This window comes from Gorillibacterium terrae (genome assembly GCF_051594785.1).
Lineage (GTDB): Bacteria > Bacillota > Bacilli > Paenibacillales > NBRC-103111 > Gorillibacterium.
Genome location: NZ_JBPPGI010000003.1, coordinates 1 through 56,150, shown reverse-complemented (window position 1 = coordinate 56,150; position 56,150 = coordinate 1). Strand labels below are relative to the sequence as shown.

Below are 56,150 nucleotides of genomic sequence, written 5' to 3'. Positions count from 1 at the left end.
TACGTAATAGACGTCGCCGTTGTCCCGAATCATGCGCCAGCTCGGCAGCATGTACTGGGTTTCGGTGTTGAATTTCTGTCCGTGGTAGCCGAGCCGGATGTCGACGATGGCGAAATTCGACTCCTGGGTGTTCTCGGCCAGACTTCGGAGGGCGGTATAGGCGGAGATGACCTCCTGCTCCTGAACGTCCACTCCTGATTGTACTTCAACGTACACTTGTTTGTAACCCGTTATTTTGCCGTTCTTCTCGGTCAGCTCAAGCGGCACGTCAAACATCGGCAGCCTCTCGTAGCGCTGAAAATAAACCAGTTTTTCTCCCTTGACGCTCGTCGACGGATCGCTCTGGTAATCCCCCGGGCTCTCGATGCCGGCCGCTTCCATCGCTTTTTTGCTCGGGGCGTGGCTGATGATCCCGGAAGCGTTGAACGGCGTGACCGCCACCTCCGTGGCATGGTTGATCTTCTCTCGGGAATACACCGAGCGGAGCTTCGGCGTGTCCTTCGGCACCTTTTTTACCTCGATGCGGATGTTGCGGCTGTTCAAAAGCTTCACCGTCTCCTCCTGGATGACGGCGGAGTTCTGGCTCGCGGTCTTGTCCCAGCGGCTGTTGTAGAGCTGGTAGCCGAGCAGAACGTTGAGCAGCAGGAACGATATAATCAGCACCGACTTGGCGCGTCCCCAATCCATCACGCCACCTCCTCGTACGGGATCGTCTTCCGCCGGGCCCTGCGGCCCACTTGCAACCGATCGGCCGAAGCCGTGGGATGCCGGGTCGCCCCGGCCAAGCGTCCATCAGAGAAAATCATAGCTGCCGTCCCTCAGCTCAATCGCCCAGCGGGGAATCAGCTCCACGGTCTTGTCGGAGATTTTGGCCGAGTAGGCCGGAAATACATCGACGATATTCCCCCGGTGGCCGCTGCTCTCGATCAGCTTGGCCAGCGCCGGACCGCCGGGCAGCTCCATCTCCCGCCGCGTCTCGGCCTCGGGCTTCAGCTTGATCATCGACCGTTCGAAGCTGGTCACCGCGCCCTGCACCAGCGCCAGCTTGACCGCGCCCAGGTCCTCCTCCGCCCCGCCCAGGATCGGCAGGGAATCGCGGTACTGCCGGAACACCAGCTGATCCGGCTCATCCGTGCTGCGGGTGAGGGTGTCCATCCGGAAGGTTCCGTTCCATCCCCCGTGCTGGTTGACGAACTGTACGGCGGTATCCAGATCATTCGCCGGATTGGCGCGGCTGGCCGCCGGTCCCGTCACCGGGTCGGTGAAGATCAGCCAGTGCTTCTCGCTCTGCAGCTGCAGGCCCCGCTTGGCGTCGGTGTAAATCTGCGAGCCGTCCTTCTCCTGCAGGTTCTTGACGATGTTGGGATCGACGAACAGGCTGCGCTTCAGCTCGTCGGCGGTAAACTGGTCGTAGCCGACGGTATACCGCACCACCGGCACCGCCTTCTGCGGCAGGTAGTAGCCGGCGTACTGCGGTTCGTACGGCGTCAGGTACTGGCCGAAGGCGACGTTCTTGCGCACCTCGCTGATGTCCATGTCGGTTCGGGCCGCGTAGACGGTCAGCGGATCGCCGGTGAAGAAGTAAGCCTCCGGTTCGCCCGAGCCGGTGTTGGCATAGATCAGAATCCGTTCGATGCTGGCTTCGGCGAGCGTATCGGCGTCCACCTTCACATCGAGAATCCGCTGCAGCGCCGGCATCGGCACCGCCTCGCGGAAGCGGATCTCGATGCCTTCGTTCTTGTTGCGTATGTCGCTCCAATCGAGCACGCTGAGGTTCTCCGGCGTCAGCTTGCGCAGGGCCTCGAAGCGGCGCTTTTGCAGAAAATCGCGGTAGACCATCTTATAGAACTGCTGCTGCGGCGAGAAGGGCGTGAGCAGCGTGTGCTTGTTGTCGCCCAGATGCAGCACGATCTGATAGGGATAGAGCAGGTCCTTCAGCTCCGCTTGAGTCCCGCCGAGCTCGGAGGGCACGTAGTTGGTCGGGGTAAGCAGGTCGAGCTTCGGCCGGCCGTAAGCGAGAACGTAGCTCTGCACGAGGCTGGCGGCGACGAGAAGGACCAGCGCGACCGTCTTCAGGCGTTCCTTCATGCCGGTTCACTTCCTTCCCCGTACGGCAGGACGAAGGTGACCTTCGTGCCTTGGTTGTATTCCGATTCCAGCTCGATTGTGCCGCCGTGCGCGCGCACGATTTCCCGGGCAATAGCGAGTCCGAGTCCGGTGCCGCCCATGTTGCGGGACCGGGCTTTGTCCACGCGGTAAAAGCGCTCGAAGATGCGGTCGAGGTCCTTCCTCGGGATGCCGATGCCGTTGTCCTCGACGCCGATCTCGGCGAACGCGCCTTCGCGGTCCCGGCAGGACAGGACGATGCGGCCGTGATCGGGCGTATACTTCACTGCGTTGGACAGCAGGTTGTCCAGCACCTGGTCGATCTTGTCGCGGTCGACGAGCACCGGCGGCACTTCGCCGATGTCGAGCACGAGCGCGATTCCCTTCTGCTTCAACTGGAAGGAGAAGCGGTCCGCTACCTCCTCCAGCATGTCGGAGATCGCCGCCGGCGTCATCTTGAGCTGCTCCTGCTTCGAGTCGAAGCGGGACAGGTTGAGCAGGTCGGTCACGAGCCGGATCATCCGCTCGGTCTCGTTGCGGGTGACGCCGAGGAACCGCTTGGCGAGCTCCGGCTCGTCGAGCGCCCCGTCCTCCAGCGCTTCGAGGTAGCTTTTCATCGTCGTCAGCGGCGTCCGCAGCTCATGCGAGACGTTGGCCACGAACTCGCGCCGCGAGCGCTCCATCTCCATCTGCTCGGTGACATCCTGCAGGACGAGCACGGCGCCGGTGATGCCGATGTCGCGGCGGTGGATCGGCGTCAGCGCCACATGCACCTGGCGCGGCTCCTGTCCTTCCTCCGCGGCCAGCTCCAGCACCGTCCGGTGCTCCTCGTCGCGGCTGCCCTCGGCGTACCAGGCCTCCGGGAGCGGCACCAGGTCGCGCAGACCGCGCCCCTCCGCGCGGCGCGGGTCGGTGTCGAGCATCTGGGCGGCGCGGTGGTTGAGCAGGATGATCCGGTTCTGCTCGTCGGCGGCGATCACGCCGTCGCTCATGTTGCTCAGGATGGAGGCGAGCCGCTCCTTCTCTTCCTCGCCCGCCGAGATCGCCTCGTTGAGCCGCTCCGTCATGTAATTGAACGCCTTGCCGAGCTGGCCGATCTCGTCCTCGCCCTGGATGCGGACCCGCTGGCGGAAGCGCCCCTCCGCCACCGAGGTAACCTGTCGGGTGATCTCCTTGATCGGGCTCGTGATCGTATGCGACAGGAAAACGCCCAGGACGCCCGTCAGCGCCAGGGCGATGATCGTCCCGGACAGGAAGATGCCGTTGATCCGGCGGATGGAGGCATACGTCTCCTTCATCGATTTCTTGATGTAGACGGCTCCCAAGACCTTGCCGTCCTTGACCACCGGCACGGCCAGCACCTTGATCCGGTTGCCGAGGTCGTCCATCAGCGTCTGCTCGTTGTCCTTGGTGTTCTGCAGCGCCCGGCTGATTAGGATGTTGTTGTTCTTGTGCCCGAGCACCGCCGAGGCGTTCTGATCGGTCGTGCTGACGATGTTGCCGTCGGCATCGACGATCTGCACCGTATCGGCACTGGAGAACTTGGCGATGTCCCGCAGGTCGTCGTACGCCTTGAGGATCTCCTCCTGGGTCTGCGCCGCCTCGCGCGCGCCTTCCGGCAGCTTCTCCGCCGCGAACGTCGCGAGCAGCGAGGCTTCGTATTCCATCGAGTTGGAGAAGCTCTTGAGCGACGAGCTCTCCATCACCTGCATGAAATAGACGCCGATCAGCTGCATCGCGAACAGGATCAGGAGCACGTAGATGATGCTCATCTTCATCTGGATCGTGCGGAACAAGCGGACGCCCTTCATCCTAGAAGCCTCCGCTTAGCGCCGGATTGCGCAGCATGTAGCCGAGGCCCCGCCGCGTCGTGATGTACGCCGGCTGGCTCGGGTCGTCCTCGATCTTCTCGCGGAGGCGGCGGATCGTCACGTCCACGGTGCGCACGTCGCCGAAATAATCGTAGCCCCACACCGCCTGGAGCAGATGCTCGCGGGTCATCACCCGGCCGGCGTTCTTCGCCAGGTAGTGCAAGAGCTCGAATTCGCGGTGGGTCAAGTCGAGCGGCACCCCGTCCTTGTAGACGACGTACGTGTCGCTGTCGATCACCAGCTTATGGATGCGCAGACCCTCCTTGCCGGTAGCGGCCTCCGCCTTCGCCGGCTGCTGGTTGTTCGTCTGCCGCCGCAGATGCGCCTTCACCCGCGCCAGCAGCTCGCGGTTGCTGAACGGCTTGGTCACGTAATCGTCGGCGCCCATCTCCAGGCCCAGCACCTTGTCGATCTCGGAGTCCTTGGCCGTCAGCATGATGATCGGCGTATTCGAATGAGCCCGGATCTCCCGGCAGGCGTCCATACCGTCCTTCAGCGGCAGCATGAGGTCGAGCAGAATCAGATCGGGGCTCTCATGGAGCGCAAGCTCCACGGCCCGGACACCGTCGTAGGCGCAGATGACCTCATAGCCTTCTTTTTCCAGGTTAAACTTCAGAATATCCGCAATCGGCTGCTCGTCGTCCACCACGAGTATTTTCTCCTGCACACGCGTTCCCCCCGGGTTCCGTTCTGGCTTCTCTATCAAAGAAGGACGAGGGCTTGTCCCTGCGTCCTCGCGATTGTTGGTCCTTCTCGTCCCATTGTACCATATTCGAACGCGCGCCGCCCCTTGCCCGGGAACCATTTGGAATCGTTCTGGAAGTTAAAAAAAGACGGCTGCCTAAGCAGCCGCCGGGTGTGCGGAAGCCCGGTTCGGCAGAGGACGCCCGTCACCGCTCCCGCACTCGCCTATTCGGTTCCCCGACCCGCTCATGGCCGGACAGCGCCCTCCTGTGCCATCGGCAGCTCGATCGTAACCCGTCCGCCGCCGGATACCGGGTCGTTGGTCAGCGACAGCTCGCCGCCGTGCCGGCGGACGATCGTCTGGGCGATGGACAAGCCCATCCCGTGATGGATGCCGGACTCACGGCTCGGATCGCCCCGGTAGAACCAGTCGGTGGCGTTCTTCCGGTCCGCCGCGGTGAACCCCGGCCCGCTGTCCGTCACCGTGATCCGGATGCCCTGCGGCGTACCCTGAGCCCGGAGGGTGATCCGGCCCCCCTCCGGGGTATGCTCCACGGCGTTCGCGACCACGTTCAGGATCGCCCGGTCGAGCAGCTTCGGGTCGACCTGAACGAAGGCGGGGCAGCGGTCCGTCTCGACCCGGACGTCGATCCGCTTCTCCGCGCCGAGCGCCCGCAGCTGCTCCTCCCAGCCGTCGATCAGGTGCGCGGCTTCGGTTCGTTCCGGCCGAAGCGCCGCTTCCTCCCGTCCTTTGGACAAATCGATCAGGTCGGCCAGGTATCGCTCCATCCGCTCCGCGCCGTTCAGGACGTAGCGAAGGTACTCCTGCTGCTCCGGGTCCTCGACGGCGTCGCTCAATAGCTCGGCATTGCCCCGAACGATGGTCAGCGGCGTCTTGATGTCGTGGGCGAGCGCGGAAATCTGCTCCCGCCGGTTCGCCTCCAGCTCCCATTGCTGCGTCAGCGACTGCTTCAGCTCGTCCTTCAGCTGCCGCAGCGACTCCGCCACGCGGTCGATCTCATAGATGCCGCCCGGCCGCACGTCGAAGTCCAAATCCCGGCGCAGGATGTTCTCCGCCGCCGTCTGAAGACCCGCCAGCCTGCGCGAGACCTTGCGACCGAACACCGCCGACAGCGCCAGCATCAGCGCGAGGAAGCCCGCCAGGAACAGCAGGATGCCCATGAGCTCGGGATTAGGCAGCCCTTTCCTCAGCGCGGGCGAATGGAACTGCATCGTCAGCGGGTAACTGAGAATGCGGATCTCGTCATCCCGCCGAATGGAAGTAAAATACCGCCGCGAGCCCTGGTTGCGGCCGGACTCAAACCAGGCCCAAGCCTTGGCGGTCTCTCCCGGTCCCATGCTCCCGTACCGGTAGGTCCCGTCCGGCGCGAAGACCGCGAACCGGGCCAAATCCGGCACCAGCTCGTCCGTCAGCTTGTCGGCTGCCGTCAGGGCCTCCCGGCTGTCGTTGATTCGGTTCTCGACGGCGTTGGCAGGCAGGATGCCTCCCGCGGCGGTTGCCGTGTAATAGAGTGCGAGCAGAAGCACGACCCCGAGGAGCGTGCCTGCAAAGAGCAGGCCGAGATAGCCGAGAAACAGAGTGCGCAGCCGAACGGTTTTCGGCGCTTTTAGGAAGTCCATTTGTACCCGATCCCCCAGACTGTCTCAATCGGCGATACCCCGAACCCGGCCAGCTTCGCCCGAATGTTCTTGACGTGCTCGGCAATCGCCGAGCTGTCGCCTTCGCCGTCGAACCCGAATACCGCCTCGTAGATCCGCTCCTTGGAGAACACCTGGCCCTGGTAGCGCGCCAGGTGCTCGCAGATGCGGTATTCGCTCTTCGTGAGCGCCACCTTCTGCTCCCCGGCCCAGAGCTCGCAGGCCGACAGGTTGAACCGCAGCGCGCCCAGCACGAGCAGGTTCCGCTTCTCCCGGCTCTCGCGCCGCAAGTGGGCATTCACCCGGGCGCGAAGCTCGCCGGTTCGAAACGGCTTGAGCAGGTAATCGTCCGCCCCAATTCCAAGCCCGAACAGGATGTCCGCCTCCAGCGTCTTGGCCGTGAGGAACAGGATCGGGCAGTCCGTCGCCTGCCGAAGCTCCCGGCACAGGTCGAAGCCGTCCCGGCCGGGCATCATCACATCGAGCAGAATCAGCTCGTACGACGCCAGGCGGGAGAGGTTCAGCTCGTTCGGGTTCGTCAGAGTCGTTACCCGATGTCCGTCCTTGGCCAGCACGCGGCCGATCAGGGCCAGGATATCCGCTTCGTCATCCACAGCGAGAATCTCGGCCATGTGCGTTTCCTCCCTCCCGGATTTAGTCAATTCTTTAAAGGTAACATAAAAGCCTCGCGGCCGCCTCATTCCTTGGGCGATTCGCCCTCCCAGCGCTGAAACCAGGCGCAGGCCAGGCCGAACGAAACCACCAGCGACGCCGCTGCCACTCCGAACCCGGCGTTCGCTTCGGCCAGTACGCCTGCCGGCAGCGCCGTCCCGGAACGGAGCAGCGCCCAGACGCTGACCATCCTTCCCCCCCACCCAAAGGGAACGGCGAGCCAGATTCCCTCGCCCAGGCCGGTCAGCAGAAGCGCCGACAGCAGGCTCCCCACAATGCCCAGCCCGATGCTGGCTCCCTTGCCGAAGCGCAGGCCGAGAACCAGATGCACGACATACAGCGCGGCGTTGCCGAGAGCCAGGATCAGGCCCGCTTGAGCGAAGACAGCCAGGCCCAGCGGGCTGCCGGGCAGCAGCAACGCGTGCCCGGCGCCGTACAATACGGTGGCCAGCACCGAAGCCGCCGTTCCCAGCGCGAGCAGCACCACGCCCTTGCTGAGCAAGCCGAGCGCTTTGGGATCGGCCGCGAGGAGCAGCCGCTGGCAGCGTCCGGCTGCGGCCTCCTGCTCCGCCGCCATGGCGCAGACAATTCCGATCACCAGCGGAAAGCCGATCGCCAGCACCTGAACGTAGCCGGAGACCATCGCGGCGTCTGTCCGCAGAGACGCGGCGGCGTAGGCCAGGAACAACCCGGCGAAGAGCACGGGCAGGAGCAGGTGAAGCCAGAGCAGGGGCGTTCGCCGAACCTTTTGCCAATCCGACCGGATCAGGCGCAGCAGAGTCCTCATGCTACCTCGCCTCCTTCTTGCGGAACCACAGCGAGGTGAGCGCGAGGAGAAGGACGGCCAGGACCAGCGAGATGACGAGGCCGGGCAGGATAACGCCTTTATCCCATAGCGGGTCCCCCGCCTCCAGCGGCAGGCCGTTCGGCGCGATGCCCAGCACCGCCGCCATCAGCCGCAGCGGAATGGCATAGGGGACGGCCCACCAGTAGGCGTGGGGCGCGGCGAGCAGACCCGAGGCGAGGCCGACGAGCAGGTTGGCCAGCACCGAGACGAACAGGCCGAGCCGGGCGGCGAGAAACAGGCAGAGCGGAATTTGCCAAGCCATCGTGACGACCAGCAGCAGCGAACCGAGCAGACCGTCGGCGAGGGAGACCGCTTGGTTCCATACCTGTCCGCCGAGCGTCGCTCCGGCGAAGAGAAGCAGGCATGCCGCCGCCAGCCAGACCAATCCGAGCCCTGCCTTGCCGAGCCAAATCCGCGAGGGCGAAACCGGCAGCGACAGCACGGGCCGGAATTTCATCCGGGCGTCCTTTTGGATCAGCAAGGCGCAGAAGAGGCTGAGCGCTCCGGGGAGCATCAGCACATACCACCAATTGTAGGCGCCGGATTGAAAATACCGGCCGTGCATCAGCGCGAAGCTGAAGAACAGGGTCAATAGAGGAGCGAGCCAGACCAGCTTCATCGCAAAGGTCCGTTTCATCTTCAACCGTTCCGCTTGGATGGGACGCAGCATCTCACATCCCCTCCTTTCGGTGGGCGGCCGCCACGTCCATGAACAGCGACTCCAGATCCTGCTTGCCGTCCGGTCTTCCTTGGTACCCGAGCACTCCCCCGGCGATGATCCCGATCTCGTCGGCGACCTGCTCTACCTCGGTGAGAATATGGCTCGACAGGATCACCGTAATCCCCTGAGCGGGAAACGCGCGGATCATCTCCCGGAGCTGGCCGATCCCGATCGGATCGAGGCCGTTCGTGGGCTCGTCGAGGATGAGCAGCTTCGGCCGGTTCAACAGCGCCAGCGCGATGCCGAGCCGCTGCTTCATGCCCATCGAGAATTGGCCGGCCCGCTTGCGGCCGGTCGCGGTCAGATCGACCGCCTGGAGCACCTCGTCAATGCGCGACTCGGCAAGCCCCAGCAGGGTGGTCTGCACCCGCAGGTTTTCCCGGGCGGTCAGGTTCTCATACAGCGGGGGGGCTTCGATCAGCGCGCCGATCTCGGCCAGATGGCTTCGCCGCCACTCCTCGCCGCGGAATAGTATGGTTCCCGACGTCGGCCGCAGCATGCCCGTCAGCATTTTCAACAGCGTCGATTTGCCCGCCCCGTTCGGGCCAAGCAGCCCGTATACCGTGTTCCGGGGTACCGCCAGATCGACCCGGCTAACCGCCTCTTGGCGCTTATAGCTTTTACATAGCCCCTGGGTTTCCAGCAGGAGTTCGTTTCCGTTCATCCTTCATCATCCTTTCCTTGCCTCTTAGTCTAGCGGGCAATTATCAGGAATTGATCAGGATCGGCCGACCGGCAATAAAAAAGAGCCGTCCCCCCGGTTTAAGCCGTGGGGACAGCCCTTATGCGCGAGCGGTAGGCCCGCCGCTATCGACTACCAGTTCAAATACTTGAGCGGGTTCTGAACGCCGCCGCCCGTGATGACTTCAAAATGCAGGTGAACGCCGGTCGAATCGCCGGTGCTGCCCATGTAGCCGATTTTCTCGCCCTTCTCGACGATCTGGCCTTGGGAGACGTTCACCTTGCTCATATGGCCGTACATGGTCTTATAGCCGTTCTTATGATTAATCAGGACATAATTGCCGTAATCGTAACGGAAGCCGGTGCTCTCGACCACGCCATTGTCGGCGGCGAGAATGTTGCGGTTCGAGGAAACGAGATCGAGACCCTTGTGCAGCTTGCCCCAGCGGTAGCCGAAGCCGCTTGAGAGCGACGCGCCGATGACCGGCCAGGCAAAATTGCCCGTTCCTTCGCCGAGAATCACCTTGGTGCCGCGTTTGATGACCTCGCTCACCGGCTTGACGAGCACTTCTTCCTTGATCAGCTCTTCCTTGACCACTTCACCGTTCTCTTTGGTCAGGGAGAAGGTGACCTTCTTCTTGCCGACCTTGCCGGCGCTGATCTTCTTCACGATGCCTTCCTTCAGGTTCGGATCGCGAATCACTTGCGTGCCGTAGGCGATCTCTTCGGTCTCCACGGCATTCTCCACCGTCCGCACGGTCAGTGCGGGCTGTAGGACGGTCAGGTTCAGCTCCTGCCCTTCCTTGATGAAGTCGCCCTTCAGCGCAGGGTTCTTCTTCTGGATGTCCTGGGTGGTGATATCGAACTTCTGGGCGATGAAGCTGAGCGTATCGCCGCTTGCCACCTTATAGGTACGGGGCCGGACATCGCCGGTCTTCAAGGTTTTGAGCAACGTCGCCGCATTGCTGAAGCTGCCCGGCTGAACGTCCACCGGCTTCAGCTCCACCTTCTCGACGAACTCCACCTTCTTCAGGGCGCTGCCTGCCGTCGCCTTTGCCAGCGGAGCGGCCAGGGTCGTCACCTTGCTGGCGGTCTTCGCCTTCTCGGAGGCGGGTATGTAATCGCCCTTGATCGATTCCAGAAGCTGATCGGCTTCCTTCTCATCCTTCAATACGCCGACGCTCTTCCCGTCGACGACCAGCTCCACGCCCACGGCATGGGAGGACAGCAGGGGAGTCAGCTTGGTAAGGGTGCCGCTGTCGTCCGACTCCGGCTTGAAAGCCTTTTCAGCCTTCACGGTGATCCCTTCCGTATTGAGCACCATCTGCAATCCGGGATATTTTTCCGCCAGCTTGCGGTATTCGGAGAGCTTGAAGTCGTCGACGACCTGCGGATCGCTGACGATTCCCACTTCCTGATTGTTCATGTAAACATGGAACACTTCATATGTGTTCGCCTGGACGTACCGGTGGCCGCCCCAGGTGATGGCTCCTACCAAGAGGAGCGTGCCGGCGACAAGGCCCGCCGACAGCATCCGCTTCCGCCGGGAAATCGGCTGCAGCGGCAGCATCATCAGCTTCGGCTTCTCGGCTACCTGCAGCGGAAGGTGCTCGGCGACGGGTTGGTTCTCCGCCATCGTCGGCTGCAGCGCTGCTTCGGCTGCCTTCGGCTCTTCCGTCTTCGGCATCGCCGGCGAGCCGCTTTCGCTCTTCAAGCGAATCGACGCGGCCGGCTTGGCGCTGCTTGCCACGGCATCGGTCGCACGTCCGGACCGGTCCTTCCCTCCGGCCGGCTTTACGCCAGGGGCCAGGATGGGACCGGCAGCCTTGCCTTTCGCCTTGGCGGGAGCCTTGCCGGTATTCCCCTTCTGTCCGGAGACGGCAGGTTTCTTCGCCGCCTTGGCTTTTCCTTTTGCAGGAGAAAAGGCCGCTTGCGGCTGTTTCACCGATTGGCCGGCGGGTAATAGGGTATAGGGAGATTCTGTATCTCCCAATTTAGTTGAAGTCGATAAGGCCGCCTGGGAAGGTTCCCCCTGCTCAGATGTCTGCTCTGGGTTGCCATGAACCGCGGCAGTCAAGCCTTGACATTGGCTCTTAAGCGCTCTCTCTTCGCGAGAGAACAGCCGACGAAGCCAATCTATGCTCTTGAAAGCTGTCATGACTCTCTCCTCTTGAAACAGTGTCCGCCTGAATGCGCCGGTCCCCAAAGGGTCCCCGATCCCCGAAGCATCCGTGAATTGAATCCAAATCCGATCATTCTTCGACAGGTTGCGACGAATTTCAGCGGCTGAATGCGTCCCGGGTAGGACGCGGAAGGGATGTCCCCTGCTAAAAGGCACACCCCAACAAAGCTTAATCTAATTTATCACATCGATTACGATTCTTTCAACCGTTTCGCTCACAAATTGTTTGATTATTCGTATTTGTTCAAGATATTCAATAATTGGCCATACTCGGCTTGGTTCAAGTAACGCAAGGATTCTTCCTTCATCCGGGCCAGCTCCGCTGCGGTAAGTCCGTCCTCCAGCAAGGCGGTCAGCTGCTGCAGGACGCTCTCCGGCATCTTCGTGAGGAGGGCGATCATCTGCGCCTTGTCCGTCTCCGACATTCTCTCCTTCAGGTCCACCAGTTGCTGGCTGGTCATGGCAAGCGAGGCCCCCGCCGAGGAAGTCCCGACGCTGCCGAGGCTCTGCACGCGGTCCTTCTGCCCTTCTGCGCCCGGAGAAGCTCCGGGTCCGCCGCCTTCTTCCGCTCCGCCGAGCGCGCTGCCGGGCGAGCCGGAAGAGCCGGGCGATGGGGACGCGCCGGTTATGTCGGCGTTCGCCGGCGTGGCGGAGGGCGTCGCTCCGGCCGCTCCCGTTCCGGGGCTCGGGGTGGAGGCTTCCGCGAGCGGGGTCGGCAAGGTGCCGTCCGCTGCATTCTTGCTGCCGCCAAAGCCGAACAGGTCGGCAAGCCCCGTATCCGGCACGTCGATCTGATAGGCGGTGAGCAGCTTGTCGACATACGTTCGGATCGTCAGCCAGGTGAAGCATAAGGTCAATCCGCTGATCAGCATCGTTCCGATCATCAGCTTGGCCGTCCATTGAAGCCATTTGGTCATGGTTCGATTCTCCCTTCAAAAGCCATGATGAGGTTCATGACCGGTATCGGTCCCTCACCAGTATTGACGGGATGTCTTGGAATCTAAACCACTTCGAAGACGCTGGGGCCGCGCAGCAGGGTTAACTCAACCGGCCGATCCTGCTTCGGTAGGCGACGAACATCATCAGATTGGGGACGCCGATCACAGCGCCAAGCCCGGTGAGGACAAGCGCCGCCGTACTTGAAAAGGACGACTCTCCGCCCCAGCCGACGGCCAGCCCGGCCAGCAGGACCGGCAGGCTGATCATCGCGCTCCAGCCGGTTATCCGGCTCATACGCTCGTACTTTTCCCGGCGGGTGCTGCGGTCGGAGAAGATGGGCGGCGTGCCGGGAGTCGCGGCGAACACATGCATTTCCTCACCCGCGCTGCACACATGCCGCCAACCCCCGGCCTCAAACACCTCCCGGTATTCCGGCCAATCCGCCGGGTCCACCCGCTGCATATCAAGGCTGTAGACGAGCTCTTGCGGCTTTCCCCGCCTCAACCGGTACCCCAGAAAAGCAAAGGACTCCAAAAGCCATCCCTCGGCGGCAAGTCGCGCCAGCTTGCGCATCTCTTTTTCCTCCGAGAAAGCCAATCCGTTGCTTGTGATATAACGGATGTTCCTCTTAGTCATGGGTACGCTCCTCCTTAGCCTGCTGAATGGCCCTGCGGCCGTGTTCCGCCATTCGGGACCGGCGTTCGATTTCTTTTCCGATGATCGATTTCCCTTGGTCGGTGAGCGAATAGACCTTGCGGCGCTCTTCCTCTTCTCCGTTCAAGACGAGATAGCCGTCCTTTTGCATCTTCTTGATCAACGTATACAGGGTCGCCGGGCCCATCGTCACTTCCTCGCCGGTCAGCTCGGAAATGTACTTCATGATTCCGTACCCGTGCCGCGGCGTCAGCAGGGAGATCAGGATGTAATAAGCCGGATCGGTCAACTGCTCCAGCTCGTAACTGCTGCTTCGGGACACCTTCTTCGCCTCCTTTCCTGAAAGCATTGTATCTTTCTTAGTTATATTCATTAATGATATATCTTTAATGGATATAGTAATTCATTCTTCAGCCCCTGTCAATCCCCTTTCCGCTGCTCCTTCGTCCCTTGTCTGTAGCTTGAACAAAAAAGCCGCGCGCTCCGGATGATCGGAACGCGCGGCGAAATGACGCATGAATGGCTATGGCGGAAGCAACCGCCGAGCCTTGTCGTTAAACGTAAATCGGCCGAACCTGGTTCGTCTGCTCGCGGTTGCGGCCGACGGAGAAGATTGAGATCGGGATGCCGGTCAGCTCCGAGACGCGGCTGACGTAGCGGCGGGTGTTCTCCGGCAGCTGGTCGAGCGAGCGAACGGCGGAGATGTCCTCGCTCCAGCCGGGCAATTCCTCGTAGATCGCTTCGCACTCGTTCAGCACATCGAGGCTCGCCGGATAGTGCTCGATGATCTCGCCCTTGTAGCGGTAACTGGTGCAGATCTTCACCGTATCGAGTCCGGTGAGCACGTCGAGCGAGTTCAGCGATAGGCCGGTGATGCCGCTCACGCGGCGGGCATGCCGCACGACGACGCTGTCGAACCAGCCGACGCGGCGGGGCCGGCCGGTGACCGTGCCGTATTCGTGGCCGGTCTCGCGGATGCGGTCGCCGATCTCGTTGTTCAGCTCGGTCGGGAACGGACCGTCGCCGACGCGGGTCGTATAAGCCTTGGCGACGCCGATGATCTGATGGATCTTCGTCGGTCCCACGCCCGAGCCGATGCAGACCGCTCCGGCGGACGGATTCGAGGAGGTGACGAAGGGATACGTGCCGTGGTCGATGTCCAGCATGACGCCCTGAGCGCCTTCAAACAGCACGCGCTTGCCCTGGTCGATCATGTCGTTCAGGACGACGGACGTATCGGTTACATAAGGCCGGAGCTGTTCGGCATACCCCAGGTAGTTGGCGAGGATTTCTTCTACATCTACCCCTTGGCCCTCGTATACCTGCTCGATCAGCGAGTTCTTTTCCTTGACGTTATGCCGCAGCTTGCGCTCGAATTCCTTCGGATCGAGCAGGTCGGCGATGCGGATGCCGCTGCGGGCGGCCTTGTCCATATAAGCCGGCCCGATCCCCTTGCCGGTCGTACCGATCTTGTTGGCGCCCTTGCGCTCTTCCTCCAGCTTGTCGAGCACGAGGTGGTACGGCAGGATGACATGGGCGCGGTCGCTGATCTTCAGATTGGCGGTGGAAAAGCCATTTTCCCGAATATAAGCGATTTCGTCCAGCAGCGCAGCCGGGTTGATGACCGTACCGTTGCCAATGACGCAAACCTTTTCGTTATAGAAAATTCCGGACGGGATTAACGTCAGTTTGTATTTTTTATTGTCGATGAGGATGGTGTGCCCGGCATTGTTTCCGCCTTGATAGCGGGCAACCACTTCCGCCGATTCCGCCAGGAAATCGGTGATTTTGCCTTTTCCCTCGTCTCCCCATTGGGTACCGACGACGACTACGGTTGGCATGAACATTCCCCCGTTTGACGCGCCTCTTGGGCGCGGCGAATTTGCCGCTTGCGGATCGCCTTCAGCCGGCGATTCCCGCTCCCGCCCTCCGGCGGCCGCTGCCCCCCGACCATGACAAAGCCATGCTTTTCGGGTGACGCGTCAAAGCAGCATTATCAGTGTACCAGCCGCTACCGGCAAAGTCAATTTGAAAAGACGAACAATCAAGCGATTGGTAATAATTATTGTTCGTATTGATGCTGACCCACAGAATTTAATCCCGTGAAATAAGGATTGACGACATTACCCTTTTGGTGTAATTTTACACTATGTAAGGGGTGCTGATATGAATCAAGAAGAGTTTATTCAACGAATCGATGAGAAGGTTAAGCTCGTCCGTACCGAATATGGCTATTCCCAAGACCGAATGGCGGAGCTCCTCGGGATGTCCAAGAAGACGCTGGTGCAGATTGAAAAGGGACGTTCGTCGCTCGGATGGATGGGAGCTGTTGCCCTTTGCAGCCTTTTCGGGCGGAGCGAGATTCTCAGCATGAGCTTCGGCGGTCCTCCGGTAGACATCGTCATGGCACTTGCCTTTGGAGAGACGGAACGCCACTATCCTAAAACCATGGGCGGCAAGGTGTGGTGGACGGACGTGTCGAAGGAAGGCCATTTCAAAATTCAAAAGAATATGATTTCCCAACATTTCCGCCTTCTTGATGGCGGCAACCGCCGCATCTGCTCCTCTTTCGACTACGAATCGGTTAAAGTCCGCTTGAACGAACTCCTGTCCCCAGATTCGGATAGGGGGTAAGCGGCATGAAGCTGTCCACCCTGCTCCAGTTCTCCCTATTTGGTTTGTCCACCATCTTGTTCAAGCGGACGAAGCCGATTCTCGCCACCCTCATCGTGACCGATGCCTGCAATTTGCAATGCAAACACTGCTCCGTGAATAACCTCACCGGGGTCATTCATTCGTATGAGAGCCTCCGGGATGAGATGCAGAGCTTGTATGACGAAGGGATTCGCATCCTGTTTTTTTGCGGCGGGGAGACCTTCTTGTGGACGGACAGGGGCCGAACGCTGCGGGATGTCGTCCGCGCTGCCAAACAAATCGGGTACCCCATCGTCAATGTCGTAACCAATGGCACTTATCCATTGGAATTGCCGGAAGCCGACCTGATCCTACTCAGCCTGGATGGCTCACGTGATCTCCACAACACGATTCGAGGCGACACCTTTGACCTCATTCTCCATAACATCGACGCTTCTCCAAGCAGCCAGATTTGCCTCTACATGGCCATCAACCAGATCAATCAGGGAGAGATTGAAGCCGTCGCCGACATGGCGAACCAGCATCCGAACATCCGCGCTATCTCCTTCAACTTTCATACCCCTTATCCCGAAACGCAAGCCCTGCAGCTCGATGCCGCCCAGAAAACCGGCTGCCTTAGCCGAATTGCGGCTCTCATGGATCAAGGGTATCCGATCTTCAACCTGCGCTCCGCTTTCCCCTATATCGCCGAGAACCGGTTTGCCACTCCCTGCCGTCAGTGCCTGGTTTCCGAGAACGGTACCCGCTATATCTGCGGACGCTGCTCGGAGGTACCGGGGCTGTGCGACAACTGCGGCTACTTTTTTGCTGCCGAATACTCTCTCGTGTTTGGCGGCAATCCCCGGGTGATCGCGGATATGTTGTTCACCTATCTAAAGTACATCTAATCTGGTGCGCCTTAAGGAGCGATCGGCCTATGCTTACCTCCCTCATTAGAATCGGCCTTACCCGTTCGTTTGCTCCCTTCGTCTTTGAAGGCAAGCAAACCCCACGCCTCGATTTTGCCGAGCTTGAACCGCTGGGACTTTACGTTCATATTCCCTTTTGCCGGTCTCTATGCCCCTTCTGCCCTTACTATAAGGAACTGTATGACGAAGAACAGAGTTCTCGCTATGTCGAAGCGCTGCTGAAGGAGATTGACCTGGTCGGCCAGTCGCTGCCCTCACGCAAACCGGTAACCACCCTCTATTTCGGCGGGGGAACTCCGGCCCTACTTGCTGCATCCTTGGGAACGATCATTAAGCGGCTGAACCGCTACTTCCTGATCCAGCAGGGAGTTGGCTTGGAGCTCCACCCCGACGACATCACGCCGGCTACCCTCTACACGTTGAAGCAGGCCGGGATTACCCTCGTCAGCATCGGCATTCAATCCTTTGACGAAGGCTGTCTCCGCACTATTGGAAGATCGGGCAAAGACCTGATGGAAAAGCTGAGCCTGGTGCGAAGCTTCGGATTCTCTGTCATCGACGTAGACCTCCTCTTCGGCTTGCCGGGGCAAACCGAGGGCAGCCTGCTGTGCGATCTGCAGACGGCTTTTGCGGAAGGGGCCACACAGGTGTCGGCCTATCCGTTCATCGACTTCTCGTATGCGACGAATCCCCGGCCTCCCGAATCCCACCGACTGAAACGCGATCGTCTCGCCGCCCTCACGGCCGCAGCGGATCGGCTGGGACTGGAGCGAACCTCGGTCTGGACCTTCGCCCGTCCTGGAACCACCCCCTATTCTTCGGTGACCCGGGACTTCTTCCTCGGCTTTGGTCCAAGCGCGGCTACGCTGCTGCAAACTTCCTTCAAGGTCAATACCTTCTCCGTGAAGGAATACGCGGAGGCCTTGTCTGCCGACATGCTGCCGACCGCGCTGACTCTCGCCTTCACCGAGCGCCAGCGAGCCGTCTATTCTCTCTTCTGGGCCGCGTACAGCCTGAGGCTGGATGACCGGAGGTTTGCCACAGTCACCGGCAAGCGGCTCGACGACATGTTCGGCCTGGAACTGCGTTTGGCCCGGCGCCTGGGCTTGCTTGCTCGGACGCAACATGGATACCGGCTGACCGATCGGGCCAGCTTCCTCTACCACCGGCTGGAGCAGGCCTACACGACGGCCTACATCGATAAAATGTGGAATATCGCACAGCAGGAGCCTTATCCAAAGAAGGTTATTCTGCGATAATGGTCGGAATCTGCCGTCCCCTAACAAAAAAGTCCGCCCAATCGGGCGGACTTGATGGTTTACCCCGCCGCTCCCTGCTGGCTGCGGTCGAGGCTGACAAACTTATTGTAATTCTTCAAGAACGCCAGCTCCACCGTGCCCACGGGGCCGTTACGCTGCTTGGCGATGATGATCTCGATGATGTTCTTCTTCTCCGATTCCTGGTTGTAATAATCGTCCCGGTACAGGAACGCGACGATGTCGGCGTCCTGCTCGATCGAGCCCGATTCGCGCAGGTCGGACATCATCGGCCGCTTGTCCTGCCGCTGCTCGACGCCGCGGCTGAGCTGCGACAGCGCAATGACCGGCACTTCCAGCTCGCGGGCAATCTGCTTCAGCGTCCGGGAAATCTCGGAGACTTCCTGCTGCCGGTTCTCGCCGTTCTTGCTGCGGCCGTGAATAAGCTGCAGGTAGTCGATCAGGATCATGCCCAGCCCTCGTTCCTTCTTGAGCCGCCGGCACTTGGCGCGGATGTCGCTCACCGTCACGGACGGCGAGTCGTCGATATAGATATTGGCCTCGGACAGCGAGCCGATGGCCATCGTCATCTTCTCCCAGTCGTCCGGCTCCAGGAAGCCGGTGCGAAGCCGCGTTGCGTCCACGTTCGCCTCGGCGCAGATCATACGCTGGACGAGCTGGGACGCGCCCATTTCCAGGCTGAAGATCGCGACCGTCTCCTTCTCGCGCACGCCGACATTCTGGGCGATGTTCAGCGCGAACGCCGTCTTCCCGACGGACGGCCGCGCCGCCACGATGATCAGGTCGGAGCGCTGGAAGCCGGAGGTCATCTTATCCAGGTCGCGGAAGCCGGACGCGATGCCGGTGGTCCCTCCCTTGTTCTGCGAGAGGAATTCCACCTTCTCGAAGACCTCCATCAACACGTCGCGGATGGAGATGAAGCCGTTGCCGCCGCGGCGGTTGGAGATCTCCAGGATGCGCGCCTCGGCCTCGCTGAGCAGGCCGCCGATGTCATCCTCGCTGGCATAACCGTTGGTTACAATCTGCGTTGCCGCCCGGATCAGCCGGCGGAGCATGGATTTCTCCTCGACGATCTGGGCGTAGTAATCGATATTGGCCGCTGTCGGCACCGCGTTGGCCAGCTCCGACAGGTAGGTGACGCCGCCCACCTCTTCCAGTTGGGCCCGCGCCTGAAGCTTGGCCGTCAGGGTCACCAGATCGACGGGTTCATCCCCATCGGCCAGCGAAATCATCGCTTCGAAGATATAACGGTGACCCGTCCGGTAGAAATCGTCGCCGGAAAGCCGCTCCATCGCCGTGACCAGCGACTCTCCGTCCAGCAGAATGGCGCCGAGCACCGCCTGCTCCGCCTCCAGGTTCTGCGGCGGAATGCGCTCGAGCAGCAGTTCCCCTTCCATCTTCCCTTATTCCTCCGTCACTTGAACCTTGAGGGTTCCGGTGATTTCGGGATAGAGCTTGATCGGAATATTCATCGTGCCGACCATGCGGATCGGATCGTCCAGCACCATCTTGCGCTTGTCGATGACGATCTTGTGGGTCTTCTCCAGCTCCTCGGCGATCTGCTTGGTCGTAATCGAGCCGAACAGCCGGCCGCCTTCTCCCGCTTTATGCTTCAGCGTCAGGGTGATGCCGGAGAGCTTCTCGGCAAGCGCTCGGGCGTCCTCCTTCTCGCGTTCCTTGCGCTTGGCTTCCGACTGCTTCTGCAGGTCGAGCGTCTTGATGTTGCCGTCCGTGGCTTCCTTGGCAACCCCCTGCTTGAACAAGAAGTTCTTGGCGTATCCCTCGGAGACTTCCTTGACCTCGCCCTTCTTGCCCTGTCCCTTGACGTCCTTCAGAAAAATGACCTTCATTCCGCCAACCCCTCTTCCATCATCATTTTCGCCAGGATTTTCTTCAGTCTTTCGGTAACCTCGCCGATCTCGCCGTCAATCTGCGTCGCTGCGTTGGACAGATGCCCGCCGCCGCCCATCTCCTCCATAACCAATTGAACGTTCAGGTCTCCGGTGGAGCGGGCGCTGATGCCGATCAGTCCGTCCGTTCGCTCCCCGATGACAAAGGAAGCGATGATCCCGGACATGTTCAGCAGCGTATCCGCTACCTGGGCGAACAGCACCTGGTTGTGCCGCTGACCCTTTTCGGCGGCCGCTACGGCGATCCGGTCATAGAGAATTTCCGCATGCTTGATAATATCGGCCTTGCTCACATACGTGCCGAGGTCTTCCTTCTGCCACTGCTGGATCATGCCGAGGTCCGCTCCGCTGCGACGCAGGTAGGAGGCCGCATCGAAAGTCCGCGAGCCGGTCCGCAGGCTGAAATTCTTCGTATCCATCATCATCCCGGCGAGCAGCGCCGTCGCCTCCAGGGCGCCCAGCGTCAGCCGCTCGTGAATGTACTGCAAGAGCTCCGTCACCAGCTCGCAGGTCGAGGAAGCATAGGGCTCCATGTAAATCAGCATGGCGTCCTGCAAGTAATCCTCGCCCCGCCGGTGATGGTCGATCACCACCAGCCGGTTGGTCTGGGCCAACACCCGCGGCTCGGCGACCATCGACGACTTGTGCGTGTCGACGACGATGGCCAGAGTCCGCGCCGTGGTGATCTGCGTGGCCTGCTCGGGGGTGATAAACCGGCTGGCCTGCTTCTCCTCCTGCAGCTCGTTCATCAGCATCTGAATGGACGGGCCGACGCAATCGATGATGATGAAGCCTTCCTTCTTATGCGCCTGAACGGCCTTCAGCACGCCGATGGCGGCCCCGATCGAGTCGAGGTCGGGCAGCTTGTGCCCCATGATCACGACATTGTCGCTTTCCTTGATCAAATCGCGCAGCGCGTGGGCGATGACCCTGGCCCGAACCCGCGTGCGCTTCTCAATCGCATTCGTACGGCCGCCGTAAAAGGAGGTCTTGTCGCCCACCTTTACCGCGACCTGATCGCCGCCGCGGCCGAGCGCCATATCGAGACTCGACTGCGCCAACTGGCCGAGCTCGGTGATGCTGTCCGAGCCGGAGGCGACGCCGATGCTGAGGGTGATCGGCACCTTGAGCTCGGCGGTCATGTCGCGGACGTCGTCCAGGAGGCTGAACCGGTCATGCTCCAGCTCCTGCAGCGAGCGCTGATTCATCAGCAGGAGATGGCGCTCCGACGACAGGCGGCGCAGGTAGATGCTGTTCTGCTGGGCCCATTCGTTCATAACGCTGGTGACCTTGGCCAGGAGAATGCTGCGGGTCTGGTCATCCATGCCCTGCGTCGCTTCCTCCAGATTATCCAGCAGCACGATGCCGATGGCGAGCTTCTCGTCCTCGTACTTTTGCCGGAGCTCGGCTTCCTCGGTGATGTTGCGGATGAAGATCAGCCGTTCGTTTTCCTTAACGAGCCCCTGATAGATCTTGCCGTCGATGAGAAACTCCATCAGCGAATCCCGGTCCCTCTTCTTCATGGCCGGAACCACTTCACCGAGCGCTTCCCCGATCACCGAAGCCTTGCCGACAATCTGCCCGATAAAAGGATTATGCCATTCGATCCGTTTGTCTTCGTCGTAGAGGATAATGCCGATCGGCATCTCCTGCAGCACCAGACCCCCGGCCTTCTTGATCCGGTTTGACAAGGTTGCCACGTAGCGGTTCAGATCCTTGCGGAACGCCTTCTCCGCCCGAATCGTATAGAACCCCAGAACCGCCGTTAAGACAAGACCGGCCAAAGCCAGCCGCCAGTCCTGCAGGAAAAGCAGGAACGACAGCACGGCCAGGGCGGCGAGCGCCGCCAGCACATGGCGGCCATGCCAGCGATTCAGCAATTTCTTCGGCATTCCGGTACGCCTCCGCTAGTCAAGTTTTATCCGTCAGCCTTTCCTTGAGGGAGAACAAGAGATCGAGAAGTCCCACGAAGACCGCGATGTACATGCCCATGTTGAAGATAAGAATGAGAACAAGCGCAATCCAGGGAATCGCCTTGGACCATCGGAACTTCTTACCCACAAAAGCCAGGAAGGATAAGGCTTGCAGCGTCAGCAGCAGCATCAGCAGCGGCAGCAGATTCAGTACGATCATCGCCAGAGCCGAACCGTTGGTCTGGTTGATGAACAAGCTCGCCACCAGCACGACGATGAAATAGATGGCCGTGACGCGCGGAACGCGCCATTTGCTGAGCGGCGGCAGAGCGGGAATGCTCCCGTCCTGTTTGCCAAAGAAGGCGCGGGCCAGGCCGTGCGTGATGAGCGCGTAATAAAAGCCGATCGCCAGCATGACCAGAGGAGAAGTCATCTGCAGCGTATAGAACAAGGCATCGAGCTGCGACAGATCAATGTACTTTTCCGGCACCCCAGCCAGGCTTTGGTGCATCATCGTCTTCATCGCCTCGAACGGATCGTGTCCCGATAGCCGGACCGCAATCAGTGTCAGGATCATCTCCGCCACCAAGGTCAGCGCACCGGCCACCACCGTGCGGTATGCCGTCCATTTGCGTTTGTATAGGGTGCCCATCACAACCGCTCCGGGCAGGAAAATCAGCGGGAACAGCAGCATCACCGGGGCCCAGGAGCCGGAAGCCAGCCCGACCAGCAGCAGATTCGCCGCGTAGATGGGAAGAAACCGCTTGAGGTCCAGCTTCATCATCAGATAGAGGATGACCGCCATCATCAAATGGATCGTGAGGAGATTGATTCCGGGCACGATCAGTGAGAAAAAGATAAGAAAATGGACGACGCTCCAGAGAAGCGGCATCCGTATGCTCGGAAGCTTACGGTTCACCCGGACCCACTCAACCTCTCTATGTTCAGACTTACCCCTCATTATAGCATAACACTCCGGCGGCAGGATAGAATCGCCTCGCGCCGGACAAATCAAAAACAGCCGGGCATGGGCCCGGCTGTCTAAGCAAACTCCGCTTATTCCGTGGTGTACGGAAGCAGAGCGATTTGACGGGAACGCTTGATGGCGGTCGTCAACATCCGCTGATACTTCGCGGACGTTCCGGTTACACGACGGGGAAGAATCTTCCCGCGCTCGCTGATGAACTTGCGGAGCGTGTCGGTATCCTTGTAGTCGATGTATTTAATCTTGTTGACGGTGAAGTAGCACACTTTACGGCGCTTGTTGCGGCCCTTGCGGCCGCCAAACTTGCGCTCGCCGCGTTCTTCTCCGTCGCGCTTGTTGATGCTCATCCTCTTTTCATTCCTTCCGGTTTAAAATGGCAAATCATCATCCGATATATCGATCGGCTTGCCGTCGTCTGCGAAGGGGTCCTGATGGTCCCGTCCGCCTCCGCCATATCGGTTGCCTGCCGGTTCCTCGCGGTATCCCCCGTTCCCTTCGGCCCGTCCTCCGCCTTCGCGGTTCGGGGATTCCAGGAAACGCACATTGTCGGCGACCACTTCGGTGACGTACACCTTGCGGCCTTCGTTGTTGTCGTAGTTCCGCACTTGAATGCGGCCTTCGACGGCGCACAAGCGGCCTTTGCGCAAATAATTGGCACAGGTTTCCGCAAGCTGACGCCACGTGACGACCGGTATGAAATCGGCTTCCCGTTCCTTCTGCGAATTCGTGAAGGGCCGGTCCACCGCCAGGGTAAACTGAGTTACGGCCACACCCGCCGGCGTATAGCGCAGCTCGGGGTCGCGGGTCAATCTTCCGATCAGAATCACACGATTTAACATCGGCTTCCTCCTAACGGCAATTAAACAGTGGGGCTCGGCTACGAACCTTAGGCGACGTCGTTGATGATCAGGTAACGAATGACTTCGTCGGAAATCTTCATTACGCGTTCCAGCTCGGCCACAACCGCGGGCTCCGCGGTGAAGTTGACGAGGACGTAGAATCCGTCGCGGAACTTCTTGATCTCATACGCGAGACGGCGTTTGCCCATCACTTCGCTTTTGGTTACTTCGCCACCACCGTTGGTAATGATGGTTTGGAATTTTTCAACCGCTGCTTGAAAAGCTTGTTCTTCCGCATCGGGACGAACAATGTACATGACTTCGTACTTGCGCATTCTTGGTTCACCTCCTTATGGACTTGGCGGCTCCCTCTTGGACATCAGGGCATCCGAGGATGCCGAAGGAGCAAGGAGCGAGAAAAGGGTTAACAAAACTCGCACCTTCTAACTATAGCATTTTGGCTAGGCAAACACAAGTGCGCATTTGGGCCGCCGGACAAGCAGGAAGCACCTGCAATTCCGTTCTTTACCATGGCTCACCGGGTTATGGGAAAAGCGCGGGAAGCCAAACTAATCGGGAGACGGAGGTGAGCGCATGGGCGAGAAAACCGAGTTCCGGGCAGGCGACAAGGCTCCCAACACCGGAACCTATATGGAGATCGGCGAGAACGACCGGATCATGGGCATCCAGAACCCGCAGACCATCCAACTGGAGGCGGGCGAGGAATTCCCCGAGCCGTCGAACCACAACCGCAAGTGGACGCGCAAGCACCGCAATTCGGAAAACTGACGCTGGTCTAATCCGATATGCCAAAGAGGACCCGTTCGGCGTTTTTCGCTTCCGCCGAAGGTCCTCTTTTGGCATCGTGGTCCTGGCTGCGGCTCCATGTCTACCGCTTTTCCCGCCGAAGCTCCCATCCGGTCCGAAAGGGCTGCCGCTTGGTTAGAGCATCCGTTCCGCGATCAGCGTAAAGGTCTTGGGAATTCCCTTGTCGAAGGTGTCGGACGACTGGTTCGGCAGCTCCTCCAGCTTGCGGATGAACAGGCCCGCCTGCGCGACGCCGGTAACGATCTCCCCGAGCGTCCAGTTGCGGAGCGCCACCGTCGGCGTCTCGTCCCCCTTAACCTCATCCGGAAGGAACTTGGCGAACGCCGCCTCCTTCACCTCGAGGCTCTCGTCGAAGTAATCGCCCGTCACCTTGTGCTTGCGGATGGCGGCCGTGGTTCCCTTGGACGAGATGAGCTTGGTCGAGACCGGATGGAAATCCTGAAGGGCCAGTACCCCGCCCGGCTTCAACAGCCGCCGAACCGTCTCGAACAGCGGAGCGAGATCGGTAAAATAATGAAGGATGCCGAATTCCATGAACACCACGTCATAAGGGGTCTCAAACTCGCTCTCCGGCAGCCGAAGGACATCGGCCAGAACATACCGCAAGGATACTCCTGCCGCTTTCGCCAGTTCCCCGGCATACCGTTCGTTCCCCTCGGAAAAGTCGATCACCGTGGCATCGGCACCAAGCAGCGCCAAGGCGACGGCTTTGTTGCCGTTCGACCCGAGCAGGTTCGCCACCCGCTTGCCGGCGACGCTTCCGCCCATGTCCGCAAGCACCGGACCGATCCGCTTGGCCGGGTCCCGGACGATCTTCGCCGCCGCCTCTTCGGGAGACCCGAAGCGCTCCAGCCATGCCGCATACGTGCCGCTGTTCCATGCCGCCCGGTTCTGTTCTTCTCGCTCCATCCTCTGTATCCGCTCCGTTTCTGGCGCTCGCTTCTCGCTTGAAGCATTCCCTTCGCCGTATCGTCCATTCGTCAAAACAAAAAACCTTCCCCTGTGTCGGTAAACACAAACGGAAGGTTCATGAAGGCCTTGTTATGTAGCTGAATATTCTCCCTAACGCTTAGGTTGGGATGGCGGAGAGGGTGGGATTCGAACCCACGCACGCTTTGACACGCCTAGCTGATTTCGAGTCAGCCCCCTTGGGCCTCTTGGGTACCTCTCCATATGGATGACACGAACGTTATTGTACCACAGCGAGTCCGCTTCTTGCAATACCTACTTGCTTCCAGTCGCTTTTAACCTTTCCGATCGCCCGCATCCTTTCATCGCTTCTTTTCGTCCTCTTTACAGAATCCTCAACTCTGCGGGAGCAAGGAGATATCCGATGAACCGAAAGCGCGCATTCTTGATGCTTATGGCGGCTCTAAGCCTGCTGTCCGGCTGTACATTCGACCGAGTAGTCCGTCAAGTCTCCCCCTCCTCTTCCGGGCTGTCTTCGCCTGCTCCACCGGAAACGGCCGATTCGCCCTCACCCGCTGTCTCCGGGGCGGATCAACCGGTAAATCAGCGGGAGGAGTCGTTCTTTCTTAACGATCAAGTCGGATGGAAATCCCTCTATGAGGGTTATGGCATGTTCCGCGAGGACATGACTCTGTACCAAACCCGGGATGGAGGGCAGACCTGGAGCGAAATCGCCAAATCAGCGGACAAGCAAAGCTTCCTTCCCGAAGGAGTCAAGTCGGGGATGGTATTTACCAGCGAGACAAAGGGCTGGATCACGACGAATGCCCCCTGGCAAGGGACGGTCGGGTTGTATGCCACACAGGACGGAGGAACCACCTGGAGCAAACAAGCCATCGCTGTGCCCGATTCGTTCCAGGATGCTCTGCTTTTCGTTTATCCGCCGCTCTTCGTAACGCCCAAGGATGGCTTCCTCGTCACCCGTCCGGACTCGACCCGCTCCTTGGTTTTCGTCACGGAAGACGGAGGCGACCACTGGAAGGCTATCGTCGATCAGCCAAAAGGATCATTCGCCCGCTGCTCCTGGTCGCTTGCTGAGGGCGTCTATGCCGTGCAGCACGATAACCAAACCTGGACTCTGAACACAGGCGGCTCGGGAACCTGGAGTCAGGATTGATGACTGGCTCCTCTTCTCGTAAGCTTTGTGCCGGGTCGGCAATTCCACCCAAAGAAAAAAGCCTGTACCGGGTACAGACTCGTCGATTCCTGCCTTCCCGAAAGCAAGGGTTCAGGCTTTTTGCGTTGGCTTCGTTTTTTTCATCTCGGATTGCCTCGTTACTCCAAGCCTTCCCCCGTCCCCTCACCTGCCCGCCGTTCCTGCTCCTGAGCCGCCAAAGCCGGATTCGAGCGCAGCACCTTCTTCATCTTGCTCTCGAACTTCGCCCGCGGGATCAGCACGCTGTGCTTGCAGCCCGTGCAGCGCACCCGGATATCCATGCCCATCCGGATGATCTCCATCTCGTTGACGCCGCAGGGATGCGGCTTCTTCATCAGGACGACATCGCCCAGCTGAAATTGCTTCCGTTCCATCGTCTCACCCCTTCTCCTCGGGCAGATAGCTCGCTCCCTTGACCGGCGGCAGCTCCGCTTCCTTCCACCGCCGCTCGATCTCGCGGTTCAGCTCGCGAATGACGCTCTGCCGCGTCTGCGGCTGACACTCCAAGGTGATCCGTACCGCCGCATTGCTCTCGCCAAGCGTTTGAATGCCCTGGACAAGCGGCAGGCTTACCACATTGGAATTGGATTCGTACAACCGCTCCAAGATCGGCTGAAGCTCCCGGAGCGCCCGTTCCACGTCATCTTGGTAGCTGAACGACAGGTCCACCACCGCTACCGGGTTGCCCATCGAGTAATTCGTGACCGCCGTAAACGTGCTGTTGGGCAGGATGTGAACCTCGCCCGTATAAGCCCGGAGGGTCGTAACCCGCAGGCCGATCGATTCCACCGTTCCCCGGTAATTGCCCGTTTGAATCACGTCGCCGACGGCAAACTGATCCTCGAAAATAATGAAAAAGCCGGTGATGATGTCCTTGACGATGCTCTGAGCGCCGAAGCCGATGGCGAGACCGACCACTCCCGCCCCCGCGAGCAGCGGACCCAGATCAAAATGAAACTGGCTGAGAATCAGCAGCAGGGCCAGGAAATTGACCGTGTAGGTGATGACATTCTCGATCAGCACCCCGATGGTCTTCGAACGCCGGGCATTGATGCGCAACCGGCTGTTATCCTTTTCGAGCACCATCCGGGCGATGGCCGTTCGGGCAAAACGGTTCACCAGTCGGGCCGCAAGCAGAATGAACGCGACCTTCAGCAGGGTCGCCAGCAGCCCCCACCACATTTCCGGATCTACGAAGAAATCGCGGATCTTCTCCCACATATCCGCAACTTGCGTATTATTCACCTGTAACGTCAATAGCACAGCCAGCCCTCCCTCCCTCTTTTTCTCTCAATCCGGGTCTACCACTCTACCGGAACATATCCATCGGTATGGAACCGAAATATCCCGCGGATCTCTACCTGTTCCGACCGCAGCAGTCCCGCCACCTTCGGCAGCTCCTCTTCGGCAAATCCGATGGACAGCGCGCAGCCCGCCGTGATGCTCTTGGGCGTCGGCTGCGTGTCGCTTTCCACCCCTGCATAATCGAGCAGCATTTCCGTTCGGAGCGCCTGCTGGGTGGAATCGAACGCGATGAGCAACATCGAATTTCCTCCTCTTGGGAAAGCGCGTATAAAACTACTAACTTCTTCATATACTAGTAAAAAATCAACCGCGGAGGAATCCCATGAAGCCAGAAGCCAAAAGCGCCAAGTCGTTCTCCTTTTCGCCCATCCTCTTTTCCAAAGACGAAAGCCGCGTTGCCGAGCGAATGGCCGAACAGCTCTCGTCCTGCCTTCGCTTGGTTGACGCCGATCGTCCGGTCGTGTTCATCTGCGTCGGAACCGACCGCTCCACCGGCGATTCGCTGGGGCCCCTCATCGGGTCGCGGCTGCGCCGTTACAACTTCAGCGATATCCATCTGTACGGCACACTGGAGCAGCCCGTTCACGCCATGAATCTGAACGAGATCATGTGCGCCGTTCACCGCGACTTCCAAGATCCGTTCATCATCGGAATCGACGCTTGCTTGGGGCAGCTCGCCCATATCGGCAGCGTTAAACTCTCCCCCGGTCCGCTGCGCCCCGGGGCCGGCGTCAACAAGGAGCTGCCCGAGGTTGGAGAAATGCACATCACCGGAATCGTCAACGTCGGCGGCTTCATGGAATACTTCGTGCTGCAGAACACCCGACTCAGCCTGGTCATGGACCTCGCCGAACTGATCGCAAAAGCCATCTACATGTCACTGATCCACTGCGGCCGGATCGCTTTATTTACTCGCACCAACCTCTACCGCGAACAAGCTTCCTCGGGAATGGAATAAATCCAGGGGCTTGTCACACGTCCCTCTCTGCAGCTTGGCAAAGGAATCGTTCCACTGGTTCAACAAGCCCTCGGCTGCGACAACGCATCCGTCCGGGCTTGTTCCCGTTCTCAACTGCGCTTGGACTCCGGCTTACGTGCCGTCGTTCCCCGCCTTACTTGCGCCGACCGCTCGCCGCCAGCTCAATAACGTGCTTTTCCTCCGGAGATAAGGTGTAGCTTGATTCACCCTTCGCCAGCGGTTTGGCGTACATAAAGGTCTGATCGCGGCCGTGAATGCCGGTCAGCACCACTCCATCGCGAAGCTCATCGACAATGGCCAGCGAGAAGCTGAGGTCGCTGCCGTTCTGATCGAACGCCTGATAGCGGACCACCTCCACCTTGCTCTTGTGCCGCTTCAAGGATTCCTTCAACTCTCGAAGCTCTGCGTCCGTTGCATCGGTCGCTTGGCCCCAGCGATTCACCCGCTCCTGGATATCGATCAGCAGCTCTTCATAATCGGCTCCCGACTTGCCGTTCAGCATCGTCTTATAGCGTTTGTTTAAACGGCCCAGCCTCACCCAAACAATTACAAATAAGAGCAGCGATGCCGCAAACAGCGCCAACCCGCCGGCAAAAAAAAGCTCCGATTGCCCCAGAGTTCCCTCCGTCAACCCCATGGTTCTCCATCCCCTTTTTTTCTCTGCTCTGTCAACCTTGCCGCATCTCATGCAAAGCCGCTAAAAGCGTATCGATCTGCTCGGCTGTAGTTGCGTATCCGACGCTGGCCCGAACCGCTCCGGTCGCTTCCGTTCCCGCCGTTCGATGCCCGAGGGGACTGCAGTGGTAGCCTGCCCGCACGGCAATTCCGTATTCCCGGTCCAGCCGGAACGCCGTAACCGCCGGGTCCTCTCCCTCCAGGACGAAGGACACTAGCGCTGCACGCTCTTCGCCTGGCGCCGGTCCCAAGCAGCGGACACCCGGCAGCTCCAACAAACCGGCGTGAAGCCGGTCGACCAGCGCCTGCTCATGCCGGCGAACGGCCTCCGTCGTCGTCTCCCGCACGTGACGCACGCCTTCCCTCAAGCCGACCGCTCCCGGCGTGTTCCGTGTTCCGGCCTCGTACCGTTCCGGCCGAACGCTCGGCTGCCGGATCTCCTCCGAATTGCTGCCTGTCCCCCCCTGCAGCAGCGGTTCCAGCTCCAAGTCGGGGGCCAGGTACAAGCCACCCGTCCCCTGCGGACCGAGCAGCCCTTTATGGCCGGGGAATGCCAGCATATCGATTCCCATTGCTTCCACATCAATCGAGAAGCTGCCTGCCGTCTGAGCCGCATCGACGAGCAGTCTGACTCCCCGCCTGCGGCAAAGGGCAGCGATATCGGCAATTGGCAGGACACTGCCGAGCAGATTCGACGCATGGCTGCAGGCGACAAGCGCCGTGTTCAGCTTAAACGCCTCTGCAAGCCGGGTCAACTCCAGTTTCCCGTGATGTCCCGCAGGAATATAGGTAAGCTCGATCCCGCCATGCTCTTTCAACCATTCCAGCGGCCGCCGAACGGAATTGTGTTCCAGTTCCGTCGTAATCACATGATCACCCGGCTTCAAAAAGCCTTTCAGCGCCAAATTCAGCGCTTCCGTCGCACCGGACAGCAGTGCGATATCCGTTGGCCGTGCGACGCCCAATAGCCGGGCCAACTCCAAGCGGCATCCGTAGAGGGCCCGCGAAGCCTCCATCGCTTGGCGATGCCCGCCACGACCCGGATTGGCTCCGTTCCCCTCAAGAAAATGGACCATCGCTTGCGTGACGGCTGGCGGCTTCGGCCACGATGAGGCCGCCCAGTCCAGATAGATTGGCTCCACCCTCCTACCTCCCTTTGAAAACAAAAGAAGCATACCGCGGTCCCTAGGGAATCACGCCGGTATGCTTACAGCCGATCCGGTTAAGACGGCGATCCCTGTAGCATATCCAGCAACCGCTGCAGGTCATCTTCCGAATAATAGGAAAATTCGATCTTCCCTCTTTGCTTGCCGTGCTTGATCTTGACGGTCGTATGGAAATATTCGCGCAGCGTTTCCTCGGCCTGCACGATATACGGATTCCCCTTGGCCTTGCGGGCCGGTTCCGCTTCCTTGGTCTTTTTTTGCTCTTGCTTTTTGATCGCTTCCTCCAGCTCGCGCACGCTCCATTGCTCGCGGATGCAGATGTCGGCAAGCTGCTTCTTCATCTTGTCGCTCTTCACGCCGGCAATGGCGCGGGCATGGCCCATCGACAATGTTCCACGTGAAACATATTGCTTAATTTCTTCCGGAAGCTGGAGAAGACGCAAGAAGTTGGCAACGTGCGACCGACTCTTGCCCACCTTCGCCGACAGCTCTTCCTGCGTGAGCTGGAGCGATTCGGCCAGGGTTTGATAAGCGACCGCCAGTTCGATGGCATTGAGATCCTCGCGCTGAATGTTCTCGATCAGTGCGATTTCCATCACTTGGCGGTCGGTGAACGCTTTAATCACCGCCGGAATGGTCTCCAGACCGCATTCCTGCGCCGCCCGGAACCGCCGCTCGCCGGCGATAATTTCATATCCGCGAAGGACGCTGCGGACGATGATCGGCTGGATGACGCCGTGCTCCTTGATGGAGCTGGCCAATTCCTTGATCGTCTCTTCGTTGAACGTTTTGCGCGGTTGGTACGGATTGGCGCGGAGCTGCGAGAGCGGAATCTCGGTTACCTTGTCGTCGTCGTTGATATTTAAAGAAGGAATGAGCGCATCCAAGCCTCTTCCCAAACGCTTATTCATATTGAACCACTTCCTTGGCGAGTTCCATATAGACTTCGGCTCCTTTGGATCGGGGGTCGTACGTGATGATGGATTGCCCGTGGCTGGGCGCTTCGCTGAGCCGAACATTGCGCGGAATGATTGTTTGGTACACTTTTTGCTGGAAGTATTTCTTGACTTCTTCAATCACTTGAATGCCCAGGTTGGTGCGAGCGTCGAACATCGTCAGCAGAACGCCTTCGATCTGCAAGCTGGTGTTCAGATGCTTTTGGACCAGCCGAACGGTATTGAGCAGTTGGCTTAGCCCTTCCAGGGCGTAGTATTCGCATTGGATGGGGATGATGACCGAATCGGCAGCCGTCAAGGAGTTCACCGTGAGAATGCCGAGAGAAGGCGGACAGTCGATCAGAATGTAATCAAACAAGTGCTTGATCAGCTGCAGCGACTTTTTCAACCGGACCTCGCGGGATATGGTCGAGACCAATTCGATTTCGGCGCCTGCCAGTTGGATGGTGGCCGGAATGATCTTTAGGTTGGGGATGGCGGTTTCCATAATCGCATCCTTCGGATGCACATCATTGATCAGCACATCGTAGATGCAGTTGTTGACATCCGCCTTGTTGATCCCGATTCCGCTAGTCGTGTTGCCCTGCGGATCGATATCGACCAGCAGCACTTTCTTCCCGAGATAGGCAAGCGACGCGCCCAGATTGACTGAGGTTGTGGTTTTCCCTACCCCGCCTTTTTGATTCGTCACGGCGATAATCTTGGACAAAGTGTTCACCCCAGAATTCGAAATGCCAATATCGGACGGCTCCTCGGTGGCCGTAGGCTCTTCTTCCAACAGGGGCAGGGACAGGCCGAGGCCTCCCCGCTTCCTGGCTGCGGGTTGTTGTTTTTCCATCTGTACGGTTTTCAACTGCTTGTCCTTCCCATCCAGTTCGTTATCCTCTCGCATGCTGGGATTCCATTAAGTAAGGTTAGAGAATCGTGCGGAGGAGAAAGACGGATAACGGGCTGTTCCTATCAATTTTCGTTTCATACAGGCATACAAATAGACGAAGAAGATGCTAAAAAGGATGCCGAAGAAAGAAAAACGGCTGCCCGGTTCGGCTCAAAACAAGCCGGACCAGTCTGCCCCGTTGAACGGCTCTTGCGCTATGGTCTATCTGCCTGCTATTTCTTCGGAATGGTGATGATAATCTCGTAACGGTCCTCGTAATTCTGTTCCTTCGTCTTGACGGTCATGCCGGAATTGCTGATCATATCGACGGATTGGCGGATTGTGTTGAGGGCAAGCCGAACGTCCTTCGTATAAGAGAGCCGCTTGGTCTTCTTCAGCTGAGCTGCTTCCTTATAAAAAGCGATCCTCGCTTCCGTCTGCTTGACGTTCAACTCTTTAGTAATAATATCGCTTAATACCTTCAATTGCAATTCTTCCTGGTCCAGCGACAGCAGGGCGCGGGCATGGCGTTCGGTGATTTTTCGCTCGGCCAAGGCCTGCTTGACCCCGTCCGGGAGCTGCAGCAGCCTGATTTTGTTGGCGATTGTGGATTGACTCTTGCCCAGCCGTTGAGCGAGACTCTCCTGAGTCAACTGATGCATTTCCATTAATTGCTGGTAAGCGATCGCCTCCTCCAGCGCCGTGAGGCCTTCCCGTTGAAGGTTCTCGATCAACGCAATCGAGGCGGCCTGCGAATCGTTGAATTCGCGAACGATCGCCGGAATGAATTCCATCCCCAGCTTGCGGACAGCCCGGAACCGCCGCTCTCCGGCGATGATTTCAAACCCGCCGTTGCGCACGCGCACCACGATCGGCTGAATGACGCCGTGTGTCTTGATCGTCTGGCACAGCTCGTCGATCCGTTCCTCGTCGAAGATGGTGCGAGGCTGGTACGGGCTCGGCACGATCTCGGAAATGGGAATCTGCTTGACCTCGTCCGCGGAACTGCGTTCGTTAAAGCCAAACAACTTGGACAGCTGCTCTTTCATCGGGCACAATCACCTACTCATCTACATTCTGTGATAAACGGAGCGTCGGCCTCGCGTTCATCGCTGCCTTTATCTTAATTCTCCGCGATGCCTGCCAATTCCTCCCGGGTATAATGTATCATTTCCGTATCGATCATGTTTCACGTGAAACAATCGGCGGCGGAGAAACTTAAAGCAGCGGTTGCTTAACCGGAAGTCCGGCCTTGCGCGGGTATTTTTTGGGAGTGGATTTGATCTTGCGCAGCATCACCATATAGCGTTCGGCATCCTCCATCGGCAGCCGGAAGGAATGGGTGCCAGCCAGCTCGGCTCCGAGCTCGCGGATGGAGACGCCCGCTTCCGCGGTTTCTTCGGCTACCGCCGCCCCTTTCATCGCGGCAAACCAGCCGCCAACCTTGACGAAGGGCAGGCAAAGCTCGTTCAAGACCGCGAGCCGCGCCACCGCGCGTGCGGTTACGGCGTCGTAACGGTCGCGATGCTCGGTTAGCCGGGCGATGTCCTCCGCTCGTCCGTGGACGAGCGTTACTCCTTCCAGGCCGAGGGTATCCGCCAGATGCCGCAGAAAGCCGATCCGCTTGTTCAGCGAATCGACGATCGTTAGCTTGAGGTGGGGAAAGGCAATTTTCAGCGGGATTCCCGGGAAGCCCGCTCCCGACCCGATATCGGCGAGGGTTTCGACGGAGGACAGATCTTCGAAGAAGGCGAGCGAGAGGGAGTCGTAAAAATGCTTGATATAAACTTGATCGCGATCGGTGATGCCGGTGAGGTTCATCTTCTCATTCCACTCCACCAGCTCGCGGTAGTACAAATCGAACTGCTCCATCTGCCGCTGGTTTAGGGCTAGCCCCTTCTCTGCCGTGAGCCGGATTAGTATCTCTGCCAGGGAGGCAGACTTGCTGGAATCGTTCTCGCTCATTCGCTTCGGGCCGCCTTCACTTTGTTATAGTGCTCCAGGTGGATCAGCAGAATGGAGATGTCGGCAGGGGTCACGCCCGAAATGCGGGAAGCCTGCCCGATCGAGATGGGACGGATTCTTTCCAGTTTCTGCTTCGCTTCCGAGGCCAGGCCATGGATTTCGTCATACCGAATATCGTCAGGTATCTTCTTCTTTTCCATCTTCTTCAGCCGTTCCACCTGAGCCAGCTGCTTCTCGATGTAACCGGCATATTTTACCTGGATCTCGACCTGCTCCTTCATCTCTTCGGTGAGCGGTTCAGGCGGCGACGAAAGCCGGCTGAGTTGCTCATAGGACACCTCCGGCCGCCGCAGCAGCGAGATGCCGTCGACCGCCTGAGCGATGGGTGCGGTTCCGATGTCGGCCAGAACAGCCGCGGTTTCCTCGTCGGGGCGAATCCGGATGTCCTTCAGGCGCTGCAGCTCGGCCGCCACCCGCTCCTTCTTGTGGAGGAAAGCCTCATACCGCTGCTGCGAGATCAGTCCGAGCTCATAGCCGAGCGGCGTCAGCCGCAGGTCGGCATTGTCGTGCCGGAGCAGCAGCCGGTATTCGGCGCGGGAGGTCAGAAGCCGATACGGCTCATTCGTTCCCTTGGTGACCAGATCGTCGATCAGCACGCCAATGTACCCTTCCGAACGATCCAACACGACCGGGTCCTTTCCCTGCACCTTGCGGGCGGCATTGATGCCGGCCATGATGCCCTGTCCGGCCGCCTCTTCGTAACCGGAGGTACCATTGATCTGACCCGCCGTGAACAAGCCGCTGACGAGCTTGGTCTCCAAGGAGGGATAGAGCTGCGTCGGCACGACGGCATCGTATTCGATGGCGTACCCGGTGCGCATCATCTCCACCTGCTCCAGGCCGGGAATCGAACGGAGAATCTCAAGCTGCACGTCCTCCGGCATGCTGGTAGACAAGCCCTGGACATAATATTCGGCCGTATTCCGCCCCTCGGGTTCGAGGAAAATCTGATGCTTGGGCTTGTCGGCGAACCGGACAATTTTGTCCTCGATGGACGGACAGTAGCGCGGACCCGTTCCCTCGATCTGCCCGGTGAACATCGGCGCCCGGTGCAGATTGCGGCTGATCACCTCGTGGGTTTCGCCGGAGGTATACGTCAGCCAGCAAGGCAGTTGATCGGGTACCGGCTCCGTCGTCTCATAGGAGAAGAACTTCGGATGCTCGTCTCCGGGCTGAATCTCCGTCTTGCTGAAATCGATCGTATCTTTGTGCACCCGGGGCGGAGTGCCGGTCTTAAACCGGATCAGCTCCAGCCCGAGGCTTTTCAGCGAGGCGGACAGCTTAACCGACGGCTGCTGGTTGTTCGGGCCGCTCTCGTACATCAGCTCGCCGACGATCACCTTGCCGCGCAGGTAGGTGCCGGTCGTCAGTACGACGGACGGGGCGTAATAGCGTGCGCCCGTCTTCGTCTCGACGCCTCGGATGACGCCGTTCTCCACGAGGAGCTCTTCCGCCATCCCCTGCTTCAGGGTCAGGTTCGGCTGTTTCTCGATCGTTTCCTTCATCTCATGCTGATAGAGGAACTTATCGGCCTGGGCGCGCAAAGCGTGAACGGCCGGGCCCTTGCCTGTGTTCAGCATGCGCATCTGGATATAGGTCTTGTCGATGTTGCGGCCCATCTCTCCCCCGAGTGCGTCGATTTCCCGCACCACATGCCCCTTGGCCGGTCCGCCTACCGAGGGATTGCAGGGCATGAACGCCACCATATCCAGGTTGATGGTGAGGAGTAACGTGCGGCACCCCATCCGGGCGGCGGCGAGAGCCGCCTCGCAGCCGGCGTGGCCCGCTCCGATCACGATGACTTCATATATGCCCGCATCATATCCCATAACGAGCTAACCTCCTTGGGTATTGCCTTATTTGCCGAGGCAGAATTGGGAGAAAATCTGATCCACGAGCGAGTCGGCCATCTGATCGCCGACCATTTCCCCGAGGTACTCCCAAGCCCGGCGAAAATCAATCTGAATCATATCGATCGGCACCAGCAGATCGGCTGCGGAGACCGCATCCCGGAGGGCTTCCTCCGCCTGCCGCAGCAATTGAATGTGCCGGACATTGCTTACGTAAGTAAGGTCCCCGCCTTCCACATCACCCTGGAAGAACAGATCGGTCACCGCCTTTTCCAGGCGGTCCATCCCTTCCTCGCCCAACACGGACAGGCGTACGATCCGTTCGGCAGGGTACCACATCATGACTCGCTCCAAGTCCGCTTCCTGCGGAAGGTCGGTCTTGTTGACCACCACGATCGTCGCCCGCTCGCGCAGGTCCTCCAATCGCTTAAGCTCATCGTCCGACAGCGGTTCGCTGCCGTTCAGCATAAACAGGATGAGATCGGCCTCATCCAGCGCGCCCAACGACCGCTCGACGCCGATCCGCTCGACCACATCCTCGGTCTCGCGGATACCGGCCGTATCCAGCAGCTTGAGCGGAATCCCGTTCATCGTAACATATTCCTCAATGACATCTCTAGTTGTCCCGGGGATGTCGGTGACGATCGCCCGATTCTCCTGGGCGAGGGCATTCAGCAGCGACGACTTTCCTACATTCGGCCTGCCGACGATGGCGGTGGTGATGCCTTCCCGGATCAGCTTGCCTTCTCCGGCCGATTTCAACATGGCCTCCACCTGTCCAATCGCTGCCGTTCCCCGCTCGCGGATGAAGGCCGTCGTCAATTCCTCTACATCGTGCTCGGGGTAATCGATGTTGACCTCCAGATGAGCCATCACCTCGACGAGCTCCTGGCGCAGCTTCTTCACCCGCTTGGAGAGAGCGCCCTCGACCTGCTTCAGCGCAAGCTTATGCGCCTTATCCGACTTGGCGCGGATCACATCGATGACCGCCTCGGCTTGAGTGAGGTCGATTCGCCCGTTCAGGAAGGCGCGCTTCGTGAACTCTCCCGGCTCGGCCAGCCGGACGCCGCCGGCCAGCAGCAGATCGAGCACCCGCTTCACCGAGACGAGCCCGCCGTGGCAGCCAATCTCGACCACATCCTCCATCGTGAACGAACGCGGGGCGCGCATGACGGTCACGAGCGCCTCCTCCACCGTCTCGCCGGTAGCCGGATTCGCCAGATGACCGTAATGAACGGTATGCGTCTTGGCTCGCTCCAGTTTGCCGGCCGGACGGAATAAGCGTCCCGCCTGCTCCACGGCCTGCGGTCCGCTCACCCGGATGACGGCGATTCCCCCCTCGCCGAGCGGGGTGGAAATAGCGGCTATGGTGTCTTCCATCATGGGTTGTACGCCTCCTGTCTGATCGGATACAAAAAAAGAAGCAATGACCGGCGAGATCCCCAAGTCATTGCGCCTTTGTTATCCGCTTTCCGAATAAGGGCGGATGCCCTCTCATGAGTCCGCGCTTGCTAGGAACGCAAAGCGATGATAATCCGCCGGTTCGGCTCTTCTCCCTTGCTGAAGGTCTTTACCCCGGAGTGGTTCTGCAAATAAGAATGAATGATCTTCCGTTCGGAAGGAGACATCGGCTCCAGTACGACTTCCTTGCGGGTCTTCATGACACGCTGGGCCAATCGCCGGGCGAGGTCCTCCAGCGTCTTCCTGCGCCGCTCGCGGAAATGCTCCGCATCCAGCACAATGCGCAGGTGAGCGTTGGAGAATCGGTTCGCGACGATCGTCGTGAGGTACTGCAGCGCATCCAGCGTCTGGCCGCGGCGGCCGATCAGGATGCCGAGCTCCGGTCCGCTCAGGTTGAGCAGGGTGCCCTCCTCGTCCTCGGTCCGTTCCACCTTCACCTCGAGGTTCATCGTTCGGAATACCTCGTCCAGGAAGAGCATAGCCTCCTCGATCGGATCGGGGATTTTCTCCAGCTCCACCTTCGCTTCCCGGGCGCCGATCAAGCCGAACAGGCCCTTCGCGGGCTGCTCCAGCACCGAGACTTTCACGCGCTCCGCAGGGAGATTCCACTGCTTTAGCCCCGCGTTTACCGCATCTTCAATGGTTTTCCCCGTAAAAACGGCCTTCTTCATAATATCGGGACCACCCCTATTATTTAGATGGTTTTTTCGCGGTTTTGCCGGCGGACTTGCCTGCATTCTTGGGAGCGTTCTTGACGTTGCCGTTCTTGACGGAACCGCTCGCGGAGCCGCTCTTTTTCTTGGAGACGGCGTTCACGGCAGCCGTATCTCCGGCCGTTACGACAGCGACGCCCGGCTTGTCCCGGTAAATGAAGAAGTTCTGGATGATGGTGAAGAGGTTAGAGAAGATCCAGTAAAGCGGCAGAGCGGCCGGCATGGTTTGGGCGATGAAGAAGATCATAACCGGATAGATGAGCATAATGGTCTGCATGGCGCCCATCTGCTGCGTCTGCTGCTTGGGCATCAGCTTCGTCTGAAGGAAAGTCGTGAGTGCAGCGACAATCGGAAGGATATAATGGTCGGGAGATCCCAGCTGAATGCCCAGGAAGGCATGCTCGCGAATTTCCGGCGTCCGATAAATGGCGTTGTAGAGAGCCATGAGCACCGGCATCTGGATGAGCAGCGGGAAGCAGCCGGCCATCGGATTTACTTTGTTTTGCGTGAAGAGCTTCATCGTCTCTTCTTGCTGTTTTTGGGGCTCGTCCTTGTACTTCTCTTTAATCTTGGCCAATTCCGGCTGAAGGGCCTGCATCGCCTTACTGCTCTTGTACTGCTTAAGCGTCAAGGGAAGCACGACAAACCGGACAATGATGGTAACGACCAGGATGGAGATACCGTACGCCCCGCCCGTTAAATCGCCGATATATTTAAGAAAATCCGACAAAGGCCCAACAAAAAAACGGTCCCAAATCCCGCTCTGGCGGTTAATTTCCTTGAGGGTGCCGTCTTTATTATTTACCGTACAGCCAGCCATCAGTAGAAGGAGCGCAACCGGCCAAAGCTTTGAAAATTTCCTGATCAAAAGAATGCCTCCCGAAGCCAATATCATTTCATGTCTAAAGTCAAATATAACATATTTACCCTAACAAAGAAACAAATCAAGCCCAGACTGCAAGGCCCCTCTTTGTGTACGGAACAGGGTCGGCTTGGTTTCATTTTTGTTTGCCGCTGATTCCGGAACGGCGGATTACATGCAGCAGGCTTCGTTCCATCTCCGCATAGTCCATCGAGGCAACCGGCTTGCGGGCGATGATCACCACATCGAGGCCCGGCTGGATCTTGTCCGCGTTCAGCCGGACGATTTCCTTCATCCTCCGCCGGATGCTGTTGCGAACGACGGCATTGCCGAGCTTCTTGCTTACCGATACGCCGAGGCGGAAGGGTCCGGGCTCTCTCTGCGGTAAAAAGTAAAGGACAAACTGAAGGTTCGCAGTCGACTTGCCCCTGCGGTATACCCGGTTGAAGTCCTCTCTCTTGCGCAGGCGATGTTCTTTGATCATAACAGGTCGGCGGCCCTCCGTATGTCAGTTTTAACGGTTTTCCGTGAAAATATAAGAGAGACTAAAGAATAAGGATACAAAAGAAAAAGACCACGCTCGTGGTCTTCCTCTTAGGCGGACAGTTGCTTTCTGCCTTTTAACCGGCGAGCCGACAGGACCTTCCGGCCGTTTTTGGTGCTCATCCGCTTGCGGAAGCCGTGTACTTTCTTATGCTTCCGCGTATTCGGTTGATAAGTCGGTTTCATCTATTTTGCACCTCCCGAATATGCCATCCTTAAAAATACCTTTCCCCATTACAACACGTCTAAAGCGAAAAGTCAAGAAAAGAAGCGCCGCTTCGGGAAATTTATCGGGTGAGCTCGAGAAAAATCTCCTCGAGCGTTTGAGTGGAATGATACGGGGTCCTCAACTCCTCCATCGTTCCGGAAAAAAGCCGCTTTCCCTTATGCAGGATGGCGATCTTATCGCATAGATGTTCCGCGGTTTCCAGGATGTGCGTGGAGTAGAATACCGATCTCCCCGTTTGCGTGTACTCCTTCATAATTTTCTTCAGTTCGCTATTGGCCTTGGGGTCCAAGCCGGTCATCGGCTCGTCGAGGATCAGCAGCCGGGGGCGATGGATCATGGCGCCGATAATGGAGATTTTTTTCTTCATGCCGTGGGAATAGGCGCCGATCGGTTGACCCAGATGCGGCTGCATTTCGAATCGGTCCGCCAGCTCCTCGAGAATCGCCTTCCGTTCGGTAATCGGCACCCCATAGAGATCCGCCAAAAAGGTTACATATTCAATCCCCTTTAAACGCAAAAAAAACTCATGCTGATCCGGAACGAAGCCAAACTGGCGCTTCGCCTCGAGCGGCTGCTTTTGAATGCTGCACCCGTTCAGCTCGATTTCCCCTTGGTCCAGATCCAGAATGCCCGTTATCAAGCGGATGGTCGTCGTTTTTCCGGCCCCGTTCGGACCGAGAAACCCAAACAGCTCGCCCGGCATCACCTCCAAGCTCAGGTTATCGAGAACCGGACTTCCGCCATGGTAGCTCTTGCTGACATTCCTTATCGACAACATGTCCGTCATCCCTTCTTTATCGGCCTCAAGACGAAGGAAGAATTCGTTTGAACCAGGCTTCCCCCTTGGCCTGCACAAGCCAGGCCAGCGCCAGAAGACCGGCGGCGGGGAAGCCGATGCCAATCCCTGCCGCAGCCGGAATCGAGAGCGCATAACGAAAGGCGAGAAAAAACAATCCGCCGGCAACGCCGATGGCCGCCAGGCTTACGAGGAAGATGTTCAGGTTATGCTTCACCAGCGCGGCTTCGCTGTTCCAGTCCAGGTAAGGATTGCCCAAGTCCACCAGTACGCCGAGCAGAGCGCCCAGCATTCCCATCAGACCAAGCAACAGGTACGAAAGCAGCCAGACCTGCCAGGCGGGCCCGGCGAGCCATAGGATCGCCGTCAGGAGAACCAGCGCCGGCGCATCCAGGAGAATGGCGCAGGACAGCGCGCGCAGCCAAATCTGCTTGCCGTATGCCATCGGAATCTGCTTGAAGAATGCAACCTGCCCCCCGTCTTTGGAGATCGAGACGGCGGCCGAATAGTTTTGGCCCACCTGCAAGTAAATAACCCCGGCCACGAACAGCAGCAAACTTCCGTCCCAGCGGCTTTTCAGGACCGTCAGGTTCGGCAGGACATGAAGAAGCTCGCTCTTGCTCCACCACAGCACCGCAAGCACCAAAACAGGCCATAGGGCATTCTTCACCAGACATTGAATCAAGAAGACCGGGTTTCGTGCGATCGCCCGGCATTCGCTCAGAAGATAGGCCGTCTCCGAACGATGGGTCCGAACTCCCCTCGCCCTTTGCCGCCGGCCGCCCGCCGCTTCCGAGGAGCTTAAGCCGCCCCTTACGCCCCGGTAATAGAGTTTCTCGCCGACTGCGGCAAAGACCGTGAGCGAGACTGCGGCGGCAAGCACCAGGAGCAGGAGATCGATCGGATTGGCATAATGAAAGAAGAGGCGATCCAAAAAACGCACCAGCAAGCTCCGGCGAGGAACCTCCGCAGAGGCCAAGACGGCGCGAAACGCCTGTCGGACGAGAAAAGGGGTCGCCGCCAAAAAGGCGTAAAGGACAAATTGGAGCAGCCGTTTGTACCGGCTCAGATTGATCGCCCTCATGACCAAGAACGCAAACAGAGACAGCACAACCAAGGGCACGACCGGCAGCAGCGCGCTCGCCAGCAAGCCGTTCAGATAGAAGCCTGCGGCGGGAAAATGCTGCGCTCCGTAGAATCCCATAAAGGTGCCGATTCCGAGCAGAAAGATCAGCCATTGCCCCACCCATACATAGAACAAGTGGGACAGGAGAAGCTCCCTCGGCCGAATCGGCAGGGGCAGATAGAAGGCGATGTCTTTGGAAAAGTAAAACGAAGAAAGCACATGAAACAAGCCGAGCACCAACAGTTGCCCGAGCAAACTGGCGATCAGCAGGTCCAGGACCCGGCTTTCCAATCCCAGGGTTGCGACTTCTTGATAGAAGCGCTGAAGCTGTGTACCGAGCAGCGTCCGCAGGATAAATGCCACACCGGCGAGAAGAGCCAGAGCGGTGACGGCAAAATGCTTCTGGCTGACTTTCTCGTAGATCCGGCTGTTCTTGAATTGGATCACGATCAGTTGCTTGACCTTCCTCGCTTCGAAAGACTCTTTACAGATTGGCATAAAGAATAACCAAATCCACGGCCAAAAAAACGGCATTCAGAATGATGATTCTCAGGTCCGATTTTTTCGACCATTTCAAATAGATGGCAATCACGAGCTGAATCGCCGGCACCAGAAAAAGAAACAAGGACTTGTCGACGTAATTGACGAGCTTGCCTGAATTCGTCTGGAGTCCGACCTGCTCCGGCAACGAAGAATAAAATGCCCCATTCAGGATGAGCGTTCCCAGGATGAGCGCCACCCAGACCCACATTGCCTTGATCTTCTTCATTTAACCCTACCCTCTTCTTGTCCGTATGGTCTTAAGAAACGCGAAAATAAGCGGGGCGGTTAGGTAGAGAGCCGGATAAGAGCGAAGCTGCCCCGCTATACGTTCGTGTCTTCCTAACAGTGGGTCCATCCTAGATCACCACTTCGATTCCGATGGCGGCAACCGCCGCAATGACATATGCGGCTCCCAGAGCAACCGTGTCTAGCCACAGCCAATTGGACTGCGGTTCATTTCCTCCGCCCAAGCTGGAGACGCTCGGCTTTACATAGCTCATACCTTCACCCCCTCTCCTAAAGTATGGAAGAAGAGGTTAAGCTTCTTGCAGCTGCAGCAGCCTAAGATCATTCAGGTCATGCTCCAGCATATCCAGATAGAGGTCTCCATCCTTCCATGCAACGGGGAGTCCCTGATCGTTTCCCTTCATATCCTCCATGCACAGCAGCGTTTTCGCAAACTCGTTCGGAATGGCCTTCTCCCAGATCCGTCCCAGCCCGGCATTCCAATATTCGCTTAAGGGATGACGGCGGACATTTCCGACGATGAGCGGCAGATAGGCGGATACGGCGATATCTCCGTTGGCCCTGACGACGCAATGGTTGACGCAACGATTGATCTTTTTGCGGTAGCGGATCAGGTGGTCAATGGGATCTCCCCATTGAATCGTAACCGAGGACGAAGCGTTATCCGCCGTCAGATGATTGATCTCCCGGACGAGTCGCCGGTACTGGTCCTCCGTCGGCTTGATGGATTCTTCGTTGTCATCCGCCCTTCCGATCGGCATGAGCGGCTGGCATCGGAGTTCCCCTGTAACGCCGACCTCCTTCAGCATCCGGTAAACGTCGGTAAATTCCTCAATGTTGAACGAAGTGGGCGTGAAGGCGACGGAGCAATACATGCCCAGCTCCTTCAGGAGATGAAGCGCTTCGATCACCTTTTCGTAAGCTCCTTGCTTGTTCCTCAACCGATCGTGCGAGGCGGCGCGAGCGCCGTCAATGCTCAGCTGAAGACGGTCGATGCCGCTTTCCTTGAGGCGGCTTGCCGTGTCTCGATCCAGCAGCAAGCCGTTCGTGACGAGCGAGACGGTATTTACGCCCTTGGCTTTGAGGCGTTCCGCCGCGCGATAGACGAGATTTTTACGAAGCAGGGTCTCGCCGCCGCAAAAGCAAAAATTGAACAATCGCATCTCGGCTGCGTCGTCGATGAACGCCATGACCTGCTCATCCGTCAATTCTTTCCTCGAAACGGCGTTCTCCCCGCTGTTGTTGTAGCAATGCAGGCAGCGCAGGTTGCATTTGTTGGTGATATCGAAGGCGATCTGATGGGGCCCTACCAAAAAATCGGCTGCTTGGTCGATCAGCGAAAACGAATCCACGGGGTTCACCTCAATATAGGTAGCTTACAATTTCAATGTCGTGATGATAGATTTCCTGTTTGAAAATCCCTTCCTTGCTGAACTCCATCTGCTCGAGCAGCTCGGTAATCCGGTCGTGCTTTTGCAGGATGCCATGGAATTTGATCTTGCTTACATCCCAAACCGCGATCTCCGGAAGCACTTCCTTGACCATTCCCCAAGCGGCCTCCAGATAAGCCTCATCCAGAGAAAGCAAGCCGAACGAACAGCTCGTCGATTTCTTTTGCGTCGGCAGCAGCACCGAGACGACTCCCTTCACCCGATTCTCGTTGTCCTTCAACAGAAAGAATTCCTCGGAGTAATTGAACAGCTTGGCCCGGTAGAGAAGCTCATCGGAGTACTCGTTGTCGTCCCGCAGAGGATTCATGTAGGAGAGAGCATTTTGGTAAAAGGATGGGGAGTGAATAAATTGAATTAAGGTGCGAATATCCTCTTCCCCTGCCAGCGCAAGCGAATAACCGTCGGCCAACCTGACCTCTTTTGTCGTCATAAACGGGTTGCCTTCCTTTCCCCAATCGATAAGTCCGTTTTTAGAAAAAGTAAACAAGATCTCTTGTACGTCATTCTCGATTTCTGCGAGCTCCACATCCGGATAGAGGCTGTGAAGGCGGCCGCTGACCTCCTGCGGCGCAAGACAGCTATCGCAAAGCCGAAGGATGAACATGGCTGTCGGATTGATCAAAATTTCACCCAGAAAGACAGCTTTCCTCGAATGGCATGACACATATCCTTCCTTCTCTTCACGCAAAAAGCTGACATTCGAGGAATTGAACCAAGGTCGGGCTTGTTGATACTTTTCAAAAGCGACTTCTCCTGCCTCTTTTACAAACACGAACCCCCACCCTTTCCATTCCTTCTGCTACTGGAATACATGCTATGGAGTATATTCCCAAAAAGTAGAAGCCTATGTGACGGATATCATACTTTTATTTCCTTTTCGTCAAAATAAATCAAGCGTTTGGGTCTGTCCTTTTTCCTGGGTTGGCCACCGCCGAAAATTCCCGATCATTCGATATGAAAGGATTGTTAACATCTTTTTCGGCATGACAAAAAGCTCCCTCTTCCTGAGAAGGGGAGCTTTTCGCTTTCCTCTGGCGTTTCTCGGTTTTTAAGGGGATGTGGGTAACTCGAAAGGGCCGTTTTGCACAGTTTGTCGACATGCGAACAGATTATTCACAATATGTAGTGCTGTGCACAATTTGGTCCCACTAGTTATGGGATTTGTGGATAAAAGATAAAATTCGTTGAAACGACAGGCTTTGTTTGATATATTATTATTACTTTAGGCTTGTGGATAGAACGGAAACCGGGGATAATTATACACATCCTGTGGATAAGTCTGTTAACAATTCTCCACGCTTCTTTATAAATGAACTCACATAGGATTATCCATGTGGATAATTCACCTCTGATTAAACGGCTCATGTCCTTATCTAACTGTCGGGCAAGGGCCGTTTGCGTCGTTCCTATCGGGATGCTGTCGAACTTTCTCCCTCCCTTCCGAAGGAGCTCTTTTTTTCTCTGCTTATTCAAAGGAGTGAATGTTGTAGTGGATCGTCAAGTCAACGACCTGTGGCAGCAGGTCCTGTCCGCCATTCAGACCCGTCTCAGCAAACCGAGCTTCGATACATGGCTCAAATCCACCAAGGCCAGCGTATTCACCGACCGGCTCTTGGTGATTTGCGCGCCGAACAACTTCGCCCGGGAATGGCTGGAATCCCGATACGCGAAGCTGATCGCCACCGCCGTATACGATACGCTCGGGCTTCAGGTCGAGGTCCAGTTCGTGCTGGAGGAGGAAGCGCAGTCGCTCGCCGCCGCCCAAGCGGCCGTCCCGGCGCCTGTGGCCGTCAAGCCCGCCGCGCAGGGCGAGGAGAACTTCGCCAACATGCTGAATCCCCGGTATACCTTCGATACCTTTGTCATCGGGGCGGGCAACCGGTTTGCTCATGCGGCGTCCTTGGCCGTGGCGGAGGATCCCGCCAATTCCTACAACCCTCTCTTCCTCTACGGCGGAGTGGGATTGGGCAAGACGCATCTGATGCACGCGATCGGCCATTATGTGCTTCAGCACAATCCGGCCGCGAAGGTGCTGTATATCTCCAGCGAGAAGTTCACCAACGAATTCATCAACGCGATTCGCGACAACCGGGGCGAGAGCTTCCGCAACAAATACCGCAGCATCGACGTTCTGCTGATCGACGACATCCAGTTTCTCGCCGGCAAGGAGCAGACGCAGGAGGAATTTTTTCATACCTTCAATGCTCTTCAGGAGGAACGCAAGCAGATCATCATCTCCAGCGACCGGCAGCCGAAAGAAATCCCCACCCTGGAGGAGCGCCTGCGCTCCCGGTTCGAGTGGGGCTTGATCACGGACATTCAGCCGCCCGACCTGGAGACGCGGATCGCCATTCTCCGCAAGAAAGCCAAGAGCGAGAACCTGGAAATTCCCAACGAGGCGATGGTCTACATCGCCAATCAGATCGATACCAACATCCGCGAGCTCGAGGGCGCGCTCATTCGCGTTGTCGCCTACTCGTCGATGATGAACGAGGACGTGACCGTGGCGCTGGCTGCCGACGCCTTGAAGGATATCATCCCGTCCAGCCGGCCGCGCGTGATTACCATACAGGATATCCAGCAGAAGGTCGGGGAATTTTACGGACTGCGCATGGAGGATTTCAAGGCGCGCAAACGGACGAAGGCGGTCGCCTTTCCGCGGCAGGTCGCCATGTACCTCTCCCGCGAGCTGACCGACTACTCCCTGCCCAAGATCGGCGAAGCCTTCGGCGGCCGCGATCACACGACGGTGATCCACGCCCACGAGAAAATTTCCATGAGCCTGCGCGAGGACCAGGAGCTGGCGCGCATTCTCCAGAACATCACCGACAAGATCAAACAAGCCGGTTTATAGGCTTGTCCGTCTGTGGATGACGCTTTTCTTTGTACACATTCTATTCACATGTGGATAGCGCGTTGCAGCTTGGCCTTTGCCACATATCCACATATTCAGGGGCCCTACTACGAATTCTAGTTATTATATACAATCTTAATAATAAAGAACCCGTCGAAACGAACCCTTGCCATCAATCTATGCAAGATACAGCGAAATCAGAACCGGAGGTTTTCCGAAGTGAAATTGTCCATTTTGAAAGAACACTTGAACGAATCCATCGGCCACGTCTCCAAAGCGATCACCAGCCGGTCGCCGATCCCCATCCTGAGCGGCATTAAATTCGATGCGAACGAGGAAGGCGTACGCCTGACGGCAAGCGACGCCGACATCACCATCCAGTCCTTCATACCGGCGGAAAAAGACGGCGTGCAGGTTATTCGTTTGGACCAGGCGGGCAGCGTCGTGCTTCCGGCCAAATTCTTCGGCGAAATTATCAAGAAGCTCCCCTCGAACGAAATCGAAATTGAGATCCGCCCCCCCTTCCATGCCACCATCCGTTCCGGCGGCTCGGAAGTGCAGATGGTCGGCCTCGATCCGGAGGAATATCCCCAACTGCCGCTGATCGAGGAGAAGAAGATCGTCTCCGTGCCGAGCGATCTGCTGAAGACGATGATCCGGCAGACCTCCTACGCCGTCTCCACCAGCGAGACCACCCCGATTCTGACCGGCGTGCTGTGCAGCCTGGACGAGAACGGACTCAAGTTCATCTCCTGCGACCGCCATCGCCTGGCTCAGCGGGAGACGCCGCTTGCCGCCGGGGAGGAGCAGTATTTCCGCAGTGTGGTCATTTCCGGCAAGACGCTGAACGAGCTCTCCAAGGTGCTGCCGGACGAGAACGCGCTGACGGATATCGTTGTATCGGACAATCAAGTGCTGTTTCGCATGGACAATCTGCTGTTCTACAGCCGCCTCCTGGAAGGAACCTATCCCGACACCTCCAAGCTGATCCCGCAGCAGTTTCAGACGGAGATCACGGTGAGCAGCAAGCTGCTGACCGAGGCCATCGACCGGGCTTACCTCTTGTCCCGCGAAGAGAAGACGAACATCGTCAAGCTGATCATGAACGAAGACCAGACCCTGGAGATTTCCTCCAGCTCGAGCGAGCTCGGCAAGGTGACCGAGACCATTCCCGTCGAGCAGCTGAGCGGAAACCTGCTGAAGATTTCGTTTAACTCCAAATACATGCTGGAGGCGCTCCGCGTCCTCGACAGCGAAGGCGTCAAGCTCAGCTTCACCGGCGCGATGAGCCCGATCATTATCGAACCGCTCGGCGAGACGAAGGTGCTTCAGCTCATTCTGCCGTACCGGACGACGAATTGAGGATGCGTATGAGAACCGTTCCGATTCATACCGACTACATTACGCTCGGCCAATTCCTGAAGCTGACCGATTGCATCGATTCCGGCGGACAGGCGAAGCCCTTTTTGCAGGAGACGGCCATTCAAGTGAACGGAGAAGCGGAGAACCGCCGCGGGCGCAAGCTTGTGGACGGGGACCTCGTGCAGGTGGACGGCTTCGGGGAGTTCCGGATCGCGAGGCAGGGCTGATGTTCCTCAAAAAGCTCTCGCTTTCGCATTACCGGAACTACGAGCAGTTGACACTCGAGGTGACGAACGGGGTTAACCTGTTCGTAGGGCCGAACGCGCAGGGAAAGACCAACCTCCTGGAGGCCATCTACGTGCTGGCGCTGACCAAATCGCACCGGACCCATCAGGATCGCGAGCTGATCGGCTGGAACCGGGACGAGGCGGTCGTTTACGGGGAAGTGGATAAGAAATACGGAGCGGTCCAGCTCTCGCTCGCCCTTTCCAAGCAGGGAAAGAAGGCCCGCATCAACGGGCTGGAGCAGCGCCGCTTAAGTGAATTCATCGGCTCCTTCAACGTGGTCATGTTCGCGCCGGAGGATTTGGAAATCGTCAAGGGCGCCCCGGGAATCCGGCGGCGTTTTCTCGATATGGAGATCGGGCAGGTCTACCCCTCTTATCTATACGAGTCGATGCAGTACCAGAAGGTGCTTCAGCAGCGCAACAACTTCCTCAAGCAGGCCGACTTCGGCAAGGTCGACGAGAACCTGCTCGCCATCTGGGACGAACAGCTTGCGCGGCACGGTACTAAAATCATGAAAAAACGTCAAAGCTTTATAGAGAAGCTGCAAGGCTGGGCGGAGCGGATTCACTCCGGAATTACCGCCGGACAAGAGGAGCTGGTCATCGATTACAAGCCCTCTTTCGGCGAGGCAACGGAAGATGAATCTATTCTATTTGACAACTTTATGGTACAGTTAAACAAGGTGAGAAATCAGGATTTGCGCAGAGGAACGACCTTGATCGGCCCCCATCGGGACGACATGGTCTTTTCTATAAACGGCAAAGAGGCGCATGTCTTCGGCTCCCAAGGGCAGCAGCGAACCACCGCCTTGTCCCTCAAGCTGGCGGAGCTGGAGCTCATTCGCGAGGAAGCGGGAGAGTATCCGATCCTGCTGCTCGACGACGTGCTGTCCGAGCTGGACCGGAACCGGCAGACCCAGTTGATCGAGACCTTCCAGGACAAGGTGCAGACGTTTATCACGACGACCGGCACCGAGAGCATTGACGTGTCCAAATTGCAGGATGCCGCTGTTATTCATGTGAAGAACGGCGCGTTTGTGCTTGATAAGGAAACCTAAGACCCGCTTGGGCTTAAAGAGGGGGACGCCAGGGTGTACATCCATTTGGGCGGTGAACGCATTATCCGTTCGTCGGAGCTCATCGCTATCTTCGATTTGTCCATCGAGAAGAACTCGAAGATCTCGAAGCAATTCATCACCGAAGCGGCCAAAGAGAAAAAGATCGAGATCATCGGCGACGAGGAGTGCAAATCGCTCGTGGTGACCGTCGACAAGGTGTATTACTCTCCCATCTCGTCTGCGACGCTCAAAAAACGGGCGGTGCATCTGTCCGTCAATTGATGCGGTTCTTTTGAATACGAGGCCTTTTAAGTAGGCCGCATAAGATAAAAAAAGTAGGTGAAAGTCCATGAACGTTCAGCAAAATTCCTATGACGCAAGCAAAATCCAGGTGTTGGAGGGACTGGAAGCGGTCCGCAAGCGCCCGGGGATGTATATCGGTTCGACCAGTTCGCGGGGCTTGCACCATCTGGTATGGGAAGTCGTCGACAACAGCATCGACGAGGCGCTCGCCGGCGTCTGCGACAAGATCGACGTTCTCATCCACAAGGACAACAGCATCACCGTCACCGACAACGGCCGGGGTATTCCGGTCGGCGTTCAGGAGAAGATGCAGAAATCGGCGCTTGAGGTCGTGCTTACAGTGCTTCACGCCGGCGGCAAATTCGGCGGCGAGGATTCCGGCTACAAGGTGTCCGGCGGTCTGCACGGCGTCGGCATCTCCGTCGTCAACGCCCTTTCCGAGGTGCTCATCGCCCAGGTTCGTCAGAACGGCAACGTCTATCAGCAGGAATACCACCGCGGCGTTCCCCAGTACGATGTGAAGATCGTCGGCGAGACGGAAGAGACGGGGACGCAGATCACCTTCAAGCCGGATCCGGAGATTTTTCAGGAGACGACGGTCTACGAATACGACGTACTTCAGTCCCGGCTGCGGGAGCTGGCTTACCTCAACCGCGGCATCGAGATCAATCTCATTGACGAGCGTACCGACGTCACCCACACCTTCAAGTACGAGGGCGGCATCGTCTCCTTCGTCGAGCACTTGAACCAGAACCGCGAACCCCTCCACGAGGCAATCTACGTGAGCGGCAGCAAGGACGCGATCCAGGTCGAGATCTCCCTGCAGTACAATAACAGCTACAACGAGAACATCTTCTCGTTCTGCAATAATATTCACACCCATGAGGGCGGTACCCACGAGTCCGGCTTCAAGAGCGCGCTCACCCGGGTGCTCAACGATTACGCCCGCAAGAACGGCGTGTTGAAGGACAGTGACGGCAATCTGAGCGGCGAGGACGTCCGCGAAGGCATGACGGCGATCATCTCCGTGAAGGTGCCGGAGCCGCAGTTCGAGGGCCAGACCAAGACCAAGCTCGGCAACAGCGAGGTGCGCGGCATCGTCGAATCGATGTTCGCGGAGAAGCTCGATACGTTCCTCGGCGAGCACCCGGCCGTGGCCAAGCGTATCGTCGAGAAGGGCATCCAGGCTTCCCGCGCCCGTGAAGCGGCGCGCAAGGCCCGCGAACTGACCCGCCGCAAGAGCGCGCTTGAGGTCAGCTCGCTGCCCGGCAAGCTCGCCGACTGCTCGTCGCGCGACGCTTCGATCAGCGAGATGTTCATCGTCGAAGGTGACTCGGCCGGCGGTTCGGCCAAGCAAGGCCGCGACCGGCACTTCCAGGCTATCCTGCCTCTACGCGGCAAGATCCTGAACGTCGAGAAGGCGCGGCTCGACCGGATCCTCTCCAATCTGGAGATCCGGGCGATGATCACGGCGATCGGCACCGGTATCGGCGACGACTTCGATATCAGCAAGGCGCGGTACCAGAAGATCATCATCATGACCGACGCCGATGTCGACGGGGCGCACATCCGCACCCTGATGCTGACGTTCTTCTACCGGTACATGCGGAAGCTGATCGAGGCCGGCTATATCTACATCGCCCAGCCGCCGCTCTACAAGCTGGAGCGCAACAAGGTGGTCCGCTACGCTTACAACGACAAGCAGAAGGACCGGATCATGCTGGAGGAGTTTGGCAGTCTGGACGCCAAGGTCGCGATTCAGCGGTACAAAGGCCTCGGGGAAATGAACCCGGAACAGCTGTGGGAGACCACGATGGACCCGGCCAGCCGGTCGATGCTGCAGGTCAGCATCAACGATGCCATCGACGCCGACCGGATTCTCGATACGCTGATGGGCGACAACGTCGAACCGCGCCGTGAGTTTATCATCGCTCACGCCAAGCACGTGAAGAACCTGGACGTTTAACGGCCAGCCGGCGCAGCCCGGCCAGCCGGTTATCCGTTTGACCATACAGCACAGCGGCCGGGTCCCGTGAGCGGGACCCCCGCGCTGTTTAACGCGTTCATTCTGCTGGCAAGCTTGAAGGAGGGGTAACGATCATGGCGGAAGAGTTACATCCGCAAATCAGCGAACGGGACATCAGTTCGGAAATGCGCGAGTCCTTTATGGAATATGCGATGAGCATCATCGTCCAGCGTGCACTTCCGGATGTTCGCGACGGGTTGAAGCCGGTTCACCGGCGGATTCTCTATGCGATGTCCGAACTCGGCATGTCTCCGGACAAGCCCTACAAGAAGTCCGCGAGAATCGTCGGCGAAGTTATCGGCAAATACCACCCACACGGGGATTCGGCCGTTTACGAGACGATGGTGCGCATGGCGCAGGACTTCTCTCTGCGTTATCCGCTTGTCGACGGGCACGGCAACTTCGGTTCCATCGACGGCGACTCCGCTGCGGCAATGCGGTATACCGAAGCCCGTTTGTCCAAGATGGCCATGGAGCTTCTTCGCGACCTCAACAAGGAAACCGTCGACTTCATTCCCAACTACGATGGCGAGGAAATTCAGCCGGATGTGCTTCCCTCCCGTTTTCCCAACCTGCTGGTCAACGGCTCGTCGGGGATTGCCGTCGGGATGGCCACCAACATTCCGCCTCACAACCTCGGAGAAGTCATCGACGGCCTGAAGGCGCTGGTCGACAATCCGGAAATCACGCCGCTTGAGCTGATGCAATATATCAAAGGTCCGGACTTCCCGACCGGCGGTTACATTCTCGGCCGGGAAGGCATCAAGCAGGCCTATGCGACCGGTCGCGGGTCCGTCACCATGCGGGCCAAGGCCGAGATCGAGGAAGTCGGCGGCAAGGCGCGCATCATCGTCCACGAGCTGCCGTACCAGGTCATCAAGGCCCGGCTGATCTCCAATATCGCCGAGCTGGTCCGGGACAAGCGGATCGACGGCATCACCGATCTCCGCGACGAATCGGACCGCAACGGCATGCGCATCGTGATCGAGCTGCGCCGTGACGTCAACCCGAGCGTCGTGCTGAACAACCTGTACAAGCATACGGCGATGCAATCGAATTTCGGCATTATTCTGCTGGCTCTGGTCAACAAAGAAGCCCGAATTCTGACCCTCAAGGATATGCTCTATTATTATTTGGAGCACCAAAAGGAAGTCATTCGCCGCCGGACCGCCTTCGAGCTGAAAAAAGCCGAAGCGCGCGCCCATATCCTGCTTGGCTTGCGCATCGCGCTCGACCACCTGGACGAAGTCATCCAGCTGATCCGCACGTCCCCGACGACGGAAGTGGCGCGCGACGGCTTGATGAGCCGCTTCGACCTCAGCTTCGAGCAGGCGCAAGCGATCCTCGATATGCGCCTCGCCCGCCTCACCGGTCTGGAACGCGACAAGATCGAGGCCGAGTATGCCGAGCTGATGGAGCGCATCGCCGAGTACAAAGCCATTCTCGGCGACGAGAACCTGGTTCTCGATATCATCATGGAAGAGCTCGGCGAGATTCGCGACAAGTTTAACGACGAACGCCGGACGGAGATCACCGTCGGCGAGGATTCGATCCTCGACGAGGACCTCATCCCGCAGGAGGACGTTATCATCACCCTCAGCCACACCGGCTACGTCAAACGGCTGCCGGTCAACACCTACCGCTCGCAGAGGCGGGGCGGCCGCGGCGTGATCGGGATGGACACGAAGGAAGACGACTTCGTCGAGCATCTCTTCGTCTCCAACACCCACCAATACCTGATGTTCTTTACGGACAAGGGGAAGGCGTACCGGCTGAAGGCGTATGAGATTCCCGTGATGAGCCGGACCGCGCGGGGGACGCCGATCATCAACCTGCTCCAGATCGAGCAGGGCGAGAAGATTTCGGCGGTTATTCCGATTCCCGCCGATGAGAGCGAGAGCTACCTGTTCTTTGCGACCCGCGAGGGAATCGTCAAGAAGACGCCGCTCGACGACTACAAGTATATCCGCAAGGGCGGTTTGATCGCCGTACACCTGCGTGAAGAGGACCGCCTAGTCGGCGTGAAGCTGACCGACGGCAAGCAGGAGATCATCATGGGCACCCAGCAGGGCATGTCCATCCGTTTCCCAGAGCAGGACGTGCGTTCGATGGGACGGGCGGCTACCGGTGTTAAGGGGATCAGTATCGGCGAAGACGACGCCGTTATCTCGATGGACGTTGTAAGCGAGAACGACAGCGTGCTGATCGTCACCGCCAAGGGCTTCGGCAAGCGGACGCCGATGAGCGATTACCGCAGCCAGTCGCGCGGCGGCAAGGGCATCAAGACGCTCAATATCACGCCCAAGAACGGGTTGGTCGTCGGCCTGAACGTCGTCAAGGACGACGAGGACCTGATGATCATCACCACCCAGGGAACGATCATCCGCATGAGTATGGACGGCATCAATCTCATGGGCCGGAACACGCAGGGCGTCCGCTTGATCAACATCAAGGAGGACGACGAAGTGGCCACCGTATCGCGCGTGGAAAAGAGCGAGGATCCGGAGGATGCGGCGGAGGAAGAAAGCGAAATGTAAGGTGCAGAACGTTCAAAGGAGGGGCTTTTCCGCCCCTCCTTTTTGTTTTACAATAAATACCGAAGTCGAGAACGATTCGAGTGGAGCAAAGGGGCGAAAGATATGCAGACCGTTGGCGTTTCCCAGATCAAGCCGGGGAGCAGGCTTTCCGAAAATGTACTGACCCGTCGGGGAACGCTGCTGTTTGAAAAGGGCAGGACCGTAACGGAGACCGATAAGGAGGTTCTCCAAGCGTTTCTGATTCCCACCGTGCTGATTTACGATTCCACGGATCAAGAACGTGCAGCGGACCAAGCGGATGCCGAGGAGGGTTCCCCTACCCTGCAGGGAAGAGCGGATTTCGACGAAGCCTTCAGAGCGATGAGGGCGCTGCTGCGCAAGGTATTGCCGCTTCCTGCCGCCGGACAACCCCTGCCGATTCTCGAGCTTCGCAACAAGTTGATCGACTTGATTGAAGCCGCAGCGGACTATCATCCCCTCTTCTGCGACCCGGAGGCCGTTCGACATGAGGATTACCTGTACAATCACAGCATCTACGTCAGCTTAAGCTCTTACCTGCTTGCCAAGTGGCAGGGGTTATCCGAGAAAGACCTCGTGCCGGTAGCGCTGGCCGGACTTTTGCATGACATTGGGAAGTCTAAGCTGGATGGATCGATTCTGGAAAAGAAGGAAGCCCTCACCCCGGCCGACCGGGAGGAAATCCGCAAGCACCCTACTTATGGATATGTCCTGTTGAAAAACGTGCCGGCCATTAACGAAGGCGTCAAGCTGGCGGCGCTGCAGCACCATGAACGGGAAGACGGCAGCGGTTATCCGATGCGCGTAGCCGGCGATAAGATTCATCCCTATGCCAAGATTGTTGCCATCACCGACGTCTTTCACGCCATGACCAGCAACCGTTCCTACAAGCGTGCGGATTCTCCCTATTTGGTGCTGGAGGAGCTTCATCAGGAATCATTCGGCAAGCTGGAGCCCGCGCTCGTGAGAACCTTCATCGAGCGGATGACGCAATTCAGCAGCGGAACGCTGGTGAAGATCAACGACGGTCGGATTGGCGAGATCATCTTCACGGATCGGGCCAATCCGACGAGGCCGATGGTGAAGGTAGGCGATCGGATCGTGAATTTGACCCAGGAGAGGCAGTACTTTATCCGCGAGGTTGTAGCAGGTCTATAAAACCCAGTAATTGGATTTGACTCTATTCTATCGCCCGTGCTATATTTGTATTCCGCCTTCGAAAAGGCAACGCCTTTAAACGAAGCGCCGGAAAAAAAGTTTTAAAAAATGCTTGCTTTCCTGCTAGGCGATGTGATATATTATAAAGGTCGCCGCAAGAAAGCGACGCAAGAAAATGGTCCTTTGAAAACTGAACAACGAGTGGATAGGACGCAGAATTCGGGCTTCGGCTCGGAGGACGCACAAACAACACGCAAGTGTTAAGTAATGAGCTTAAGAGAACGATCT

57 protein-coding genes, 1 tRNA gene and 1 pseudogene (1 of these 59 running past the window's edge) are annotated in these 56,150 nt (G+C 58.3%); 14 read left to right on the top strand and 45 right to left on the bottom strand.

All coding sequences use genetic code 11. The annotated features are described in order from the left end of the window. The 14 genes from yycI to ACSEXS_RS12860 all read right to left on the bottom strand — a co-directional run. Window positions 1-687: the 5' portion of a two-component system regulatory protein YycI gene (yycI, locus tag ACSEXS_RS12925; protein WP_438433650.1), read on the bottom strand. It extends 48 nt beyond the left edge of the window; 687 of the gene's 735 nt are visible here — the first part of the coding sequence; the start codon lies at window positions 685-687; its stop codon lies off the left edge, out of view. A 105-nt stretch (window positions 688-792) separates the two neighbouring features. Further along, window positions 793-2,088, bottom strand: coding sequence for a YycH family regulatory protein (locus ACSEXS_RS12920; protein WP_438433649.1), 1,296 nt, complete (start codon window positions 2,086-2,088; stop codon window positions 793-795). Then, window positions 2,085-3,917, bottom strand: coding sequence for a cell wall metabolism sensor histidine kinase WalK (gene walK / locus ACSEXS_RS12915; protein ID WP_438433648.1), 1,833 nt, complete (start codon window positions 3,915-3,917; stop codon window positions 2,085-2,087). The genes ACSEXS_RS12920 and walK overlap by 4 nt, the downstream gene beginning before the upstream one ends. 1 nt (window position 3,918) lies before the next feature. Then, complete coding sequence (yycF, locus tag ACSEXS_RS12910) at window positions 3,919-4,644, bottom strand: response regulator YycF (protein ID WP_438433647.1); 726 nt, start codon at window positions 4,642-4,644, stop codon at window positions 3,919-3,921. Between the two features lie 263 nt (window positions 4,645-4,907). After that, on the bottom strand, window positions 4,908-6,302 hold the full coding sequence (locus tag ACSEXS_RS12905) for a sensor histidine kinase (RefSeq protein ID WP_438433646.1): 1,395 nt from the start codon (window positions 6,300-6,302) through the stop codon (window positions 4,908-4,910). After that, window positions 6,290-6,952 (bottom strand): response regulator transcription factor, encoded by a 663-nt coding sequence (locus ACSEXS_RS12900; protein ID WP_438433645.1) that lies wholly within the window; start codon window positions 6,950-6,952, stop codon window positions 6,290-6,292. Before ACSEXS_RS12900 ends, ACSEXS_RS12905 begins: the two co-directional genes overlap by 13 nt. Before the next feature lie 65 nt (window positions 6,953-7,017). Beyond that, the gene (locus tag ACSEXS_RS12895; RefSeq protein ID WP_438433644.1) at window positions 7,018-7,779 is read right to left on the bottom strand and encodes a lantibiotic immunity ABC transporter MutG family permease subunit; all 762 of its coding nucleotides are present in this window, start codon (window positions 7,777-7,779) and stop codon (window positions 7,018-7,020) included. Window position 7,780: 1 nt separating this feature from the next. Further along, window positions 7,781-8,509, bottom strand: coding sequence for a lantibiotic immunity ABC transporter MutE/EpiE family permease subunit (locus ACSEXS_RS12890; RefSeq protein ID WP_438433643.1), 729 nt, complete (start codon window positions 8,507-8,509; stop codon window positions 7,781-7,783). A gap of 1 nt (window position 8,510) precedes the next feature. Further along, a complete protein-coding gene (locus ACSEXS_RS12885; RefSeq protein WP_438433642.1) occupies window positions 8,511-9,224 on the bottom strand; it encodes a lantibiotic protection ABC transporter ATP-binding protein in 714 nt (237 codons plus the stop codon). 150 nt (window positions 9,225-9,374) lie between these two features. Then, entirely contained in the window at window positions 9,375-11,186 is a 1,812-nt protein-coding gene (locus ACSEXS_RS12880; RefSeq protein ID WP_438433641.1) for a peptidoglycan DD-metalloendopeptidase family protein, read from the bottom strand. A 467-nt stretch (window positions 11,187-11,653) separates the two neighbouring features. Next, window positions 11,654-12,340, bottom strand: coding sequence for a hypothetical protein (locus ACSEXS_RS12875; protein ID WP_438433640.1), 687 nt, complete (start codon window positions 12,338-12,340; stop codon window positions 11,654-11,656). 121 nt (window positions 12,341-12,461) lie between these two features. Beyond that, a complete protein-coding gene (locus ACSEXS_RS12870; protein WP_438433639.1) occupies window positions 12,462-12,998 on the bottom strand; it encodes a DUF2812 domain-containing protein in 537 nt (178 codons plus the stop codon). Then, a complete protein-coding gene (locus ACSEXS_RS12865) occupies window positions 12,991-13,338 on the bottom strand; it encodes a PadR family transcriptional regulator (protein WP_438433638.1) in 348 nt (115 codons plus the stop codon). The genes ACSEXS_RS12870 and ACSEXS_RS12865 overlap by 8 nt, the downstream gene beginning before the upstream one ends. 232 nt (window positions 13,339-13,570) lie before the next feature. Then, window positions 13,571-14,857: an adenylosuccinate synthase gene (locus ACSEXS_RS12860; RefSeq protein WP_438433637.1), complete on the bottom strand. Its 1,287-nt coding sequence runs from the start codon at window positions 14,855-14,857 to the stop codon at window positions 13,571-13,573. A gap of 325 nt (window positions 14,858-15,182) precedes the next feature. On the opposite strand from ACSEXS_RS12860, the gene ACSEXS_RS12855 reads away from it, so the two are divergent. Genes ACSEXS_RS12855 through ACSEXS_RS12845 form a run of 3 tightly spaced genes read left to right on the top strand, consistent with a single transcriptional unit; the run spans window position 15,183 to window position 17,838 of the window. Further along, a complete protein-coding gene (locus ACSEXS_RS12855; RefSeq protein ID WP_438433636.1) occupies window positions 15,183-15,650 on the top strand; it encodes a helix-turn-helix transcriptional regulator in 468 nt (155 codons plus the stop codon). Between the two features lie 5 nt (window positions 15,651-15,655). After that, window positions 15,656-16,558, top strand: a complete 903-nt coding sequence (locus tag ACSEXS_RS12850; RefSeq protein WP_438433635.1) for a radical SAM protein — start codon at window positions 15,656-15,658, stop codon at window positions 16,556-16,558. Between the two features lie 29 nt (window positions 16,559-16,587). Beyond that, entirely contained in the window at window positions 16,588-17,838 is a 1,251-nt protein-coding gene (locus ACSEXS_RS12845) for a coproporphyrinogen-III oxidase family protein (protein WP_438433634.1), read from the top strand. 59 nt (window positions 17,839-17,897) lie between these two features. On the opposite strand, the gene dnaB is transcribed toward ACSEXS_RS12845, so the two are convergent. From dnaB to rpsF, 7 genes are all read right to left on the bottom strand, one after another. Next, window positions 17,898-19,253 (bottom strand): replicative DNA helicase, encoded by a 1,356-nt coding sequence (dnaB, locus tag ACSEXS_RS12840; RefSeq protein WP_438433633.1) that lies wholly within the window; start codon window positions 19,251-19,253, stop codon window positions 17,898-17,900. Window positions 19,254-19,259: 6 nt separating this feature from the next. Beyond that, window positions 19,260-19,706: a 50S ribosomal protein L9 gene (gene rplI / locus ACSEXS_RS12835; protein ID WP_438433632.1), complete on the bottom strand. Its 447-nt coding sequence runs from the start codon at window positions 19,704-19,706 to the stop codon at window positions 19,260-19,262. Continuing rightward, complete coding sequence (locus tag ACSEXS_RS12830; RefSeq protein ID WP_438433631.1) at window positions 19,703-21,658, bottom strand: DHH family phosphoesterase; 1,956 nt, start codon at window positions 21,656-21,658, stop codon at window positions 19,703-19,705. The genes rplI and ACSEXS_RS12830 overlap by 4 nt, the downstream gene beginning before the upstream one ends. A gap of 19 nt (window positions 21,659-21,677) precedes the next feature. Next, on the bottom strand, window positions 21,678-22,598 hold the full coding sequence (locus tag ACSEXS_RS12825) for a DUF2232 domain-containing protein (RefSeq protein WP_438433630.1): 921 nt from the start codon (window positions 22,596-22,598) through the stop codon (window positions 21,678-21,680). 137 nt (window positions 22,599-22,735) lie between these two features. Beyond that, on the bottom strand, window positions 22,736-23,011 hold the full coding sequence (gene rpsR / locus ACSEXS_RS12820; protein ID WP_058300566.1) for a 30S ribosomal protein S18: 276 nt from the start codon (window positions 23,009-23,011) through the stop codon (window positions 22,736-22,738). Window positions 23,012-23,032: 21 nt separating this feature from the next. Then, complete coding sequence (gene ssb, locus ACSEXS_RS12815) at window positions 23,033-23,503, bottom strand: single-stranded DNA-binding protein (protein WP_438433629.1); 471 nt, start codon at window positions 23,501-23,503, stop codon at window positions 23,033-23,035. 47 nt (window positions 23,504-23,550) lie between these two features. Beyond that, a complete protein-coding gene (gene rpsF, locus ACSEXS_RS12810) occupies window positions 23,551-23,838 on the bottom strand; it encodes a 30S ribosomal protein S6 (RefSeq protein WP_438433628.1) in 288 nt (95 codons plus the stop codon). 259 nt (window positions 23,839-24,097) lie between these two features. Here rpsF and ACSEXS_RS12805 point away from each other — a divergent pair, with 259 nt between their 5' ends. Next, on the top strand, window positions 24,098-24,292 hold the full coding sequence (locus ACSEXS_RS12805) for a YjzC family protein (protein WP_438433627.1): 195 nt from the start codon (window positions 24,098-24,100) through the stop codon (window positions 24,290-24,292). A gap of 153 nt (window positions 24,293-24,445) precedes the next feature. On the opposite strand, the gene ACSEXS_RS12800 is transcribed toward ACSEXS_RS12805, so the two are convergent. Next, window positions 24,446-25,240, bottom strand: a complete 795-nt coding sequence (locus ACSEXS_RS12800; protein WP_438433626.1) for a class I SAM-dependent methyltransferase — start codon at window positions 25,238-25,240, stop codon at window positions 24,446-24,448. A gap of 171 nt (window positions 25,241-25,411) precedes the next feature. Then, window positions 25,412-25,502, bottom strand: a tRNA-Ser gene (locus ACSEXS_RS12795). A 162-nt stretch (window positions 25,503-25,664) separates the two neighbouring features. Here ACSEXS_RS12795 and ACSEXS_RS12790 point away from each other — a divergent pair. After that, the gene (locus tag ACSEXS_RS12790; RefSeq protein ID WP_438433625.1) at window positions 25,665-26,417 is read left to right on the top strand and encodes a WD40/YVTN/BNR-like repeat-containing protein; all 753 of its coding nucleotides are present in this window, start codon (window positions 25,665-25,667) and stop codon (window positions 26,415-26,417) included. 158 nt (window positions 26,418-26,575) lie between these two features. On the opposite strand, the gene ACSEXS_RS12785 is transcribed toward ACSEXS_RS12790, so the two are convergent. Genes ACSEXS_RS12785 through ACSEXS_RS12775 form a run of 3 tightly spaced genes read right to left on the bottom strand, consistent with a single transcriptional unit; the run spans window position 26,576 to window position 28,000 of the window. Then, window positions 26,576-26,830, bottom strand: coding sequence for a DUF951 domain-containing protein (locus ACSEXS_RS12785; protein WP_438433624.1), 255 nt, complete (start codon window positions 26,828-26,830; stop codon window positions 26,576-26,578). Between the two features lie 4 nt (window positions 26,831-26,834). Continuing rightward, window positions 26,835-27,719 carry a mechanosensitive ion channel family protein gene (locus tag ACSEXS_RS12780; RefSeq protein WP_438433623.1) on the bottom strand — a complete coding sequence of 295 codons (885 nt, stop codon included), beginning with the start codon at window positions 27,717-27,719 and terminating at the stop codon, window positions 26,835-26,837. Window positions 27,720-27,757: 38 nt separating this feature from the next. Continuing rightward, window positions 27,758-28,000 (bottom strand): putative Se/S carrier protein, encoded by a 243-nt coding sequence (locus ACSEXS_RS12775; RefSeq protein WP_438433622.1) that lies wholly within the window; start codon window positions 27,998-28,000, stop codon window positions 27,758-27,760. A gap of 83 nt (window positions 28,001-28,083) precedes the next feature. Here ACSEXS_RS12775 and yyaC point away from each other — a divergent pair, with 83 nt between their 5' ends. Further along, window positions 28,084-28,719, top strand: coding sequence for a spore protease YyaC (yyaC, locus tag ACSEXS_RS12770; protein WP_438433621.1), 636 nt, complete (start codon window positions 28,084-28,086; stop codon window positions 28,717-28,719). Window positions 28,720-28,873: 154 nt separating this feature from the next. Here yyaC and ACSEXS_RS12765 read toward each other — a convergent pair whose 3' ends face one another. The 19 genes and pseudogenes from ACSEXS_RS12765 to ACSEXS_RS12675 form a co-directional block, all read right to left on the bottom strand. Next, complete coding sequence (locus tag ACSEXS_RS12765) at window positions 28,874-29,377, bottom strand: DUF4446 family protein (protein WP_438433620.1); 504 nt, start codon at window positions 29,375-29,377, stop codon at window positions 28,874-28,876. Window positions 29,378-29,408: 31 nt separating this feature from the next. Continuing rightward, on the bottom strand, window positions 29,409-30,557 hold the full coding sequence (locus ACSEXS_RS12760; protein WP_438433619.1) for an aminotransferase class V-fold PLP-dependent enzyme: 1,149 nt from the start codon (window positions 30,555-30,557) through the stop codon (window positions 29,409-29,411). Between the two features lie 80 nt (window positions 30,558-30,637). Continuing rightward, entirely contained in the window at window positions 30,638-31,492 is an 855-nt protein-coding gene (locus tag ACSEXS_RS12755) for a ParB/RepB/Spo0J family partition protein (RefSeq protein WP_438433618.1), read from the bottom strand. Then, complete coding sequence (locus ACSEXS_RS12750) at window positions 31,485-32,246, bottom strand: ParA family protein (protein ID WP_438434034.1); 762 nt, start codon at window positions 32,244-32,246, stop codon at window positions 31,485-31,487. The genes ACSEXS_RS12755 and ACSEXS_RS12750 overlap by 8 nt, the downstream gene beginning before the upstream one ends. Window positions 32,247-32,647: 401 nt before the next feature. Then, window positions 32,648-33,463, bottom strand: a complete 816-nt coding sequence (gene noc / locus ACSEXS_RS12745; protein WP_438433617.1) for a nucleoid occlusion protein — start codon at window positions 33,461-33,463, stop codon at window positions 32,648-32,650. A gap of 169 nt (window positions 33,464-33,632) precedes the next feature. Continuing rightward, window positions 33,633-34,379 carry a 16S rRNA (guanine(527)-N(7))-methyltransferase RsmG gene (gene rsmG / locus ACSEXS_RS12740; protein WP_438433616.1) on the bottom strand — a complete coding sequence of 249 codons (747 nt, stop codon included), beginning with the start codon at window positions 34,377-34,379 and terminating at the stop codon, window positions 33,633-33,635. Continuing rightward, on the bottom strand, window positions 34,376-36,268 hold the full coding sequence (gene mnmG / locus ACSEXS_RS12735) for a tRNA uridine-5-carboxymethylaminomethyl(34) synthesis enzyme MnmG (RefSeq protein ID WP_438433615.1): 1,893 nt from the start codon (window positions 36,266-36,268) through the stop codon (window positions 34,376-34,378). The genes rsmG and mnmG overlap by 4 nt, the downstream gene beginning before the upstream one ends. A gap of 27 nt (window positions 36,269-36,295) precedes the next feature. Next, window positions 36,296-37,672 carry a tRNA uridine-5-carboxymethylaminomethyl(34) synthesis GTPase MnmE gene (gene mnmE / locus ACSEXS_RS12730; protein WP_438433614.1) on the bottom strand — a complete coding sequence of 459 codons (1,377 nt, stop codon included), beginning with the start codon at window positions 37,670-37,672 and terminating at the stop codon, window positions 36,296-36,298. Window positions 37,673-37,800: 128 nt separating this feature from the next. Further along, the gene (jag, locus tag ACSEXS_RS12725) at window positions 37,801-38,421 is read right to left on the bottom strand and encodes an RNA-binding cell elongation regulator Jag/EloR (RefSeq protein WP_438433613.1); all 621 of its coding nucleotides are present in this window, start codon (window positions 38,419-38,421) and stop codon (window positions 37,801-37,803) included. Window positions 38,422-38,440: 19 nt separating this feature from the next. Then, on the bottom strand, window positions 38,441-39,331 hold the full coding sequence (locus tag ACSEXS_RS12720; protein ID WP_438433612.1) for a YidC/Oxa1 family membrane protein insertase: 891 nt from the start codon (window positions 39,329-39,331) through the stop codon (window positions 38,441-38,443). 130 nt (window positions 39,332-39,461) lie between these two features. Next, window positions 39,462-39,809 (bottom strand): ribonuclease P protein component, encoded by a 348-nt coding sequence (rnpA, locus tag ACSEXS_RS12715; protein WP_438433611.1) that lies wholly within the window; start codon window positions 39,807-39,809, stop codon window positions 39,462-39,464. A gap of 110 nt (window positions 39,810-39,919) precedes the next feature. Beyond that, window positions 39,920-40,054, bottom strand: a complete 135-nt coding sequence (gene rpmH / locus ACSEXS_RS12710; RefSeq protein WP_438433610.1) for a 50S ribosomal protein L34 — start codon at window positions 40,052-40,054, stop codon at window positions 39,920-39,922. 101 nt (window positions 40,055-40,155) lie between these two features. After that, window positions 40,156-40,875, bottom strand: a complete 720-nt coding sequence (locus ACSEXS_RS12705) for an ABC transporter ATP-binding protein (protein ID WP_438433609.1) — start codon at window positions 40,873-40,875, stop codon at window positions 40,156-40,158. 25 nt (window positions 40,876-40,900) lie between these two features. Further along, window positions 40,901-42,517: a hypothetical protein gene (locus ACSEXS_RS12700; RefSeq protein WP_438433608.1), complete on the bottom strand. Its 1,617-nt coding sequence runs from the start codon at window positions 42,515-42,517 to the stop codon at window positions 40,901-40,903. Beyond that, on the bottom strand, window positions 42,504-42,788 hold the full coding sequence (locus ACSEXS_RS12695) for an SdpI family protein (RefSeq protein WP_438433607.1): 285 nt from the start codon (window positions 42,786-42,788) through the stop codon (window positions 42,504-42,506). Before ACSEXS_RS12695 ends, ACSEXS_RS12700 begins: the two co-directional genes overlap by 14 nt. A 130-nt stretch (window positions 42,789-42,918) precedes the next feature. After that, window positions 42,919-43,062 carry a hypothetical protein gene (locus ACSEXS_RS12690; protein ID WP_438433606.1) on the bottom strand — a complete coding sequence of 48 codons (144 nt, stop codon included), beginning with the start codon at window positions 43,060-43,062 and terminating at the stop codon, window positions 42,919-42,921. Window positions 43,063-43,098: 36 nt separating this feature from the next. Continuing rightward, window positions 43,099-44,160, bottom strand: a complete 1,062-nt coding sequence (locus ACSEXS_RS12685) for a radical SAM/SPASM domain-containing protein (protein WP_438433605.1) — start codon at window positions 44,158-44,160, stop codon at window positions 43,099-43,101. Between the two features lie 10 nt (window positions 44,161-44,170). Continuing rightward, window positions 44,171-44,689: a hypothetical protein gene (locus ACSEXS_RS12680; protein ID WP_438434054.1), complete on the bottom strand. Its 519-nt coding sequence runs from the start codon at window positions 44,687-44,689 to the stop codon at window positions 44,171-44,173. Between the two features lie 39 nt (window positions 44,690-44,728). Next, a pseudogene (locus ACSEXS_RS12675) lies at window positions 44,729-44,923 on the bottom strand (PqqD family protein); the annotation flags it as partial. Window positions 44,924-45,748: 825 nt separating this feature from the next. Between ACSEXS_RS12675 and dnaA the strand changes: the two are divergent. The 8 genes from dnaA to ACSEXS_RS12635 all read left to right on the top strand — a co-directional run bounded on the left by dnaA (window position 45,749) and on the right by ACSEXS_RS12635 (window position 55,862). Next, window positions 45,749-47,113 (top strand): chromosomal replication initiator protein DnaA, encoded by a 1,365-nt coding sequence (gene dnaA / locus ACSEXS_RS12670; RefSeq protein ID WP_438433604.1) that lies wholly within the window; start codon window positions 45,749-45,751, stop codon window positions 47,111-47,113. 219 nt (window positions 47,114-47,332) lie between these two features. After that, window positions 47,333-48,475, top strand: coding sequence for a DNA polymerase III subunit beta (dnaN, locus tag ACSEXS_RS12665; RefSeq protein ID WP_438433603.1), 1,143 nt, complete (start codon window positions 47,333-47,335; stop codon window positions 48,473-48,475). 8 nt (window positions 48,476-48,483) lie between these two features. Beyond that, a complete protein-coding gene (yaaA, locus tag ACSEXS_RS12660) occupies window positions 48,484-48,702 on the top strand; it encodes a S4 domain-containing protein YaaA (protein ID WP_438433602.1) in 219 nt (72 codons plus the stop codon). Next, on the top strand, window positions 48,702-49,820 hold the full coding sequence (recF, locus tag ACSEXS_RS12655) for a DNA replication/repair protein RecF (RefSeq protein ID WP_438433601.1): 1,119 nt from the start codon (window positions 48,702-48,704) through the stop codon (window positions 49,818-49,820). Before yaaA ends, recF begins: the two co-directional genes overlap by 1 nt. A gap of 33 nt (window positions 49,821-49,853) precedes the next feature. Next, a complete protein-coding gene (gene remB, locus ACSEXS_RS12650) occupies window positions 49,854-50,102 on the top strand; it encodes an extracellular matrix regulator RemB (protein WP_438433600.1) in 249 nt (82 codons plus the stop codon). 67 nt (window positions 50,103-50,169) lie between these two features. Continuing rightward, window positions 50,170-52,089, top strand: a complete 1,920-nt coding sequence (gyrB, locus tag ACSEXS_RS12645; RefSeq protein WP_438433599.1) for a DNA topoisomerase (ATP-hydrolyzing) subunit B — start codon at window positions 50,170-50,172, stop codon at window positions 52,087-52,089. Window positions 52,090-52,223: 134 nt separating this feature from the next. Further along, the gene (gyrA, locus tag ACSEXS_RS12640; RefSeq protein ID WP_438433598.1) at window positions 52,224-54,686 is read left to right on the top strand and encodes a DNA gyrase subunit A; all 2,463 of its coding nucleotides are present in this window, start codon (window positions 52,224-52,226) and stop codon (window positions 54,684-54,686) included. Between the two features lie 102 nt (window positions 54,687-54,788). After that, window positions 54,789-55,862, top strand: coding sequence for an HD-GYP domain-containing protein (locus ACSEXS_RS12635; RefSeq protein WP_438433597.1), 1,074 nt, complete (start codon window positions 54,789-54,791; stop codon window positions 55,860-55,862). The last annotated feature ends 288 nt before the right edge of the window (window positions 55,863-56,150 follow it).

Coding starts and splice junctions, on each gene's coding strand:
- ACSEXS_RS12700 (WP_438433608.1), bottom strand. CDS start 42,517: ATGCCAATCTGTAAAGAGTCTTTCGAAGCGAGGAAGGTCAAGCAACTG.
- ACSEXS_RS12705 (WP_438433609.1), bottom strand. CDS start 40,875: ATGTTGTCGATAAGGAATGTCAGCAAGAGCTACCATGGCGGAAGTCCG.
- ACSEXS_RS12900 (WP_438433645.1), bottom strand. CDS start 6,952: ATGGCCGAGATTCTCGCTGTGGATGACGAAGCGGATATCCTGGCCCTG.
- rpsR (WP_058300566.1), bottom strand. CDS start 23,011: ATGAGCATCAACAAGCGCGACGGAGAAGAACGCGGCGAGCGCAAGTTT.
- walK (WP_438433648.1), bottom strand. CDS start 3,917: ATGAAGGGCGTCCGCTTGTTCCGCACGATCCAGATGAAGATGAGCATC.
- rsmG (WP_438433616.1), bottom strand. CDS start 34,379: ATGAGCGAGAACGATTCCAGCAAGTCTGCCTCCCTGGCAGAGATACTA.
- rplI (WP_438433632.1), bottom strand. CDS start 19,706: ATGAAGGTCATTTTTCTGAAGGACGTCAAGGGACAGGGCAAGAAGGGC.
- ACSEXS_RS12690 (WP_438433606.1), bottom strand. CDS start 43,062: ATGAGCTATGTAAAGCCGAGCGTCTCCAGCTTGGGCGGAGGAAATGAA.
- ACSEXS_RS12890 (WP_438433643.1), bottom strand. CDS start 8,509: ATGCTGCGTCCCATCCAAGCGGAACGGTTGAAGATGAAACGGACCTTT.
- rpsF (WP_438433628.1), bottom strand. CDS start 23,838: ATGCGCAAGTACGAAGTCATGTACATTGTTCGTCCCGATGCGGAAGAA.
- mnmG (WP_438433615.1), bottom strand. CDS start 36,268: ATGGGATATGATGCGGGCATATATGAAGTCATCGTGATCGGAGCGGGC.
- ACSEXS_RS12800 (WP_438433626.1), bottom strand. CDS start 25,240: ATGGAGCGAGAAGAACAGAACCGGGCGGCATGGAACAGCGGCACGTAT.
- gyrA (WP_438433598.1), top strand. CDS start 52,224: ATGGCGGAAGAGTTACATCCGCAAATCAGCGAACGGGACATCAGTTCG.
- ACSEXS_RS12845 (WP_438433634.1), top strand. CDS start 16,588: ATGCTTACCTCCCTCATTAGAATCGGCCTTACCCGTTCGTTTGCTCCC.
- ACSEXS_RS12790 (WP_438433625.1), top strand. CDS start 25,665: ATGAACCGAAAGCGCGCATTCTTGATGCTTATGGCGGCTCTAAGCCTG.
- ACSEXS_RS12775 (WP_438433622.1), bottom strand. CDS start 28,000: ATGTTGCTCATCGCGTTCGATTCCACCCAGCAGGCGCTCCGAACGGAA.
- mnmE (WP_438433614.1), bottom strand. CDS start 37,672: ATGATGGAAGACACCATAGCCGCTATTTCCACCCCGCTCGGCGAGGGG.
- ACSEXS_RS12870 (WP_438433639.1), bottom strand. CDS start 12,998: ATGACTAAGAGGAACATCCGTTATATCACAAGCAACGGATTGGCTTTC.
- rpmH (WP_438433610.1), bottom strand. CDS start 40,054: ATGAAACCGACTTATCAACCGAATACGCGGAAGCATAAGAAAGTACAC.
- jag (WP_438433613.1), bottom strand. CDS start 38,421: ATGAAGAAGGCCGTTTTTACGGGGAAAACCATTGAAGATGCGGTAAAC.
- gyrB (WP_438433599.1), top strand. CDS start 50,170: ATGAACGTTCAGCAAAATTCCTATGACGCAAGCAAAATCCAGGTGTTG.
- ACSEXS_RS12765 (WP_438433620.1), bottom strand. CDS start 29,377: ATGGGGTTGACGGAGGGAACTCTGGGGCAATCGGAGCTTTTTTTTGCC.
- ACSEXS_RS12785 (WP_438433624.1), bottom strand. CDS start 26,830: ATGGAACGGAAGCAATTTCAGCTGGGCGATGTCGTCCTGATGAAGAAG.
- ACSEXS_RS12680 (WP_438434054.1), bottom strand. CDS start 44,689: ATGACGACAAAAGAGGTCAGGTTGGCCGACGGTTATTCGCTTGCGCTG.
- dnaB (WP_438433633.1), bottom strand. CDS start 19,253: ATGGAAGGGGAACTGCTGCTCGAGCGCATTCCGCCGCAGAACCTGGAG.
- ACSEXS_RS12855 (WP_438433636.1), top strand. CDS start 15,183: ATGAATCAAGAAGAGTTTATTCAACGAATCGATGAGAAGGTTAAGCTC.
- recF (WP_438433601.1), top strand. CDS start 48,702: ATGTTCCTCAAAAAGCTCTCGCTTTCGCATTACCGGAACTACGAGCAG.
- ACSEXS_RS12895 (WP_438433644.1), bottom strand. CDS start 7,779: ATGAGGACTCTGCTGCGCCTGATCCGGTCGGATTGGCAAAAGGTTCGG.
- ssb (WP_438433629.1), bottom strand. CDS start 23,503: ATGTTAAATCGTGTGATTCTGATCGGAAGATTGACCCGCGACCCCGAG.
- rnpA (WP_438433611.1), bottom strand. CDS start 39,809: ATGATCAAAGAACATCGCCTGCGCAAGAGAGAGGACTTCAACCGGGTA.
- ACSEXS_RS12805 (WP_438433627.1), top strand. CDS start 24,098: ATGGGCGAGAAAACCGAGTTCCGGGCAGGCGACAAGGCTCCCAACACC.
- ACSEXS_RS12860 (WP_438433637.1), bottom strand. CDS start 14,857: ATGCCAACCGTAGTCGTCGTCGGTACCCAATGGGGAGACGAGGGAAAA.
- ACSEXS_RS12905 (WP_438433646.1), bottom strand. CDS start 6,302: ATGGACTTCCTAAAAGCGCCGAAAACCGTTCGGCTGCGCACTCTGTTT.
- ACSEXS_RS12830 (WP_438433631.1), bottom strand. CDS start 21,658: ATGCCGAAGAAATTGCTGAATCGCTGGCATGGCCGCCATGTGCTGGCG.
- ACSEXS_RS12885 (WP_438433642.1), bottom strand. CDS start 9,224: ATGAACGGAAACGAACTCCTGCTGGAAACCCAGGGGCTATGTAAAAGC.
- ACSEXS_RS12850 (WP_438433635.1), top strand. CDS start 15,656: ATGAAGCTGTCCACCCTGCTCCAGTTCTCCCTATTTGGTTTGTCCACC.
- ACSEXS_RS12635 (WP_438433597.1), top strand. CDS start 54,789: ATGCAGACCGTTGGCGTTTCCCAGATCAAGCCGGGGAGCAGGCTTTCC.
- ACSEXS_RS12695 (WP_438433607.1), bottom strand. CDS start 42,788: ATGAAGAAGATCAAGGCAATGTGGGTCTGGGTGGCGCTCATCCTGGGA.
- ACSEXS_RS12920 (WP_438433649.1), bottom strand. CDS start 2,088: ATGAAGGAACGCCTGAAGACGGTCGCGCTGGTCCTTCTCGTCGCCGCC.
- ACSEXS_RS12755 (WP_438433618.1), bottom strand. CDS start 31,492: ATGAATAAGCGTTTGGGAAGAGGCTTGGATGCGCTCATTCCTTCTTTA.
- ACSEXS_RS12875 (WP_438433640.1), bottom strand. CDS start 12,340: ATGACCAAATGGCTTCAATGGACGGCCAAGCTGATGATCGGAACGATG.
- noc (WP_438433617.1), bottom strand. CDS start 33,463: ATGAAAGAGCAGCTGTCCAAGTTGTTTGGCTTTAACGAACGCAGTTCC.
- yyaC (WP_438433621.1), top strand. CDS start 28,084: ATGAAGCCAGAAGCCAAAAGCGCCAAGTCGTTCTCCTTTTCGCCCATC.
- yaaA (WP_438433602.1), top strand. CDS start 48,484: ATGAGAACCGTTCCGATTCATACCGACTACATTACGCTCGGCCAATTC.